Annotated in this window: 58 protein-coding genes and 4 pseudogenes; 33 read left to right on the forward strand and 29 right to left on the reverse strand. The window is 60.5% G+C overall.

The annotated features are described in order from the left end of the window. Positions 1–148 precede the first annotated feature (148 nt). Both RFM98_RS00005 and RFM98_RS00010 read left to right on the forward strand, forming a co-directional pair. The gene (locus RFM98_RS00005) at positions 149–427 is read left to right on the forward strand and encodes a hypothetical protein (RefSeq protein WP_320306922.1); all 279 of its coding nucleotides are present in this window, start codon (positions 149–151) and stop codon (positions 425–427) included. A 253-nt stretch (positions 428–680) separates the two neighbouring features. Further along, on the forward strand, positions 681–860 hold the full coding sequence (locus RFM98_RS00010; protein WP_320306923.1) for a hypothetical protein: 180 nt from the start codon (positions 681–683) through the stop codon (positions 858–860). Between the two features lie 385 nt (positions 861–1,245). Here RFM98_RS00010 and RFM98_RS00015 read toward each other — a convergent pair whose 3' ends face one another. The 11 genes from RFM98_RS00015 to RFM98_RS00065 all read right to left on the reverse strand — a co-directional run bounded on the left by RFM98_RS00015 (position 1,246) and on the right by RFM98_RS00065 (position 11,850). Next, positions 1,246–1,464, reverse strand: coding sequence for a hypothetical protein (locus RFM98_RS00015; RefSeq protein WP_320306924.1), 219 nt, complete (start codon positions 1,462–1,464; stop codon positions 1,246–1,248). Between the two features lie 94 nt (positions 1,465–1,558). Next, on the reverse strand, positions 1,559–2,026 hold the full coding sequence (locus tag RFM98_RS00020) for an Hsp20/alpha crystallin family protein (RefSeq protein WP_320306925.1): 468 nt from the start codon (positions 2,024–2,026) through the stop codon (positions 1,559–1,561). Between the two features lie 52 nt (positions 2,027–2,078). Next, positions 2,079–2,483 (reverse strand): Hsp20/alpha crystallin family protein, encoded by a 405-nt coding sequence (locus RFM98_RS00025; RefSeq protein WP_320306926.1) that lies wholly within the window; start codon positions 2,481–2,483, stop codon positions 2,079–2,081. 10 nt (positions 2,484–2,493) lie between these two features. Then, entirely contained in the window at positions 2,494–2,931 is a 438-nt protein-coding gene (locus tag RFM98_RS00030; RefSeq protein WP_320306927.1) for an Hsp20/alpha crystallin family protein, read from the reverse strand. A gap of 536 nt (positions 2,932–3,467) precedes the next feature. Further along, positions 3,468–4,475, reverse strand: a complete 1,008-nt coding sequence (locus RFM98_RS00035; RefSeq protein WP_320306928.1) for a diguanylate cyclase — start codon at positions 4,473–4,475, stop codon at positions 3,468–3,470. Between the two features lie 13 nt (positions 4,476–4,488). Next, positions 4,489–5,508: a chemotaxis response regulator protein-glutamate methylesterase gene (locus RFM98_RS00040; protein ID WP_320306929.1), complete on the reverse strand. Its 1,020-nt coding sequence runs from the start codon at positions 5,506–5,508 to the stop codon at positions 4,489–4,491. 22 nt (positions 5,509–5,530) lie between these two features. Continuing rightward, positions 5,531–7,798 (reverse strand): hybrid sensor histidine kinase/response regulator, encoded by a 2,268-nt coding sequence (locus RFM98_RS00045; RefSeq protein WP_320306930.1) that lies wholly within the window; start codon positions 7,796–7,798, stop codon positions 5,531–5,533. Then, a complete protein-coding gene (locus RFM98_RS00050) occupies positions 7,795–8,499 on the reverse strand; it encodes a chemotaxis protein CheW (protein ID WP_320306931.1) in 705 nt (234 codons plus the stop codon). Before RFM98_RS00050 ends, RFM98_RS00045 begins: the two co-directional genes overlap by 4 nt. Next, on the reverse strand, positions 8,499–9,725 hold the full coding sequence (locus tag RFM98_RS00055; RefSeq protein WP_320306932.1) for a CheR family methyltransferase: 1,227 nt from the start codon (positions 9,723–9,725) through the stop codon (positions 8,499–8,501). The genes RFM98_RS00050 and RFM98_RS00055 overlap by 1 nt, the downstream gene beginning before the upstream one ends. Then, positions 9,725–10,189, reverse strand: a complete 465-nt coding sequence (locus RFM98_RS00060) for a chemotaxis protein CheW (protein ID WP_320306933.1) — start codon at positions 10,187–10,189, stop codon at positions 9,725–9,727. Before RFM98_RS00060 ends, RFM98_RS00055 begins: the two co-directional genes overlap by 1 nt. Before the next feature lie 23 nt (positions 10,190–10,212). After that, positions 10,213–11,850, reverse strand: a complete 1,638-nt coding sequence (locus tag RFM98_RS00065) for a methyl-accepting chemotaxis protein (RefSeq protein WP_320306934.1) — start codon at positions 11,848–11,850, stop codon at positions 10,213–10,215. Positions 11,851–12,735: 885 nt separating this feature from the next. Between RFM98_RS00065 and RFM98_RS00070 the strand changes: the two genes are divergently transcribed. Further along, the gene (locus tag RFM98_RS00070; protein WP_320306935.1) at positions 12,736–14,301 is read left to right on the forward strand and encodes a bifunctional AfsR/SARP family transcriptional regulator/alpha/beta hydrolase; all 1,566 of its coding nucleotides are present in this window, start codon (positions 12,736–12,738) and stop codon (positions 14,299–14,301) included. A gap of 46 nt (positions 14,302–14,347) precedes the next feature. Here RFM98_RS00070 and RFM98_RS00075 read toward each other — a convergent pair whose 3' ends face one another. The 5 genes from RFM98_RS00075 to RFM98_RS00095 form a co-directional block, all read right to left on the reverse strand. After that, the gene (locus RFM98_RS00075) at positions 14,348–15,523 is read right to left on the reverse strand and encodes an NAD(P)/FAD-dependent oxidoreductase (protein ID WP_320306936.1); all 1,176 of its coding nucleotides are present in this window, start codon (positions 15,521–15,523) and stop codon (positions 14,348–14,350) included. A gap of 11 nt (positions 15,524–15,534) precedes the next feature. Further along, entirely contained in the window at positions 15,535–16,758 is a 1,224-nt protein-coding gene (locus RFM98_RS00080) for a flavin-containing monooxygenase (RefSeq protein WP_320306937.1), read from the reverse strand. Positions 16,759–16,820: 62 nt separating this feature from the next. Continuing rightward, positions 16,821–17,399 carry an OsmC family protein gene (locus RFM98_RS00085; protein WP_320306938.1) on the reverse strand — a complete coding sequence of 193 codons (579 nt, stop codon included), beginning with the start codon at positions 17,397–17,399 and terminating at the stop codon, positions 16,821–16,823. A gap of 265 nt (positions 17,400–17,664) precedes the next feature. Continuing rightward, on the reverse strand, positions 17,665–18,105 hold the full coding sequence (locus RFM98_RS00090) for a nuclear transport factor 2 family protein (protein ID WP_320306939.1): 441 nt from the start codon (positions 18,103–18,105) through the stop codon (positions 17,665–17,667). A gap of 61 nt (positions 18,106–18,166) precedes the next feature. Beyond that, on the reverse strand, positions 18,167–18,544 hold the full coding sequence (locus RFM98_RS00095) for a DUF1127 domain-containing protein (RefSeq protein WP_320306940.1): 378 nt from the start codon (positions 18,542–18,544) through the stop codon (positions 18,167–18,169). A gap of 527 nt (positions 18,545–19,071) precedes the next feature. Here RFM98_RS00095 and RFM98_RS00100 point away from each other — a divergent pair. Beyond that, positions 19,072–20,922: an adenylate/guanylate cyclase domain-containing protein gene (locus RFM98_RS00100; RefSeq protein WP_320306941.1), complete on the forward strand. Its 1,851-nt coding sequence runs from the start codon at positions 19,072–19,074 to the stop codon at positions 20,920–20,922. A 284-nt stretch (positions 20,923–21,206) separates the two neighbouring features. Here the strand turns inward: RFM98_RS00100 and RFM98_RS00105 are convergent, their stop codons facing one another. Together RFM98_RS00105 and RFM98_RS00110 are read right to left on the reverse strand one after the other, a co-directional pair. Further along, a complete protein-coding gene (locus tag RFM98_RS00105) occupies positions 21,207–21,749 on the reverse strand; it encodes a dihydrofolate reductase family protein (RefSeq protein ID WP_320306942.1) in 543 nt (180 codons plus the stop codon). Between the two features lie 222 nt (positions 21,750–21,971). Beyond that, complete coding sequence (locus tag RFM98_RS00110; protein ID WP_320306943.1) at positions 21,972–23,141, reverse strand: MFS transporter; 1,170 nt, start codon at positions 23,139–23,141, stop codon at positions 21,972–21,974. Between the two features lie 82 nt (positions 23,142–23,223). On the opposite strand from RFM98_RS00110, the gene pdxR reads away from it, so the two are divergent. Continuing rightward, a complete protein-coding gene (gene pdxR, locus RFM98_RS00115; protein WP_320306944.1) occupies positions 23,224–24,636 on the forward strand; it encodes a MocR-like pyridoxine biosynthesis transcription factor PdxR in 1,413 nt (470 codons plus the stop codon). A gap of 355 nt (positions 24,637–24,991) precedes the next feature. Then, a complete protein-coding gene (locus RFM98_RS00120) occupies positions 24,992–25,318 on the forward strand; it encodes a DUF736 domain-containing protein (RefSeq protein ID WP_320306945.1) in 327 nt (108 codons plus the stop codon). Positions 25,319–25,361: 43 nt separating this feature from the next. Here the strand turns inward: RFM98_RS00120 and RFM98_RS00125 are convergent, their stop codons facing one another. Then, complete coding sequence (locus RFM98_RS00125; protein ID WP_320306946.1) at positions 25,362–25,637, reverse strand: helix-turn-helix transcriptional regulator; 276 nt, start codon at positions 25,635–25,637, stop codon at positions 25,362–25,364. 171 nt (positions 25,638–25,808) lie between these two features. Between RFM98_RS00125 and RFM98_RS00130 the strand changes: the two genes are divergently transcribed. From RFM98_RS00130 to RFM98_RS00150, 5 genes are all read left to right on the forward strand, one after another. Then, positions 25,809–26,423, forward strand: a complete 615-nt coding sequence (locus RFM98_RS00130) for a Y4oE-related protein (protein WP_320306947.1) — start codon at positions 25,809–25,811, stop codon at positions 26,421–26,423. A 129-nt stretch (positions 26,424–26,552) separates the two neighbouring features. Further along, positions 26,553–26,747, forward strand: coding sequence for a transcriptional regulator domain-containing protein (locus RFM98_RS00135; RefSeq protein ID WP_320306948.1), 195 nt, complete (start codon positions 26,553–26,555; stop codon positions 26,745–26,747). A 151-nt stretch (positions 26,748–26,898) separates the two neighbouring features. Further along, positions 26,899–27,300 (forward strand): DUF2285 domain-containing protein, encoded by a 402-nt coding sequence (locus tag RFM98_RS00140; RefSeq protein ID WP_320306949.1) that lies wholly within the window; start codon positions 26,899–26,901, stop codon positions 27,298–27,300. A 247-nt stretch (positions 27,301–27,547) separates the two neighbouring features. Next, positions 27,548–27,937, forward strand: coding sequence for a hypothetical protein (locus RFM98_RS00145; protein ID WP_320306950.1), 390 nt, complete (start codon positions 27,548–27,550; stop codon positions 27,935–27,937). 250 nt (positions 27,938–28,187) lie between these two features. Continuing rightward, complete coding sequence (locus RFM98_RS00150; RefSeq protein ID WP_320306951.1) at positions 28,188–29,348, forward strand: acyltransferase family protein; 1,161 nt, start codon at positions 28,188–28,190, stop codon at positions 29,346–29,348. Positions 29,349–29,404: 56 nt separating this feature from the next. Here RFM98_RS00150 and RFM98_RS00155 read toward each other — a convergent pair whose 3' ends face one another. From RFM98_RS00155 to RFM98_RS00165, 3 genes are all read right to left on the reverse strand, one after another. Next, entirely contained in the window at positions 29,405–30,556 is a 1,152-nt protein-coding gene (locus RFM98_RS00155) for an acyltransferase family protein (RefSeq protein WP_320306952.1), read from the reverse strand. A 165-nt stretch (positions 30,557–30,721) separates the two neighbouring features. Beyond that, a complete protein-coding gene (locus tag RFM98_RS00160) occupies positions 30,722–31,039 on the reverse strand; it encodes a YMGG-like glycine zipper-containing protein (protein ID WP_320306953.1) in 318 nt (105 codons plus the stop codon). 178 nt (positions 31,040–31,217) lie between these two features. Continuing rightward, the gene (locus tag RFM98_RS00165) at positions 31,218–31,478 is read right to left on the reverse strand and encodes a type II toxin-antitoxin system HicB family antitoxin (RefSeq protein WP_320306954.1); all 261 of its coding nucleotides are present in this window, start codon (positions 31,476–31,478) and stop codon (positions 31,218–31,220) included. 64 nt (positions 31,479–31,542) lie between these two features. Between RFM98_RS00165 and RFM98_RS00170 the strand changes: the two genes are divergently transcribed. Both RFM98_RS00170 and RFM98_RS00175 read left to right on the forward strand, forming a co-directional pair. After that, complete coding sequence (locus RFM98_RS00170) at positions 31,543–33,105, forward strand: recombinase family protein (RefSeq protein ID WP_320306955.1); 1,563 nt, start codon at positions 31,543–31,545, stop codon at positions 33,103–33,105. Further along, positions 33,102–33,941 (forward strand): plasmid partitioning protein RepB C-terminal domain-containing protein, encoded by an 840-nt coding sequence (locus RFM98_RS00175; protein ID WP_320306956.1) that lies wholly within the window; start codon positions 33,102–33,104, stop codon positions 33,939–33,941. The genes RFM98_RS00170 and RFM98_RS00175 overlap by 4 nt, the downstream gene beginning before the upstream one ends. 69 nt (positions 33,942–34,010) lie before the next feature. On the opposite strand, the gene xth is transcribed toward RFM98_RS00175, so the two are convergent. Both xth and RFM98_RS00185 read right to left on the reverse strand, forming a co-directional pair. Continuing rightward, positions 34,011–34,784 (reverse strand): exodeoxyribonuclease III, encoded by a 774-nt coding sequence (gene xth, locus RFM98_RS00180; protein WP_430682229.1) that lies wholly within the window; start codon positions 34,782–34,784, stop codon positions 34,011–34,013. A 171-nt stretch (positions 34,785–34,955) separates the two neighbouring features. Further along, a complete protein-coding gene (locus RFM98_RS00185; protein ID WP_320306957.1) occupies positions 34,956–35,657 on the reverse strand; it encodes a DUF4142 domain-containing protein in 702 nt (233 codons plus the stop codon). 169 nt (positions 35,658–35,826) lie between these two features. On the opposite strand from RFM98_RS00185, the gene RFM98_RS00190 reads away from it, so the two are divergent. Further along, positions 35,827–36,459 carry a hypothetical protein gene (locus tag RFM98_RS00190; RefSeq protein ID WP_430682246.1) on the forward strand — a complete coding sequence of 211 codons (633 nt, stop codon included), beginning with the start codon at positions 35,827–35,829 and terminating at the stop codon, positions 36,457–36,459. Between the two features lie 38 nt (positions 36,460–36,497). On the opposite strand, the gene RFM98_RS00195 is transcribed toward RFM98_RS00190, so the two are convergent. Further along, positions 36,498–36,797: a DUF1236 domain-containing protein gene (locus RFM98_RS00195; protein ID WP_320306959.1), complete on the reverse strand. Its 300-nt coding sequence runs from the start codon at positions 36,795–36,797 to the stop codon at positions 36,498–36,500. A 365-nt stretch (positions 36,798–37,162) separates the two neighbouring features. Next, positions 37,163–37,627, reverse strand: a complete 465-nt coding sequence (locus tag RFM98_RS00200; protein WP_320306960.1) for a hypothetical protein — start codon at positions 37,625–37,627, stop codon at positions 37,163–37,165. A gap of 968 nt (positions 37,628–38,595) precedes the next feature. Here RFM98_RS00200 and RFM98_RS00205 point away from each other — a divergent pair. The 7 genes and pseudogenes from RFM98_RS00205 (at position 38,596) to RFM98_RS00235 (ending at position 41,881) form a co-directional block, all read left to right on the forward strand. Next, positions 38,596–38,778, forward strand: coding sequence for a hypothetical protein (locus tag RFM98_RS00205; RefSeq protein ID WP_320306961.1), 183 nt, complete (start codon positions 38,596–38,598; stop codon positions 38,776–38,778). Between the two features lie 2 nt (positions 38,779–38,780). Beyond that, complete coding sequence (locus RFM98_RS00210) at positions 38,781–39,107, forward strand: DUF736 domain-containing protein (RefSeq protein WP_320306945.1); 327 nt, start codon at positions 38,781–38,783, stop codon at positions 39,105–39,107. Between the two features lie 300 nt (positions 39,108–39,407). Beyond that, positions 39,408–39,689, forward strand: coding sequence for a helix-turn-helix transcriptional regulator (locus RFM98_RS00215; RefSeq protein ID WP_320306962.1), 282 nt, complete (start codon positions 39,408–39,410; stop codon positions 39,687–39,689). 17 nt (positions 39,690–39,706) lie between these two features. Next, positions 39,707–40,246 (forward strand): annotated as a pseudogene (locus RFM98_RS00220) (replication initiator protein A); the annotation flags it as partial. A gap of 33 nt (positions 40,247–40,279) precedes the next feature. Further along, on the forward strand, positions 40,280–40,525 hold the full coding sequence (locus tag RFM98_RS00225) for a TrbG/VirB9 family P-type conjugative transfer protein (RefSeq protein ID WP_320307523.1): 246 nt from the start codon (positions 40,280–40,282) through the stop codon (positions 40,523–40,525). Then, complete coding sequence (locus RFM98_RS00230) at positions 40,522–41,658, forward strand: TraB/TrbI/VirB10 family type IV secretion system protein (RefSeq protein ID WP_320306963.1); 1,137 nt, start codon at positions 40,522–40,524, stop codon at positions 41,656–41,658. Before RFM98_RS00225 ends, RFM98_RS00230 begins: the two co-directional genes overlap by 4 nt. A 1-nt stretch (position 41,659) precedes the next feature. Then, entirely contained in the window at positions 41,660–41,881 is a 222-nt protein-coding gene (locus tag RFM98_RS00235) for a DUF2274 domain-containing protein (RefSeq protein WP_320306964.1), read from the forward strand. Between the two features lie 584 nt (positions 41,882–42,465). Here RFM98_RS00235 and RFM98_RS00240 read toward each other — a convergent pair. Continuing rightward, positions 42,466–43,152, reverse strand: a complete 687-nt coding sequence (locus RFM98_RS00240; RefSeq protein ID WP_320306965.1) for a type 1 glutamine amidotransferase domain-containing protein — start codon at positions 43,150–43,152, stop codon at positions 42,466–42,468. A gap of 19 nt (positions 43,153–43,171) precedes the next feature. Then, the gene (locus tag RFM98_RS00245; protein WP_320306966.1) at positions 43,172–45,175 is read right to left on the reverse strand and encodes a protein-L-isoaspartate(D-aspartate) O-methyltransferase; all 2,004 of its coding nucleotides are present in this window, start codon (positions 45,173–45,175) and stop codon (positions 43,172–43,174) included. A gap of 68 nt (positions 45,176–45,243) precedes the next feature. Here RFM98_RS00245 and RFM98_RS00250 point away from each other — a divergent pair, with 68 nt between their 5' ends. After that, entirely contained in the window at positions 45,244–45,498 is a 255-nt protein-coding gene (locus tag RFM98_RS00250; RefSeq protein WP_320306967.1) for a hypothetical protein, read from the forward strand. Between the two features lie 200 nt (positions 45,499–45,698). Beyond that, complete coding sequence (locus RFM98_RS00255; RefSeq protein WP_320306968.1) at positions 45,699–46,130, forward strand: hypothetical protein; 432 nt, start codon at positions 45,699–45,701, stop codon at positions 46,128–46,130. 208 nt (positions 46,131–46,338) lie between these two features. Here RFM98_RS00255 and RFM98_RS00260 read toward each other — a convergent pair whose 3' ends face one another. After that, positions 46,339–47,007: a FadR/GntR family transcriptional regulator gene (locus tag RFM98_RS00260; RefSeq protein ID WP_320307524.1), complete on the reverse strand. Its 669-nt coding sequence runs from the start codon at positions 47,005–47,007 to the stop codon at positions 46,339–46,341. A gap of 161 nt (positions 47,008–47,168) precedes the next feature. Between RFM98_RS00260 and RFM98_RS00265 the strand changes: the two genes are divergently transcribed. The 10 genes and pseudogenes from RFM98_RS00265 to eutB form a co-directional block, all read left to right on the forward strand. Further along, on the forward strand, positions 47,169–47,501 hold the full coding sequence (locus RFM98_RS00265) for a hypothetical protein (protein ID WP_320306969.1): 333 nt from the start codon (positions 47,169–47,171) through the stop codon (positions 47,499–47,501). Position 47,502: 1 nt separating this feature from the next. Further along, positions 47,503–48,299: pseudogene (locus RFM98_RS00270) on the forward strand (amino acid ABC transporter ATP-binding protein). Positions 48,300–48,343: 44 nt separating this feature from the next. After that, positions 48,344–49,162: a transporter substrate-binding domain-containing protein gene (locus RFM98_RS00275; protein WP_320306970.1), complete on the forward strand. Its 819-nt coding sequence runs from the start codon at positions 48,344–48,346 to the stop codon at positions 49,160–49,162. 80 nt (positions 49,163–49,242) lie between these two features. After that, entirely contained in the window at positions 49,243–49,932 is a 690-nt protein-coding gene (locus RFM98_RS00280) for an ABC transporter permease subunit (RefSeq protein ID WP_320307525.1), read from the forward strand. 1 nt (position 49,933) lies between these two features. After that, complete coding sequence (locus tag RFM98_RS00285) at positions 49,934–50,614, forward strand: ABC transporter permease (RefSeq protein WP_320306971.1); 681 nt, start codon at positions 49,934–49,936, stop codon at positions 50,612–50,614. Positions 50,615–50,636: 22 nt separating this feature from the next. Further along, positions 50,637–50,990, forward strand: coding sequence for a cupin domain-containing protein (locus RFM98_RS00290; protein ID WP_320306972.1), 354 nt, complete (start codon positions 50,637–50,639; stop codon positions 50,988–50,990). A 45-nt stretch (positions 50,991–51,035) separates the two neighbouring features. After that, the gene (locus tag RFM98_RS00295) at positions 51,036–52,355 is read left to right on the forward strand and encodes an NAD(P)/FAD-dependent oxidoreductase (protein WP_320306973.1); all 1,320 of its coding nucleotides are present in this window, start codon (positions 51,036–51,038) and stop codon (positions 52,353–52,355) included. 6 nt (positions 52,356–52,361) lie between these two features. Further along, positions 52,362–53,205 (forward strand): annotated as a pseudogene (locus RFM98_RS00300) (NAD(P)-dependent oxidoreductase). A gap of 15 nt (positions 53,206–53,220) precedes the next feature. After that, complete coding sequence (locus RFM98_RS00305; protein WP_320306974.1) at positions 53,221–54,693, forward strand: NAD-dependent succinate-semialdehyde dehydrogenase; 1,473 nt, start codon at positions 53,221–53,223, stop codon at positions 54,691–54,693. A 134-nt stretch (positions 54,694–54,827) separates the two neighbouring features. Then, positions 54,828–54,980: pseudogene (gene eutB, locus RFM98_RS00310) on the forward strand (hydroxyectoine utilization dehydratase EutB); the annotation flags it as partial. Between the last annotated feature and the right edge of the window lie 94 nt (positions 54,981–55,074).

Raw genomic sequence — 55,074 nt, forward strand, 5'->3', positions numbered from 1 at the left:
GACGCCGGCTTTCCTTAGGAGGTCCCGACAAAGAGCCCGCCCAAACGTCAGAAGAGCGGGCTCTTTCATTGAGCCCTTGCCATCTGAAAGCATCTAAGGAATATAATCCTCTCCGGTGCGGCGACCCCCATTTCTTCGAGGATCGCCAATGTCGAACAAATACCCCTTCGCAGAAGACACGCTCGGCAAGAAGCTCGAGGCCGGGACAGGTCTGTCGGTCTACTGCCTGACGTGCAAGCGTCGCGCCGTGCTCGATGTCGCTGACATGGTGAAGCGGCTCGGGCCGGATCAGCCCTGCCTGCATTGGGATCTACTGAAAATCATCTATTGTCACGAGTGCCGCGCCACCGGCCGCGACGACCGAAACCTGCAATTCACGAACCATGCGTTGACGCCCGAACAACGAAGGGGCGGCCCGGCAGGCTGACCGGGTAGTGGCCAGCAAATGCCGGGCCTAACCGGCGGCGGGGGCTCGGGGGCGATACGGCGCCGGCTGGCAACAAAGTATATGCTCGTACTGAAATGACCGGCATCATCTATACGGACGAAGCTGGGAAGAGCTTTTAGGATGTCGCCGGCAGTTGGTGGCCCCCCGGGTGGCAAAATTCCTACGTGCACTTTTAGGTTGAATGCCTGGCGAAGATGTCCAATAATTGGGCCCTTGGGATGGACGGGGGCCGATGAACAAGCAACCGTGGAAGTGGTCGGTAGAGATCGAGGAACTTGAAAATAGGCATTATGTGCGCGTCATCGAGGACAGCGCGGTAAGCATCAAGAGCTTCGGTTCTCAGGCAGACGCAAAAGCCTTCGCCAACAGGGAACGCGCGAGGCTCGGGCTTGATACGCCTCTCAAAAAATAAGCCCGGCCATCGACGGCCTAGGAACGTTTCCTGCGGGCCATAGCAAGCCGCCACAGCGCGGGAGAGGCTTCGGCCGTGTAGGACAGCAGCTTTTTAGGACGTCGCCGGCAGCAAAAGTTTCATTGCCAGTGCGTAACACGTAGAGCGCCAGGAGCGACATCACCAGGCTCGCTGTCATCCCGATCAGATCGCCCCGCCGGTAGCGCCAGACAGCGCTGACGAGCATGGCGAGGCAGATTGCGGCGATGGAGAGCGGGACCAGAATTTACACGCTCTAGCCGGCTAACGAGATCGCGCTAGTTTCATGGCTGGCGTGGCCACACCTGCGCCGTCGAGCGCCGGCTTGTCGGTCCCTGTAGCTGGCCGATTGGCAACCGGCGCTCCTCTATTTGCTCTTGCCTTTTGGCACTATCGAGAGCTTCGGCGGACTGGCTTGCTTGATAATCCTGAGAGCTTCGTCTTTGGTGATGCCGACCTTCCGGGCATAGTAGACGGCTTCCGCGTCAAGCTCGCCATCGATCGGGGCCTCAACCGCCTGCTTTGCCTTGAGCTTCGCCTTCTTTCCCATGAAGCCGCTGCCGACGATCGCATCGAGGACGATCACGATTCCGATGCCGATCAAATCTTGCGGAATAACGACATCCTATTCCGTTTCTTGCGGTAAGATGCGACGGATTTATTCCTCCGCGTCTCATATGTTAGTTTCCCTTCACCTCGATCTTTTTCACGCGCGACAGTGCTTCTTGAGTCTTGGGGAGCGTCACGGTCAGAACGCCGTTTTTGAACTCGGCGTTGACCTGGTCAGTGTCGACACCTGAAGGTAGCGGGATCGAACGGTAAAACGATCCGTATGATCGCTCCGCCAAGTGATAGCCCTTGTCGCTCTCTTCTCGATCGCTCCTCCTTTCCCCCTTGATCGTGAGCGCGCTGTCCGTCAGCGAGACATTGACGTCCTTCTGATCGAGTCCGGGAAGCTCCACTGAAACCTCGACCGCGCTCTCGGTCTCGGCGATATCCGTTCGCGGGCCGCCGGCATCCCAGCGCCCAAACGGTTGATCGAACCGCTTCCAGAAATCCTCGAAGATGCGGTTTACATCGCGCTGTAGGGAAAAAAACGGGATTTTCTTCGTGCCGCTTCGCGATTCCGCTTCCCTTGCTGTTGTCACTCCAGGGAATCAGGTCTCTGATCTGCATTGCCAACCTCCTTTTTCGAAACGACTAGGCCATCTTGAGTTGGATCTTTCTCGCCTTTGCTGGTGCGGCCTTCGGCAGGACTAGCCGCAGGACGCCGTTCTTTTGCGATGCCTCGATACCGTCCCGATCGATATCTTCAGACAGAGTGAAGACACGCTCATAATCGCCCGAGGCATATTCGGCGTGGACTTGTCGATAGTTCTCGTGCAACTGGTCCGCCGCGTAGCCGCGGATCGCCAGCGTCCGCTTTTCGAGCGTGATGTCGATCCCATCCGAAGCGACGCCGGGCATATCGACGAGAAGGACGACATTGTCCTGTGTTTCATAGATATCGGCCCGAGGGACAAAAACCGGGCGCGAACGGGTTCGTTCGCTGCCGTCAAGTTTGCTTGGGACCTGGCGCTCGGTCGTTTTCAGTTCTTGAGCCATCTTCGCCTCCTTACCCCTTGATCTGGATCTTCTTCGGCCGATCCGCCTCCGGTCGGTGCAGTTCGACTTCGAGTAGCCCATTGGCGAAACGAGCCTCAACCTGCTCCGGATCGACGCGGAATGGCAATTGTACAGTCCGGGAGAAGCTACCGTACGAGAGTTCGCGCCGGTGCCAGACAGACTTCTCGTCCTCGGTCGTCGGGGATCCGCGTTCGCCTTTCAATGTCAGTGTGTTCTCGCGGACCGTGAGGTCGACATCGCCCGGCGCCAACCCAGGCAACTCGGCGGTCACCGCCACACTCTCCTCGCCCGCCCAAAGGTTGATTGGCGGAAATTCTGGGGTGGTTGCGGCCGTCATTCCGGCCAAACGCTGATTCATTTCCTGTTGCATGCGCCGCATTTCCAAAAACGGGTCGAAGCCCGCGCGGCCGAAATCCGATAACAACATGTGCATCCTCCTTCGATTCGCGGTCATACATGTCCCGCTATGCGCCAGACACGTCATGCCGGAGTCAGAATCCATCGGAGGCGCTGGGGAAGAGAGAACCACCGGCCAAGACCGAGGCGGTTGATCGCGCACACGCGAGAAAGAGGGTTCGGGCAGACCCGGAGCACATCCTCCTTGCGAAGCGATATGAACCGCACCCGGTACGACATCAGCGGACATCGTTCCCGTGCCTGGATCCTATTGTAGCATCCGGCGAAAATGACGTAGGTGAGCTTAAAGCGCGTTTCAAGGGCTCAATCATTTTGAGCCTCTGGGGGGCGAGCTTGACCGCGACATGCCCAAGGCCGCCTAGGCCGATGACGCCGACGCGCTGGCCGGCCTCAAGATTCCGGTGCTGCATTGGCCGCAAGGGTGCCGGGCAGCAATGCACCCAAAAGCAGCCCTTCCGACAACGACGCAAAAGCCGCAATCCGATTCATCAAGGTGTTTCGTGCAGACCGAACCGAATGCCGTTCTCGGACGTCCATCGAGCTTCTCTATTTGCGGGGCATGCGATGCACCACCACACGATCTCGCCCCTCCGCCTTGGCTCGGAAGAGTGCAAGATCGGCAGCATTGACGAAATCGTTTGGCGTCTCCTGCTCGCTTGGCACTGTTGACGCGACGCCGACGCTGATGGTCACGCGATCCGGGCCGTGCGGTATGTTCAGGTTCCGCACACTCTGGACGAGGCGCTCTGCGATGCTGCTGGATTGTTCCAGCAAAGTGTCGACCAGAACGATGACAAACTCTTCGCCTCCGTAGCGCGCGGCGAGGTCGGTGGAGCGGCCGGAACCGCCCTGGATTACCCGGGCGATTTGCTTGAGCACCTCATCGCCGGCCATATGGCCATAGGCATCGTTGTATCGCTTGAAGTTGTCGGCATCGATCATCAGCAGCGACAGGGGCGACTGTGCGCGAAACGCGCGTTTCCATTCGGCCGCCAGATATTCGTCGAAATAGCGCCGGTTGCCGAGACCCGTCAGGCCATCGATCCGCGTCAGACGCTCAAGCTCGAGGTTTGCGCTGATCAGCTGTCGCTGGCTTTCCCTCAGCGCGCGGTAGGCTGCGTCTCGCTGGACGTGATCCAGATAGGCCCGCGTGTGATATCGAATGCGCGCAATCAGCTCGATTCGGTCTGGCACTTTGACGAGATAGTCGTTGGCTCCGGCAGCGAAGGCTTCGCCCTTGGTCGCTGGATCTTCCTTGCTCGACAGCACAATAACTGGAACCGCGTGTGTCGAGGAATGCTTCCTGTATTCCTTGACCAGATGCAGCCCATCGACCCCGGGCATGACAAGGTCCTGCAGAATAACTGTTGGCTTCACCTCCTCCGCGACCGTCATCGCCTTCAGCGGGTCGGTGCAGAAGTGCAAGGCGATGTCAGGCTCGTTCGCTAAGGCGCGCCTGACCGCCTCGCAAACCATGACCTGATCGTCGATGAGCAGAACCATCGATGAATAATTTTCCGCCAGCGGCGGCACCAGGTCTGGTTCTTGCGTCATCGGACGAGCCCTTTCACGTGGAGTGCTCGCAAGCTTTGACTATGCGTGAGCCGATCGCACTCAAGGGGAGAATATCGACAGCCGCACCGATCGCAGCAGCGGCCTTCGGCATGCCATAAACGGCACTCGTTGCTTCATCCTGCGCGATTGTGAGATGCCCCTTGTCGCGGAGCTGTCTCAGCCCGCGCGCACCATCTCTACCCATGCCAGTAAGCAGGACGCCGATCACCGAGCCCGGCCACCATTGTGCCGCGCTTTCGAAAAACACATCGACAGACGGCCGATAGACATTGTCCCTGGGGCTGGGCGTGTAGCCAAGTTGCTGGGCCGACTTGAACACCAGATGATCCTCCGAACTGGCGATAAGAACGGTGCCCACCTGAGGCTTGTCCTTTTCCCGCGCCGCACGGATCGGAAGCGGGGTATGCTGCCCCAGCCAATCGGCAAGGCCCGGAATGAACTGGGCGTCGAGATGCTGGACGAGCACGATTGCGCCGCCAAAATCAATAGGAAATGCGCTGAGCACCGCTGCAACGGCAGCCGGCCCGCCCGCCGAGGCGCCGATCGCAACCAGGCGCCGAGGGGATGGGTCGGCCGCAACCGACATCCGCCCGTTTGCCTTGGATGGCGCATCGCGGACCAGCTTGCCGATCGTTGCTATCTTGTTGGTCAGAAGCCGGGCAGATTGCGAGGACGCGTTACCTTCGATGCCCACTGACGGAATATCGACTGCGTCGAGCGCGCCATGACCCATTGCTTCGTAGACCCCGGCGATGTTGGCTTCAATACTTGCGGTCACCAACAGGATCGAGCAGGGGGTTTCTGCCATGATTCTGCGTGTCGCTTCCACGCCGTCCATCTCTGGCATAGCCAGATCCATGAGTATTAGATCCGGCAGATCGCGTCTGCAGGCCTCGACCGCCTCACGCCCATTGGTCGCGATCCATACGACCTGATGTTCGCGGGTCGACACGACCAGCCAGCGCAGAAGCTCGACCGCCATCGGCATGTCGTTGACTATGCCGATTCTCATTCGTTGGCTTCCAATTTCGATGTCATCCAGTCGCCTCGCCAATCATGTCCACGACGGCATGGATCAGCGCCTCGTCCTGAAAGCTGCCCTTGGTCAAATAGTAGTCGGCACCGGCGTCAAGCCCGCGCGAGCGGTCTTCCTCCCGATCCTTGTACGAAACGATCATGATCGGCGTGTTCTTGAGATGAGCGTCTTTTCGGATCAGGCTCACCAGCTCGATGCCGTCCATGCGCGGCATGTCGATGTCGGTAACGACAAGATCGAAGGGGCCGGACCGGACGGCATTCCACCCGTCCATGCCGTCGACCGCCACTTCGACCTCATAACCGTGATTGCCCAGCATCTTGCGCTGGAGTTCCCGAACCGTGAGTGAATCGTCGATCACCAGCACGCGCTTGCGCCTGCCGGGTTCTGGACCGCCCGCGGCGCGCCGAAGGGCTCGAAAGCCACCGGAAGACGCAAGCTTTTCCACCGATCGTATCAGATCGTCGACGTCGAAGATCAGCACAGGCGAACCGTCCTCCATCAGGGCCGCCGCGCTGATATCCTTGATCTTGGCAAAACGCGGATCGAGAGGCCGGATCACCAGCTCGCGTTCGCCGAGGAAACGATCGACGATCAGGCCGTATGCTTCGCCCTGACCGGCATCGACGACGACGACAGAAAGATCGTCCAGTTCCGCACCGGGCTCGCCACGATTTAGCACCTCGCGTGCCGTGACCAGCCCGATCTGTCGGTCGTTCAGACGAAAGTGCGGCCGGCCCTGCAGGAAGTTGATCTGCGTCCGCTGCAATTTCAGTGTCTTGGAAATGCTGGCCAGCGGAAACGCATAGGGCTCCCCATCTACATCGACGAGCAGGGTGCGCAGGACCGACAATGTCAGCGGCAATTGCAGTTGAAACCGGGTTCCGTGCCCAAAATCCGAGGAGACGCTGGTGATACCGCGAACCTCCTTGGTCATGGCCTGCACCGCGTCGAGCCCCACACCACGGCCGGAGACGTCGGTAAGGCCTGCTTTCATCGAAAAGCCCGGCAGGAACAGGAAGGCGAGCAATTCCGCTTCGCTGAGCGTGTCGGCGCTTTCCCTGGTTGCAAGCTGCCGGGCGACGATCGTCTCGCGTAGTTCCGTGAGGTCGATCCCCCTGCCGTCGTCCACCACGGCTATTTGCAGAAGGCCGGCATTGTGCCTCGCTTCGAGTCTGATGAGACCCTCTTCGGGTTTACCTGAAGCGAGGCGGTCCTCGGGCGGTTCAAGCCCATGGTCGACGGCGTTACGCAGCAAATGCCCCAGAGGTGCATCGAGTTGTTCGAGGATGTCGCGGTCGATGCCGGTCGAGCCGCCTACAATCTCCAACCGCACCCGCTTGCCCAGGGTGCGACCGAGGTCGCGGACCATTCTCGCATAGTGCCGCACGCCGTCTTCAAACGGCCGCATCCGGCTCGCCAACGTCTCGTCGTACAATCTGTTGGCTAGATCAGTGGCTTTCCGATCCACGGAATCCAGCTCCTCCAGACGCTCCGCTAGGAACGCCTGGCTCAGCCGTAGCTTTCGCTGCGCTTCGGCGAGCGCCTCCACCGCTGGCTCCTCCTTCGAAACGGGCGACAGCACTGCATGAAGATCGTCGAATGCGCCTGCGAGGTCAGATTGAAGCCGCTTCAGCCGCAGCAGCCCGTCGGCAAATGGCCTGAGCCGCCGAGCTTCCATCAGCGACTCGCCAGCCAGCCCAAGCAATCGGTTCAAGCTGTCTGCCGTCACCCGAACCATTCTATCGGAGCCGATGCTTCCTTGGGTTTGCGGTTCCGTCCCAACGAGAGGGCTCGCTGAAAGGGTCGTCGCCAGTTCTTCCGGAGCAAGATCTACGAAATCAGCGTCGGAACTGTGGGGCAAGTGCGTGGCGACGGGGAGGAACAATCCCTCGAACTTGGCGAGAAAGATTTCGACTTCAGAGTTGGCGCTCTCGCTCGATGGTCCCGATGCGATCAATTTCAGAAGATCGGTGCCTTTCAGAAGCGCATCGATGTGCTCCCGCCGCAGACTAAGATGCCCACGTTGAGCAGCGACCAGGCAATCTTCCATTGCATTTGCAACTTTAACTGCGGGCATCAGGTCGATGATGCGGGCAGCTCCTTTCAGCGAATGCGCGGCGCGCATGCATGCTTCCAGGGCATCGGCGGCGACAGGTTCGCGTTCCAACGCCAGAAGGCCGGAGGTCAGAGCCTGCGACTGCGTCTCCAGTTCGGCCTGGAAGAGGCTCAGCATCGAAACCTGGCTGAAGTCCTCGTCAGTCATGCGATGCTCCGATCCAGCATCGTCAGCAATTGCCCCGGGTCGAGACAGCCAACGGCTCGTCCCTGCCACCGCAGCACGGCAACCGTGGCGGCCGACAGCGCCTTGCCGATCGTGGCCGGCACGGCGAGCCTGTCGCGCTCCCGGTAGCGATGCAGGCCATGGATCTCGTCAACAGTGAACGCAACCCGCTTGTCGTCGCGCTCGCCCACCACGACCAGGCGGCGAAACGCCTTGCTTGGTGTGCCTTGTTCCCCCTCCTTGCGCTCGGCAATTCCGAGCAATTCAGCCAGCGACAGGCAAATCAACAATTCACCGCGGACATTGGCAATGCCGAGCACCGCACTGTTCCTGCGGTGTGGAAGCGAATGAACGCGGCGAGATTCAGCCACTTCACGAAAAATGCCGACGGGAAGAGCCAGCCATTCCTCCCCCAAGCGGAAGAGAACGACAGTCTGCAGCGCTTCCTCGTCTGCCGAACCGAGCTCGGCGCGACTAGGCTTGTCAGGCCATCCGCCGCGATAGGCCGAGGGTGCCGCACGGTCGAGGAGGAGCCGTGCAATCGTCTTATAGGTCGGGCAATTGCGGCAGTGGAGATGCTGGTCAAGTAGCGGACATGACCGGTCACCGCGCACCCCGATTTGCCGCCAGCAGTCGTCGATTTCAATCTCCCCCACTGGCTGGGCGATCCCTATCGAAGCCATCAGGTGCCGCTCCTTTTCTGAGCCCGATCCAGCCGGCCGGCCAATGCCTCGGCGCCGCTATGGTCGCCTTGCTTGCGAAGCAGCAAAGCCAAATGGACGAGAGCTTCCCGATGATTTGGCGCGAGATACAGCGCCTTGCGATAGCTTTGCGCGGCTTCCGGCGCAGCGCCATCTGCATCCTGAACGAGACCCAGCAAGTAGAAAATTTCTGCGGAAGGACCAAACGTCTTGAGATGCGCCAGGGCGACTTCCCGTGCCTCCTTTACCCGTCCCGCATTGGCGATCCGTTCAACCGCGATCAGGCTTTCCGAGACCTGATCAAGCGGCTTGGCCGGCGCCTGCACATCGATTGCCGGTCGGGGAAGAACAGGCCTGCTCTTGTTGACCTTCGGGACCGCTGTCCTCACCGGAATGGCGGCGGATACTTTCGGCGCCGCGGTGTTGACGCGCTCCGACTTGAGGAAGGCAAAGGCCAAAGGCCATTCAGCGGAAATGAAGCCATGCAGCCTTGGAAGAGCTGCTTCCGCGGGGCCGACCAAAAGAAGTCCGTCCTTGGCCAGGAGGTCCTTCAGGGAGATCAATGCGCGATCCTGCAGCTCTCGATTGAAATAAATCAGCAAATTACGGCAGAGCAGGATGTCATAGACCCCTTGCCCGAAAGACGCGCGAGAATCGAACAGGTTTCCGACCCTGAACCGAACCTGTTTCAGCACCGCAGCATTTGGCCGCAACCCGCCCTCGGTCGCTTCGAGATAGCGATCCTTGAATTCGAGATAGCTGCCGCGAAACGAATTGCGCCCATAGACGGCGCGTTCAGCCGTCGCGATATTGCGGCTGCTGATGTCCACAGCATCGATCTTGAACTCGTGCGCCGCAAAGCCGGCATCGAACATGGCCATGGCGACCGAATAGGCTTCTTCCCCGGTTGAACATGGCAGGCTCAGGACTTTTATCGGCTGGGCACGCTTGCTAGTGCGCGCATGTCGCGCCAGCATCGTGAACGCTTCCCGGTCGCGAAAGAACCAGGTCTCCGGGATCACCACCGCATTGATCAGCTCCTGCAGCTCCTGCGCGGAACCGGTCAGATGTTCCCAATACGCATGAGGGTCGGTCATCCGGCATGCTGCCATCCGGTCTTTGACCGCCTGGCGGACCACTGTCGGACCAACGCTGGCACTGTCCAGTCCGATGGTTTCCGCCAGGAGCTTTTCGACTGCGCCGGTCATCAACCACTCATCTCGGCCTGGCGGAGCAATGCGCTGCGGATCTCTTCCGAAAGCAGCGCTTCCGCTTTGACCCACTGGATGATATCCGGCCCGTCCGAAGCCACGGGACCAAGATAGGGCGGCGTTCCCGCCTCGAGTCCAAACGGTGCGAAATCAGCAGGGTCTCGCTCGAGCGTATCCGTCACCCGTTCCGCGATCAGCCCCACCAGGCGTTGCTCGCCATCTTGCGCCGGATAGCGTGTCACAACGATGCGGGTGCTCAACCGCGGCTCGGATGGGCGGCCAAGCGCCAGAAGAGTAACATCGATCAGCGGGATGGGTATTCCGTCATAGCTGACCAGACCGACCACACCGGTGGGCGCCCCCGGCAGCGCTTTGACATCAATGTAGGGCAAGACCTCTTCAATCTGATGGACATCGATCAGGTAGCGATCCGTACCCATGCTGAAGGCGAGGAATAGCATTATCACCTCCGACTGCCAGGTCGCTATGCTCTCAGCTTGAACCTTGCAATGCTGCCTCGGAGGCCGCCCGAGACTTGATTGAGCTCGTCGATCGCAAGCGTCGATTGCTGAAGAGATTCGACAGTTTGCTGAGCTGCCTCGCTCAGCTGGGTAAGCGTGTCGCTGATCTGCCCCGCGCCGGTCGCCTGGGCCTGCATGCCTTCGTTGGCCACTTCGAAACGTGGCACCAAGCCTTGAACCTGCTGGATGATTTCGAAGAGTTGCCCACCTACCTGCTGAATTTCCTGCATGCCCCGGCGGACCTGCTCGGAGAACTTGTCCATGCCCATCACCCCGGCCGCGACAGCCGACTGAATGTCCTTGACCATCTGCTCGATATCGTAAGTGGACACGGCCGTCTGGTCCGCGAGCCTTCGGATTTCGGTCGCAACCACTGCAAAGCCCCGGCCATACTGGCCTGCCTTCTCCGCCTCGATGGAAGCATTGAGCGACAACAGGTTCGTCTGATCGGCGACTTTGGTGATGGTCGTCACGACCTGATTGATGCTGCCGGCCTTCTCGCTCAGGATCGCGAGTTTGGAATTGATCGCGCCAGCCGCTTCCATGACCTGGTGCATGCTTTCTTCCATGCGGGTCAACCCAGCTTGCCCTCCGCCGGCGACGGCAGCGGTCTGATCGGCAACCGTCGAGACCTCGTTCATCGTGCGCGCCAGTTCGTTCGATGTGGCGGAGATTTCCTTGGCTGTGGCGCGGATCTCCGTGGTGGTCGCTGCGATTTCAGTCGCGGTGGCCTGCTGCTGCTTGGAGGTGGCGGCGATCTCCGTGATCGACGTGCTGACCTGTATGCTGGACCTTTGAACCTGACCGATGAGGGTGGTGAGATCGTCCGCCATTGCGTTGAAGCCGTCGGCAAGCACGCTGAATTCGTTTCGGCGCCTGAGATCGATGCGGTCGCTGAAGTCGCCTTGCCTCATCAACTGAACCGCGTCGACCAGACGGGTGAGCGGACCTGTGATAGCGCGAAACAGCTGGTACCCCAAAAGAAGGGCTAGGCAGAGCGCTATCAGCAAGCCAACGCTCAAGCCCACTTCCGCCGTTCTAACGATCGAGCTGATCCGCTGTGTCGCGCTGTTTGCCTCGCCTCGGTGATCCTCGACCATGGCCTGCAGAGCGGTCTGCAATTTTAGAAAGATCGGCTCTACGGTATTCTTGATGGCCGGGCCTTCATTGGGAGTTTCACCTTTCGACAAGGCAGCCCGGCTAGTGTCCAGCACGGCTGTTTCGGCTTGACGAAATTGGTTGGCGAGTTCCTTGACGACAGCATAATTCTGCTTGTCGATATCGGAGACGATTGTGGCCTCATAGTTGTCCATCTGGCGCTGCACTTGGTCGCGGTTGGTCGCGATCGTGCTTTCAAGCGCGCGTCTATCCGAGGGGTTGTCCTGAAGGGCATATTCCTGAAGCAGGCTATGAGCCGTCATTTGGCCCATCATGATCTCGGTGCTGTGATAGAGGTCTGGAAGGATGCCCTTCTCGACCTCAGTCGCCTCCTGCTCCGCCTGGAGAAACCAGGCGTACGCGACGACAGCTATCACCGACATGACCACCAGGACGGCAGCGAAACTGACGAGGATGCGGTGGCGTATTGTCAGACTCTTCATGGAACCGGTTCAGCAATGGGGGTATCGTTGTCGGCGCGACAAACGCTCGTTCCGACGATTGAGCTGCGTCGAAAGAACAATAGTTTGAAGGTGAATAGTTTCTTTTCCGTTGAACCGCTGATGACGGCTAATCGGCTCACCAATCGAAGGTTGTCTGAACTCAAGAATGGTTGCGCGTCCAGAATGTCTTCCGCTTTTGCCCCTTGCGGACCTACAAATCGTCAGCGCCAAATGTCCGCTTTGCGCCTCATGCACGAACCCGCTTCGCGGGAGGGGCGCCTCATTGTGAGATGGTTCGACAGGCATTGGTCTTGAGCGGGTAGAAGCTGCGATCCGACTATGGAGTTCCTTCAACGAGAGGAACTCGCCATGGATACCCTGTCGACCGATGCACCGCTTTGAGTCAAGCGCTCGACGAGCAGAATTCGTTTTCCACTTGCGCACTCGATATCCAAATTGCGCGGCGCTCTTAATAGCGATCTCCACTCAGACCGTAGGTTTTGTCGTCCGGCCGTCCGCGTCCGAAACAGCGGGGTCGCGCCCGGCGGGCAGATCACCTGCGAAGTAGGATAGCGAGGCTTTCCAGGACTGGATATCGACTCACCCCATATGCCGTCCCTGGCATCCCCATTCATTGCCTTCTCGATCATTTCCTCGCGCTTCGCGGGCGGGGTCGGCAGATCACATTCTATGTGTTCGATCCACGCGACATAGAAGATATCTTGGGACCGCGACCTGGTACACCCTGGGAGAGGAGATGCCGCGACGGCCTCACTGTCCCTCCGACGCGCCCTTTCGATTATTAGCTGAATTTGATATTGAATTCGAATGACCTGCCCAGGCGAAACCGAACAGCGAAATTTGTCTGGAAATCCTACCGCCCGCATGAGCACCCGCCCTCATCCCGGTCTGCTGGAGCTACGCGTCCTCGGTGATTTCAAAGTCGCCCGCCACGGGAACCTGGTTGATTTGCCGCCTTCGCGGAAAACCCGGGCGTTATTGGCCTATCTCGCAGTGACTGGCAGGCAGCATCAGCGTGAGCGGCTGTGCGAAATCTTCTGGGACATCCCCGATGATCCGCGCGGCGCGTTGCGCTGGAGTCTGTCAAAAATTCGTCAGGTGCTTGGCGAGCACGATGACGCGTTGAGTGCCGACCGCAATACCGTCGCTTTGCGGGTTGAAGGCGGGCTTGATTATGCGAAGCTTCGACCGTTGGTGAAGGCAGACCTTTCCGTCGTTGCGACAGATGAACTCGAAGCAGTCCTGGGTTCGATCAGCGGCTCATTTCTTGCCGATCTTTCTCTTGAGCGATGCTTCGAATACGAGGCTTGGCGTCAGGGTATTGCCAGTGAGGTTGAGATCGTCGAACTGAGTATCTTGCGGGAGCTCATTGGACGCTTGGCCGATGAACCGAAACGAGCGTTACCTCTTGCCCAGCGGTTGCGACGTCTAGTGCCGGAGGATGCTAGTCTGGCGCGCGAAATCAACACTCTGGAGGGTGAGGTCAGGTCGGCTGCAGCCAGGCCAATCAGCCGAGCCTCTCGAGCCGCTCCGCACGTTGTTAAACAGACACCAGGTACCGATATCCCTGCTACAGGTCAGGGCCCCGGACGTGCCGTGCATTTCTGCCGAGGACGCGACGGCACCAGACTGGCTTATGCCAGCACGGGCAGGGGGCCCACGATCCTGCGCGCCGCGCACTGGATGTCGCATTTGACCTATGATTGGGACAGCCCGATCTGGCGGCACTGGATGTCAGAACTGTCCCGCGACAACCGACTGGTGCGCTATGACGAGCGCTGCAACGGCCTTTCGCAGTGGCACGTGCCCGATGTCTCGTTCGAAGCCATGGTTTCGGACCTCGAATGTGTTGTCGAAGCAGCTGGGCTTGAACAGTTTACCCTTCTAGGCATATCGCAGGGCTGCGCCTTGTCGATTGAATATGCCGTGCGGCATCCCGAGAGAGTCTCGGGAATGATCCTTTACGGCGGCTATGTCAAAGGCTGGCGGGCGCGTGGAGACCCCGGCGAGATTGCAACACGCGAGGCGTTGGCGACACTCATGCGTGAGGGCTGGGGCAAGAGCAATCCGTTGTTTCGCCAGCTCTTCTCGTCGATCTTCATCCGAGGCGCCACGCCGGAACAGTTCGCCTGGATGGATGAATTGCAGCGGCGCACCATGACGCCTGATGACGCCTGGCGCCTGCAGAACACATTTTCCATGATCGACGTCAGTCATCTTCTGGAGAAGGTGACCGTTCCGACACTGGTGTTGCATGCGCGCCAGGACGCGGTCGCTCCTGTCGAGTCCGGCCGCACCATCGCCGCGGGCATTCCCGGCGCGCGTTTCTTCGAGCTGGAGAGCCAGAACCATATACTCCTCAGCGGCGAACCCGCCTTCGACGAATTCGTGGCTCACGTCCGCGCCTTCGTTGCTGAAACAGGCGGCTGAGCCAAAACAATGCTGGCAACTTATGCCGTATCGGGTTGGCAGCTCGTCAGCTGGCGAGAGCCAACTTTCTGGCCTCGGGAAATTCGGCGGCCGAAAGCTGTGCCATCTCCGTCTTCATGACCGCGCTGAACCGGCGATGCCGTTCCTCGATACTGCCAAGCGTCCAGTCGAAACCGGCGACCGCATCCGTCGTATCGAGGATCGGACCGGCGATCGCGTCGCGTTCCTGCTGATAGGCTTTGAACGCAGCGCTCGAACCATCGAGAATTGCCCGCGTCAGGCTCTCGCTGTCGCGCAGCGCGTCGGAAATGCCATGCGAGGTTATCGGGTCGCGGAAGAAGCCGGCATCTCCGACGAGCACCCAGCCATCGCCGTGCGCTTGCCGCAGATATCCAGGCACGCCCCGGAACGCTTGCAACCGGCTGTCCGGCGCGGCACGGGCGGCCTGCGTCGCAAGCTCGGGCGAGAGCGCTGCTAGCACATCCATGCGAGCCTGATCACGGTTGGCGCGAAAGCGGTCGTCGAAAAGCGCGGTCGGCACCGTCGCGACGATGCAGGCAAGGCCATCATTGGTCGGGATAAAGGAGGCGGCCATCCCCGGCTGAAAGTACCAGTGGTAGGACGCGCCCGGAATGGCCGGAGCGTATGCAAAGACGTGGGCGGCCGACACGCGCCCCTGCCGAAGCACCTGAGCGCCGCAGCATTTCGCCACCAGCGATCCGATGCCGTCCGCGCCGACGACGATGTCGGCGGTAACCCTAAGGGGTACGTTGCCGATGCCGCGGATTTCGACGCCGCGCACCCGGCCGTGCGCGTCCGCAAAGATGTCGGCGACGGCTGTATTGTGCAGGAACTCGGCCCCTTCCTGCCGCGCGGCGTCGACGATCGTGCGGTCAAGCACGGTACGTCTTGGCGCGATCAAGCCCGGGAGGTCCGCGCTTGCGTAAAGCGGTATGGTGGTTTCACTGGCGCCGTAGTGAAATGTTGCGGTCTCGATCAACGGCGTGCCCGCATCGATGAGGGGTTTGAACAGTCCCCAGCGCACGAGTTGAAGCACCGCCGGCCGCATCAGCGCATGCGTTGACAGCGCATCCGACCCATAGGCTTTCCGCTCTATGGCCAGCACGCTCAATCCGGCGCGGGCAAGCAGCATGGCGGTAGAGGCGCCGGCACAGCGGGCACCAACGATAACGGCGTCGTAATGGGAACGGGCAGGGATCATTGTCGTGGTCCTCAGGCGGCCTCGCGGCCATGGCAGTTGAGATGAAGGGCGATTTCCGCGGCTATGGCCTGCGCGTCCGCGCCGACACCGCCGATGAAGTTGGAGTCGCGCTTGCGCAGAAAGCGAAAGCCGAGCGCGTAGAGGCCTGCGACACTGGTGATGCCGTCGCGGTGCGCCAATTCGCCATCGGCGCGTAGGGCGGACGGTTCCAGCCAGCCAAACGAACGGGTATAGCCGGTCGCCCAGATAACGGTGCCGATCGATCCATGGCCCAGCGAAAGCTGGCGCGGATAGACCGGCTTCACCTTGACCGGTTCCGGGTAAGGTTCCGGTGACGGGTGTCCGCCGAAGCGGTCGATCTGGTCGAGCAGCCGAGCCTGTTTCGTCTCGGCCGCCGTGACGCTGGCGGCCAGATCGTCGGCGAAGCGGATAACCCGGCCGTCAATGGCCTGCACCCGTCCTGTCAGAGTAACGCCTGCCGCCTGCAGCGAGGCTAGGTCTATATTTGCGTTGTCCGGCCGGCCGGCAAGCTGCAGGGAAGGTTGCCGCCTTGCGCTGTCGGGATTGGCGAGATCGGCCGGGCGCTGCGTCATGAAGCCCATCTCGCGCAACCACCAGAAGATATCCTTGCCCTGCCAGCGCCGTGGCAGCCTTGTATGTTTGCCGACCGCGAGCACGACCTGACGGCCGGCGCGAGCGAGTTCGTCGGCTATCTGCACCCCGGAAGAAGAGGCTCCGACCACCAACACGTCGCCTGGGCCGAGATCGCCGGGGCAACGATAGGCGCTCGCATGGAGGCTAGCCGCGTGACCGTGGAGGGCAAAAGGCATCGCCGGCCGGTCGCAATGGCCGGTCGCCACGACGACTGCTCGAGCCGTGAAAGCTCCGGCGCTGGTATCGATGTGAAAAATGCCGCCGGTTCGTATGCAAGACAGCACTTTGACGCCGCACTCTACCGGCATCCGCCAGCGCCTGGCATAATCTTCCAGGAACTCGACGAAGCCGTCCTTGGCCATGAACCCGTCTGCTTCATCGCCCTGATATGGCGATCCCGGCAATTCATTCAGCCAGTTGGGCGTCAGCAGGCGCAGCGAATGCCAACTCTGCGAACGCCAACGTTCGCCGATGTGACCGCGCTCCAGCACGAGGTGGTCGAGGCCTAGGCGGCCGAGGCAATGGCTTAGCGCAAGCCCGGCTTGGCCCCCGCCGACGATAATGACATCCACGTGTTTCATGGCTCTTTTCCAAATTCCGGGGGAGGCGGTTCGGAAGTTGATCCGGACCGCCTTTCCATCGCTCACTGGATGGTTTTGATGCCGACGGTCACCGGCACGCCGTTGGTCAGCACGTCGAACACGGCCGAGCGGGCACGGGCCTGTTCGATCAACTGGTTCAGCTTTTCCGCCGGAGCATCGCCTTCGATCTCGAAGGAAACCTGGATGTTCTGGAAGCCGTTGCGGACCTCCTCCGAGATGCCCAGTATGCCGCGCAGGTCGATATCGCCGTCCACCGCGCACTGCACCTTCGTCAGCTTGATGCCGCGCGCTGCCGCGATGTTCGCGACACCCGCCATAAGGCAGCTCGCCAGCCCGTGCAGCAGCCACTCGACGGGCGTCGGGCCGCGATCCGCGCCGCACAGGACCGTCGGGTGGTCGCTGTCGGCATATGTCGCCCTGGCGTGGTTCTGCTCCTGGCCGGCGCCGTAGAAGCCGAGCATGGCGCTCTTGGAATGCGTGCCTTCAACCCACTGGTTGTGAGCGCGGAACTGGAACTTGGCGAGTTCCGGCTGACCGGCGACAAAGTTGATCGTCGCGAGCAAATTCGGCGTATCGACGCCGTTAAGCGGTCCACGTGCAGGCTTGGTGTTGGGTTGCATTTCGTCTCTCCAAAGGTTGGTGCGGCTTGTTTGCCGGACGACATTCCTCTGGGCTCGCAGCGTGTGAACGAGAGTGGATGCGATCGTGGATTTTTTGATGCGGCTTCCGTGGAATCTGCGCGGCTGCGGTTCTTTTGGAACGGGATGGAAGCGGCGGCGCGCGCGACCCGCTGTGGGTTTCGGAGGCAGGCTCACGCAAAAAACTCCAGGTGGCAAGGGCCGCCCGGAGGTCAGGTCGAGATTGAGGGAATGGTCGGCGGTGTCGCTATCTCGCGAGATCGAGGCTCGGGAGGGGCTGGCTCTCGAAGCAGTCGTAGTTGCGTTGCGCCACGATCTTGCCGTCCCGGAAATCGAAACAAATGGCGCTGTGAGCCACCATGGCATCACCGGCTTTGAGCTTGCCGAAGTCGCTTGCGACGATGCCGGTCCATTTGACCTCCAGCACGACGCGGTTCATTTGCGCGGTCACGGCGCCGACTTCGTAAGTCTGCCTTGCCAGCAGTTTCCTGCCGCGCTCGAAATCGGCGGCGAGCTGCTCCACGCCGCGCCTGTCACCCCGAGGCTTCAAGGCATTCGGCAATTCGGTCTGAATGGCCTGAGCGTCATAGGCACGACTGGCCGCGGCAGCGTCGCCGCGCTCGATCGCCTCGAGGAAATCGAGCGCGGCACGGACATTGGCGGATACGGAATAGGGTTGATCTTCCATCACTTTCATCTTTCGGCCGATGATCCGCCGCTTGCCCGGTCAGCAAGCAGGCAGCCGACCATCATCTGAAATTCCCGGTATCCATTCTGCCCTGATTGAGCATCGCATAGCGTATCGAGGTGTAGTGAAGGATTTCGGAGCGCGAGATGCCCATGTCCTTCAGCAGATAGTCGGGCGTTGCCTGTAGTGCGGCGCGCTCGTTGCGCACCTTTAGAACGTAGTAAGTTAGCCGCACGGCGTGGCGTATGAAGCCATAAAGTTTGAATCCGGCATCAGCGGTCTCATGATTTGTACGGTCAAGCGTTGTCATTTTTGTCTCCATCATTGCGACGCGATCATCGCGCCGTCGATGGAGGAACAATGCGGCGCCGCCGGAGAAACCAGCGTTGGAACTACCGTGGAAATTCACGCAGTATTCGAGGTAATTGTCGTGCGCCATTCACACGCCACAGTTGATTTCGAAGCTGCAATCGCCCCTACGAAATCCTGTCTCAGCCTAGTCGGAGCCGCCTTAGGTTGAAGTCGGCTACCTACCCAATTCAGCCATTCAGTCTGGTCGAGACGCGAACGACAGATTTGCGCCTCATGTCGGTCATTCCGTCGATTATTGCGTCCCTCCGACACCGGAAATCATCGGTTACGACTAACCGCGAATTCGCTCAAGCGCCCTTTCGCCAGAGGCCCTCATCGCAGGGTATCCTCACTGAGTCTCAGCACTGAGCTGCTGTAGAGTTGGCGGATGAAATCGAACTCTCATTACAGTCGATTGATGCGCTCGCCGAGATCATCTCCCGCGGCTCCGCCAGTCCTCGAACTCCCGGCCACAAAAATCTACGCTTTCCGTCCAAATCGAACCGTTGCTTCGGTAAAGCTTGCGAGCGAGGTTCTGATGGGCGAAGCTGATAGGGACCTGGAGGGGTTGGTCGCCTTGCCTCTGAGGTACGGCCGCCCAAAGAGTGTTCCGCAATGGACCGCAAGCTCGCCGCCATCCTTGCCGCCGACGTTGTCGGATATTCGGCCATGATGGAACGGGACGAGGCGGGGACGCATGAGCGAGTGCGTGCCGGTCGTATGGAACTTCTCGAGCCGACCATAGCGCGGCATCATGGCACCATCTTCAAGCTGATGGGCGACGGGCTGCTGGCGGAATTCCCTTCTGTCGTCGAGGTAATGGAATGCGCGGTTTCCCTACAGCGCGGGTTGGCGGAGAGAAATGCTTCGTTGCCGCAAGACCACCGTGTCGAAATGCGCATCGGGGTCAATCTCGGCGAGGTGATCGTCGACGGCGACGATCGGTTCGGCGAGGGCGTGAACATCGCTGCCCGGCTCGAACAACTTGCCGAACCGGGCGGCATTTGGGTTTCAGCGAAGGTCGCGCGCGAGGTCGAGAAGAAGCTGGCGTTTGGCTTTCAGCCGATGGGCCCGCATAGGGTCAAGAACATCGCGGAACCGGTGGAAGCCTATCGTGTTACGATCGACGGCAAGGCTTTACCCCGGCGCGCGAGCCGCGACCGCTCTCGGCTAGCCACCATAGCGGCGATAATATCGCTTATCGTAGCAATCACGGCGGTCGCGTGGTGGCAGTCCTATGGAACGAAGCGGAAGATAGATCAGAGTGGTATCCCAACCGTTGCGGTTCTGCCGTTCAAGAACATGAGCGGTGAACCGGCGCTGGAATATTTCAGCGACGGCATGACAGACAATCTGATCTCCATGCTAGCAGGTGTCACCGAACTCAAAGTGCTCTCGCGAAGCTCGACCTTCGTCTATAAGAATAAGCCAACCGACGTTCGCCAGATCGGCCAGGAGCTAAACGCGGCGTATGTCATCGAAGGCAGCATCTGGAAGGAAACGGACCGGGTGCGCATCTCCGCGCAGTTGATCGACGCACATACAGGCGAAAATCTCTGGGCGGAAAAGTTCGATCGCACTGGCAACAATCCGCTTGCGCTGCAGGACGAGGTGATCGAACGCATCATCGGCACCCTCGGCGGCCAGCGCGGTAAAATGTATGACAGCGAATATAAGAAGGTGTGGGAAAAGGACACGCCTGATCTCGAAGAGTACGACTACTTCCTTCGATCCAATTTCTTCTTCGGGCAGTTCACGCCAGAGAGCCTGGTGAAGGCGACGGACATAATTCTTGAGGGCCTCGCCAAATTTCCCGACTCCTCGCTGTTGTCGTGCGGACTCGCCTGGGATCACGTTTTGGCGGCCAACCTGGCGTTCGACAACAAACCTAAGGAGCACTGGCAGGCTGCGTCCGAACTTGAAGCAAAGGTCCTTCCGCGGGCCAACCTCGGGCCCGACGCAAAAAAAAGCTGTTTGTGGTCGTCCGTCTACGTCAGCGCCTATGAAGGAAAGTTCGATTTATCTCTCCGAAGGTCAGACGAGGTGATCGCGCTATCGCCGGGAGATGCATTTCTGATCGGCGACCTGTCGCAGGCCGCCCGCTTCAATGGCTTGACGGACAAGGCTGTCGAACGCGCTGACTACGGGCTCAGGAACGACCCGAACTTCGCCGATTATTACCTCATGGTGAAGGCCAACGCCTTAACAGATATCGAGCAATACGCCGAGTCTGCTCTGCTGATCGCCAAGACGGCGGACATCCAGATAACCGTTCCCTTGCTGCGTGCCATAAACGATATGCACCTAGGCAAAACCGACGACGCGCACAGCGAAGTTGCGAAGGCATTGAAAATGCAACCATGGTACACAGCCGTGCGCTGGAGAGACATGACGTTTCACATCAATCGTGCAGTAATTGACCGACAGGTGTCCGACCTCGTAGCTGCGGGATTGCCAATGAAATAGTTTTCGGTTGCGAGGCGGGCCGAGTGTCGGCGCACTCCTGGTGGGATTAGGTTTCGACCCACGTGTAAAGCCTCTGGCGTGGCGCCAACAAAGCCGTCGACCGACATCTGCATCTGCAGAATGAGCTTTTCTAATTTTCGGAATCTCTCGGTTCTTTAAAGTATGCCAGTTCAGGCGGTGTGCCGTGATGCACCGGAGACGCCTCGGCCTAACGTTCCAGCGTGGTTCGGGCGGTGTTGCGCGGGCCCGGCACTTCGAGGTCCCCGGCCCGCGGTAACTGGTCCTCATCGCTCCGGAACGTAGGTCAGCAGGACGGAGCCGTTGCCGAACACCTTCTGCGCCTCGAGCTTGAGCTTTAGGCTTGCGGGGTCGATTGCGTCGTAGAGGCGCTGTCCCTTCCCGACGATGACCGGGATGATCCAGACCTGGATCTCGTCGATGAGATGGTGCTCGAGGAGCGTTCGATCGAGCCTGCCGGTTCCGTACTTGACAAGATCCTTGCCCGGCTGCTGCTTGAGGCGGCGGATCTCCTCGACGACGTCGCCCTTGAGCAGCGTCGCGTTCCAGGTCGTCTCGCGCAGGGTCGTCGAGGCGACGTACTTCGGCATCGCGTTGATCCGGTCAAGGTAGGCGTCGTCCCTCACCTGAGACCAGGTCGCCGCGAACGTCTCGTAGGTGACGCGACCGAACAGGAAAGCGTCGTAGCGATCCAGCGCGGCGAGCGCGTGGCTGCGGCTCTCCGCGTCAAAGTACGACCCGGTCCAGGCCCATGGCGAGCCGACCACCCCGTCCAGCGACATCAGCGTAGTTTCGATCAGCTTTCTCATCTTGGAATCCTCCTGTTCAATGAGTGGTTGTCAGTTCAGGCGGCGTGACGTGATGCACGCAAGGCAGCTTCGGCCCAGCGTTCCAGGGTGGTTGGGGTGGTGTTGCGGGCCCGGCGCCTCGAGCGCCCAGCGCTCGCCCCCGTACCCGTCATCCTCCTTGGATATTGCGCTGGTTGGGATTGCTGCGGAGGCGAGGATGGAGCCCGGTGAGGAACTGTCGTCTCAGCATTGGGTGATCCCCCCATCCGGCTTGAGAGCGAACAGCGTGACGAGCGCGAACAAGACGGCGGTCGCAGCGAATGCGGCGCTAAAGCCCACCGAAGTGGCAAGTGCGGCGACGGCCAGTCCGCCGACGCCCAGGCCTGCATCGTAGGCCACGTTCCACAAGGCCCCCGCGCCATCCCCCTGCGAGGGAGCGGCCCGCGACAAGACGTCAGCAAAGGTTGCGCTCTGCAGCACGCCGAAGGCCATCCCGCTCAGCAGCATCCCAGTAAGCATCGCTTCTTGGCTGGGGAGGGCCAGGCAGACCGCGGCAAGTGCGCAGCTCGCAAGGCCCGCACCGGTCGGAGCCTTTGGCCCATGGCGATCGACCTGCCGGGCAGAGGCCCAGCGGGTGAAGGCGGCACCGGCGCCCTGGAACAGCAGTCCAAGCATGATCGCACCATTGCTCGCCTCGGGATGCGCCAGTGGAAGAATGGCGACCGCGGCGCCAACGAGGATTGCGCCGCAGGCCAAGGATGTCGCCGGGATGGCAACGACGCGCCATGGCGGCATCCTGTGGTCCCGGTTATCATCACGCCTGACATCGACCGGGAGGACGGCGGTGGCCCCGAGTGCGATAACAGCCAGGCCGCTGCCACCCAAGGCTGTCATCGACGGACCGAGATGAGAGAGGACCCACGGGCCGAGCGGCACCGCAAGGATTGCCGGAACCGCAGAAGCGACACCATAGAGGCTCATTGCCTCTGCCCGACGTGAGGGAGGTGCCAACTTGGCCGAGATGCCAGAGGCGGCGACCAGCAACACGCCGAGGGCGAAACCGCGGACGAGACAATTGAGGAGGAGTAGTGCAAGCGATGAGGGGAATGCCATCAGGCAAGCTGTCCCGAACACGCCAACCGCCAACACCAGCGACCCTTTCCGACCGCAGGCAGCGATGATCCGTGGCGCGGCGATTTCACCGCCGATGGTGGCCGCCATCAATGCACCCGTCGCGTGCCCGGCAGCACCAGCCCCACCGAGGCTCGCCGCATGCGCCGCAATCGCCGACAGAAGCAGGTAGAAGCTGCTCATCGCTGAAAACATGACACCAGCCATCCCGAGCATTGAGGCCGTGAAGATCGGCCCTGCAGCGTCCTTGTCTGAATGGATGGTAACTGCGGTGGCGGCCATGTCGCTTCTCCTTCGCGGGTGACGAGCTATCGTGTAGCGTGCTACTGGTCCAAGAGACATGACCACTTTGGTGATAGAATAGTTGTCCAGATTGATCGCCGACCTAGCGCTGGAAATCGACCGGAACGGTAAAGAGAGCCTGGGACACCAAGTGCGCCGGGAGCTGCTCGCGCACATCCGCGCTGGCATTTTGCGCCCAGGCGTCGTGCTCCCGTCGACGCGCGCGCTTGCCGCCCAGCTGGGCATATCTCGGCCACTTGTCGTAGACGCTTACGCGCAGCTGGCCGCTGAAGGTTTCCTGATCGTCCGGCGCGGTGCTCGGCCGATCGTCGCATCTGGGGCGGCGCGTGTCGCTCCCCCGCTTGAGGAGAAGCGTGAACAGCCGATCCGCTACGATCTTCGCCCGGCGATGCCGGACGTTGGACTCTTCCCGCGCAAAGCCTGGGCCAGCGCCATACGGACCGTGCTCAATGCCGTCCCGGCCAACGATCTTGGCTATGGGGATATTCGCGGAAGCCCGAGGCTGCGATCAGCGCTCGCAGACTATCTTGGCCGGGTGCGGGGACTCGTCGCTGATCCATCTCACATTTTCATCACCAGTGGCTTCGCGGAAGGACGGGCATTGGCCTGCGTTGTAATGCGAGCCGCCGGGCTTCGCAGGGTCGCCGTCGAGGATCCAGGTTACAGCGATTGGGTCGCCGTCGACAAAGCGGGTCTCCAGAGAGTGCCCATCCCGGTCGATGAGCAGGGAATCGATGTCGATCAACTTATCGCAACGGGTGCGGAAGGCGCATTGATCACTCCGTCGCATCAATTTCCGATCGGCGGCGTGCTCAGCGCAGGCCGCCGGCTGCGCCTCGTCAGATGGCTCGAGCAACATGATGGCTATGTGCTGGAGGACGACTATGATGCTGAGTTCCGGTACGACCAAGCGCCGGTCGGAGCGCTACAGGGTCTTGCCGCGGATCGCGTCATATATGCCGGGACTGCAAGCAAGACGCTCGCTCCGGCACTCCGGATTGGCTGGCTCGTGGTGCCGCCGGAACTGGTGCGGCCCATGGATGCCGAACTGCGCCGGTGGAAAGAGGGATCTCCCCGGATCGAACAGGATGCCTTGGCCCATCTCCTCGAAACGGGCGCGTACGACCGGCATTTGCGGAAAATGCGGCGAATCTACCGTGACCGTAGGAAGCACCTTCTCGATTGCCTTGCGGCAGAGCTCCCGGAGCTTGAAATCGAAGGCACGGCAGCAGGTCTTCACGTGACATTACGATTGCCCTCCGAACTTACCCGCGCCGACGAAGCCCAAATCGTCTCTGGTCTGCGGGAATGGGGATTGGCGACCGAGGGGCTCGGCAGATACTCACTGACCGCAGAAGGACCGCGTCGTTTGTTCGTTGGTTATGGCCGCATCACTGATAGCGCTATTGCCTCCAGCGTGAGGCTCTTGGCCAAGGCCGTTCGGGCAGCGCAGCGGCATGAAGTCGGCCCTTAGTCGGATCCGGATAACTGTCGGCACCGGCCGGGAAGAAATTCTCCATCAGCGATTGCTCGCTCATGACATCGGCATTGCCTCTCTCCTTCATCTCACAGAGCGCACCAAACGACCTCTCGAACGGGCTGATCTGGCCGAAGGACGGCTGAAGCCTCGACCGCCTATGCCGCAATGGCGCGTCGCGCGTTTCTTCCCCTGGGCGAAGCCCATTCCTCGCGGAAACAAGAAACGCGCGCCGCGCCATCCTGCGCTTTGCTGCGGTCGCAAGCGATGCGGCGGCGGTCGCCTTCGGCCCGACGATCGCCATCGAGGTCGCATGGTGCGGGCTCGGAAACGAAGAAAACGGAGACTGAAAATGGCTACCATCGGCACTTTCAAGAAGACCAATGCGAACGAGTTCACTGGCGAGATCGTCACCCTCAGCGTCCAGGCCAAGAACGTGCGCATCGTCGCCGACACCCGCGCCAGCGGCGAGAACGCTCCAAGCCACCGCGTCGTGGTCGGCAAGGCCGAGATCGGCGCCGCCTGGTCCAAGCGCTCCAACGAGGGTCGCGATTATCTCGGGCTCAAGCTGGACGATCCGAGCTTCACCGCTCCGATCTACGCCAACCTCTTCGCCGACGAGGAAGGCGAGGGCCACAGCCTCATCTGGTCCCGCCCCAGCCGCCGCAACGGTGAGTGAACCAGGATCCTCTCGCCTGGCAATCGCGCCGGGCGAGAGGTTTCTAGGTCCGATCCGACCTTCGTGCAAATCGCAGGCCAGCGCCGCCGCCATTCTCCGCCAGGAATTCTATACCCGCTGCCTCGAACGCACGGCGGATCGCAGCAAGGTTGTTTCGGTGCGGAATACGAATACTCCTCTCGAAGTCTACTATCGTAGTCCTCGAAACAGCAGCTGCCTCGGCCAGGTCGCCCTGACTCCATTCGAGCATTGCTCTTGCAGCGCGACACTGCTGAACAGAAATTGTTTCGCTCTCAAAATCGTTCTTTTTGGTTGACATAGGTCAAAAAAGCCGCTTTTAGTATCAAACCCTACGGAAGTCATTGATGAGGTCTGGCGGAATAGCTTCGCTCGGCCCACCTGCACGATGTCGTTGATAGCTCAGAATCTTCGCTGATTCTGACAATAGCCACGACTTGTCCTTTCGTCACGAGTGAGAAAGGGCGCACGAGTGAGTGGAAAACGGTCAGCTTCACAAATCTCATCGATCGTCGTCGATCAGCCGGCAGTGGATCCGGTCGTGGCTCTATCTGTTGCCTGGATTCATGCGCACGTTGCGATGCTGGCCTCGTGTGTGCGGCAGCAGCAGGCGGAGGAGGATCTTTTTGAGAGCGGCGCTCTCTTGTCTACCGGTGTCATCGGGCGCGGGGAGGGGGATATCGCCGACCGCAGCTATCTCGATGCTCGGTCCACGGAGCAGGGTGACGCTGAGACGGCCGAAGCCTTGTTGACTGAATTTGCTGGGACGCCTGCTGAATCCTTGGCGGGTGTGGTCGCCAAGCTTGCAGTCGTCGTTAGGGAGGCAAGTGATAACACAGACCTCTGCGAATTCCCGCTACAGCACATCCGCTCAGCATTGGCTGACCTGCGGCGCCTCACGCAGGACGCGATAAGCAATAGGCCAGCCAGCTGGCCCGCCGGCGACCAGTCGGTCGGCTCACTGCTCGAGCAGCCCGCATCGTCTGTCGCGGCCTGGCGCGCCTTCGGTGCGTGGTGCCAAGGCGACGATGACGCCTATCGCGCCTGGACGAACACATTCAAGACACTGCAAGGCGCAAGCCAGTAGGCATCGCAAAAGTCCGACCTGACCGCACGGCGTCGGGATCGCCACTCGTCTATTCGTCAATGACGGAATCCAAGGATTTCGCACAACGCCGCGTCCCCCTATCAAATCCTTGAGAAGGGAGGGGTCCGGATGAAGCCGGATACATCGCAGTGGCGTGACCCACAGGCATATGCGTTCGTCAAAGGCGCCCCCGCCGATGTGATTGCCTGGGAGTTCCTGCGGCGAAACCCGCAGTATCAGCGGGACTTCGCGACCTCCCGCTCCGTCAAAGCGACGCGCGCGTTGCGCAAGCGATGGGGTTTGCAGTTTCGCAGCCAGGCCTGATCAGTCCGCAGTCGAGCAGCCCGTCTATTGGGCGCCTGAGGTCGACCCTGGGGTCGTCAACCTTGTCGAGGTTCCGCCGGGCTTGCGCGCCGGGCGAGGCACTTCCGACGTCCCGCTTGCCGCCGGCCTGCATGACGAGATCGGCCTTCACATGCGGTCTTCGCTGGGCGGTACGCAACTGGCGCTTCTCGGTGACGCTCAGCCGGGCGAGCCGCTCGCCGCGATCATTCCGCTCGATGAGATGGCGCAGGATCGACTTCAGGCGATTGAGCGATTCATCCGCTCGATCCACAGGCAACACCTTCCCGATGCCCGATTGAACGCGGCCCGGCGCCGGCGCCTTGGCCATATGCTGCGATGCCTCGATGGCCGGGAAGAGCAGGCATCCCACTTTGAAGTCGCGACCGCCTTGTTCGGCCGGCGGCTGGTCAGTGCGGCCGATTGGCATGACTCGGCCTTTCGCTACCAGACGCATCGTCTCGTGCGGGACGGTGTGAAGATGGTTGAGCGCGGCTATCGCCAATTGCTGCGCGCGCGCCGGCGTGATTCCTGAAAGGGTTCAGCCCGCCGCTTTCTTGACTGTTTGCAAGCCGAAGGTGATTTCGATCCTGAAGGGAAACGGCCGCTTTGTGCCTCACGCCGGCCGTAGAAGTCAATTTGTGCACCTGAATCGGACATTCATGACGGCTCGCAGAACCTTGAGGTTGCCGGAGGGGGACTCTTATCCATCCTGACATAATGGCGCGAGTCGTCGTGTTACACTGCCCGGCAAAGTTCTCAACATCCGGGGATGCCTTGGCATGAAAGAACGAGGAAAGATCACTACGAGCAAGATCAACCGCCGCGTCTTGCTCTTCCATTCCAGCGCCGTCGTCTTCGCGCCGACAGTGGTGGAAACAGCATGCGCTGCAGAGTCGCCGCCCAGCAAATTATTGGCGCTGATCGAAGCTCACATGACGGCATACGCCGCGTTCGGCAAGGTCGTCCACGAGATAGGTGCCAGCAGCAGCTACGACCGAGCCACCCGGGAGGAGGAGAGGGCGCTGTTGGCTATCTGTGCATGTCCTGCGGTCAGCGCGAGCGATCGCCTAGCTAAGGCTCGATATCTTTTATCGATCGAGGCGCGAGGCGAACTCGATCTGCCAGAGCACATGCAGGCTCTTCTTCGCTCGACGATTTTGGAGCCATGAGACCACAGCCCGGTCAGCTCCCTTTAGATCATCCGAAGACGGCCAACTGGCAGAAGCGCAGTCACCGCCTTGCAACGTCCGCTTTGCGCCGCATCTCGGTCGTACAGCTTACATTTGCCACTTCCCGAAAACCGCCAGTCCGCTTCCGGCTCCCGAACTGCACTTCGAGCACCTCGGCTCTCGCCCTAAAGCCGAACCGGGTTGACATTCCCACTTCGGTGACCATGCTGCAATGCAACATGGAGAAAGCATGACCGAGTCATCGCGCATCGAATGCCTGGACGGCCTTCGCGCTGCCGCCGCATTGTGGGTGCTGGTCGGCCACTGCCTGCTCCTCACCGGCTGGCATGTTCCGGTGCTTGGCGATCCTGCGCTCGGCGTCGATCTCTTCATCATGCTGTCCGGCTTCCTGATGGTGTTTCACTATCAACTGCGCCGGGACAAGGAGCCCTGGCAAAGGCCCGAGACCTGGCTCAAATTCTGGACGCGGCGTTATTTCCGCATCGCGCCGCTGTTCTACGTCATGCTGTTCTTTGCACTGGCGCTCGGCCCGTATCTTTATGAATCGCGGATGGTCATCGATGCATTCCTGCAGCGCGCGCCGCAGGCGCCCGAGCGCTTCCTCGACAGCGGCCTGAAGAACATTGTCGCCCACCTGACATTCCTGTTCGGCCTTTCCCCGAACCTCGCCTACCGGACGCCGCTGCCCGACTGGAGCCTCGGGCTGGAAATGCAGTTCTACGCGGTCTTCCCGGCGCTCATGCTTTTGGTGCGCCGTTTCGACTGGGTCTGGAGCGCGATAGTCGTGGCGGCGCTCGGCGGCTTCGCGGTGATGGTCCTTGGTTGGATGTCGGTCCGTTTCCCGATGCCGTCATTGCTGCCGCTGAAGATACAGGTCTTCCTGTGCGGCATGCTTCTGGCAGGCGTTCTGGGGCAGAGGCAACCGCGGCCGCTGTTGCACCTGGCCTTGGCCATGGCGCTCGCGGCCATCCCCTTCGGCGATGGCTACGGCCTTTCGAAGCTCCTGATACGCGAAGCGCTGGTGCTCGGGTTCTTTGCCCTCGTCCTCTACCGGATGCTGCCGGGCCAGGCGGGCGCCGTGACGCGAAAGATCGCGGTCGCATTGGGCGGAGGCGTCTTTCATGTGCTCGGCGAACTGTCCTACAGCATCTATCTGATCCACCTTTTGGTCCTGCAACCCGTGGCGGCATTCGTCATTGCCCGCTATGGCGACGGCCTCGGCGTGCCGCTGCGCTTCGCCATCGTGCTCGCGGTCGTGCTGCCCGTGGTTTGTCTCCTGTCCTGGGTCACCTACACGGTCATCGAAATGCCCGGCCAGAAACTGGGCCGCGCGGTGTTGCGGCGGTTCGCGCGCAAGAAGCCGGCGCTGAAGCCAAGTCCCGCCGAGTAGGCATCGGCAATGGTTGCAAATCGCTGGTCCGGCGCATTGTCCGATAAGGACCTCGGTTAGAACTGCGTCACCCCCTCGCTTGCGCGCCGCAGTGAAAGCAGATGCCGCAGCAACGTCCGGACGTTCTTGTCGTAGACATAATGCGCGAACGCCGAGACCGCGATGACGAGAATGGATGTTCCCACGACGAATGGCAGGCCGTGCTGGTTCCACAAGGTTCCAGTCACGGATTCGTCCAGGATGTTCACGATCCTGATCAGCGGCGTGTGAAGCGCATAGATGGCGTAGGAGATATTGCCGGAGAACAGGGCGATCGCGCGCCAGAAGCCCGAGAGCCGCAAGCGGGAAGCCGTGAGAACAAGCCAGGGCCAGACCAGCACAATAATCGCCAGATCGTACAATTGCGCATTTCCGGCGGGACGGAAGATCATCAGTCCCGCACAAAGCGCGAGCAGGATCGGCATGTAAAGATTGCCATCCCGGCTGTCCCCGGTCGCATATCGCCGCAGATAAACCCCGAGGAAGAACGAAAAGGCGATCCGGGCGGGAGCCGCGATCGTGCCGTCCCAATGGGCGCCGCCGCCCAGGATGACGCCGTCCCAGGCCATCAGCGCCAGCGCCAGGAAACCAAGGCCGAAGATAGCGGCCAGCGAGCGGCGCGCAAGCCTCAGGGCCAGTGCGGCGAAAACCGCGTTGGCGACGAGTTCATAGAAAAGCGACCATGCCGGACCGTTCAGCGGAAAAAGCACATCTGGACCGACTGAAAGCGACGGCGGCGTGGGCAGGAAAAGAAGGGAAAACGCAAGGCTCGCAAGCAAATCCAGCCGCGAATACGAGCCTAGCCCCTGCATTGCGATGACCGCGCCCACGCCGACCATGGCGACACCGATGGCGGCGAAATATAACGGGTAAAGCCTGATGATACGGGCCTCCGCGAATTGCCAGAAAGACATCCCTTTTCGGAATTTCTCGTCATAGGCGTGGGCAATCACGAAGCCGCTCAGTAGAAAAAACAGGTCGACGGCGAGAAAGCCTGACGGCGCCAGATCAAGATGCTGCGCGGTAAGCTCGCTGAAATGACCAAGCATCACCAGAACGGCAGCGATGCCTCGCAACCCGTGCAACGCGTCGAAGTGGGTCGTCTCCGGTCTCAGATCCGCTCTCCGGTCATCCTGAAGCCGCCAGCCTACCCAAACCCATCTACGCATTGATTGTTGCGTCGCACAAGAACCTTTTGCGGTGCACGCGACCGGTGTGCGTCCCCTCCAGCACTCGACAGTGTCAGAATCTGAGACCTTGGCGCTGCCCCACCCTTCGGGGCACCTTCTCCCCGTGAACGGTCCGTTCACGGGGAGAAGGAAGAGCCAACACGATCAATAATTGCCGTTGTAGTACCGGTCGTCGCAAGGCGCGGTGTAGATGCGGCCGTAGCGATCCTGGTAGCGGCAGAGCTGCTCGCCGCGGCGCTGCGGCGTGGTGGCCGAGCCGACGACGGCTCCGAGCAGCGCGCCGCTCGCCGCGCCGATGACGGTGCTCTTGGTGTTGCCGCCGATCGCCTGGCCGACCAACGCGCCGCCGGCACCACCAACCAATGCGCCGGTTGTGGCCCGCTGCTGGCCCTCGGTCTGCGTCTCACAGCCGGCAAGTGCCGCGGTCATCAGCACCGCCAGAATGGCCTTCTTGATAAACATGACTCGACTCCTCTGAAGCCCCGGGGGACTGCTGGGGCGAACAAAGCCCGAGTGCGGTCGCATTGCGGCGGAACGGCGGCGGAGGCCGCTCACGAAATGAGTCAAGGTTTCCCGGCGGTTGAAGGGCATGGTTGCCAAACGGGAAAGGTGTCGCTCGCGACGGTATATATCCAAGCGGTCAGCTGATCTTCAGCGGCACCAGGATGGAAGCGCGTTCGGGATGGTCCCGGTCTGCCTCGATCTGTTCGATCGGGGGAGGTTTTGGTACCGGCGCACCGTCCTCGATCATTCCTTCGACATGGAAAGCGAGGGCCTGTTCCGCGAACTCACGGGCCTCATCAAGAGTTGCACCAGCCGTGACGACACCGGGAAAGTCGGGGAAAGACACTCCATAATCGCTGGCGTCCTCTTTATGGATCAGCCCGACGTATTGACGCATTCCGTTCCCTTGCCGCTCGGTCAACGACCGCTAGTTTAAAGCACCAGCACGACGGTGCAAGGCGATGGACGAGTTTGCAACGGCTCCCGCCGGCCCCCTTGGGAGGCCAAGGGTTCGCGCGGCCCAGTATCTGCGCATGTCCACAGAAAGGCAGATCTACTCGATCGACAACCAGAAAGATGCGATCCGCAATTATGCGAACGTCATGGGTTACGACATTGTTGCAACCTATGAGGATCCCGGGCGAAGTGGCCTCAGCCTCGTGGGGCGCCCAGGCTTGCGGCGGCTATTGGATGATGTCGAAAGCCGGCGCGCCGATTTCGAAACCGTCGTTGTCTATGACGTGAGCCGTTGGGGGCGCTTCCAGAATACCGATGAAAGCGCAACTTATGAATACCGGTGCCAGATGGCTGGAGTGCGGATCGAGTTCTGCGCCGAGCTATTCGTCAACGATGGGAGCATCGGGTCCGACGTGCTCAAGGCAATCAAACGCAGCATGGCCGCGGAGTACAGCCGCATGCTGTCGAACAGGGTCTTCGCCGGTCAAAGCCGGATAGTCGCACTGGGTTTCAGCGGCGGTGGCCCCGCCGGCTACGGCTTCAGGCGCCTTCTTGTTGACGGCTCCGGAAATCCCAAGGCAATGCTTCATCGCAACGAGCGAAAAGGGCTGGCCAGTGACCGTGTCATTCTCGTCCCGGGACCAAAAAATGAGATCTCGACCGTACGACGGATCTTCAATCAGTTCGTGAAGGGGAAAACGGAAGCCGAAATTGCGACTGCATTAAACGCTCGCGGCCTGGTTACCGAACGCGGCAGACCATGGACCAAAGCATGCGTGGGCACAATACTGGCGAGCGAGAAGTATATCGGCAACAATGTCTGGAATCGAATATCCCATAGGCTTCTACACGATCGGGTGAGAAATCCGCCAAGCGCATTTGTTCGCGCCGACAATGTCATCGAGCCGCTCGTGACCCGGGCGCTTTTCGATCGCGCGCAAGCTGTCAGGCGCGCGCGTGCTTACCTTAAGCCCGATGAGGAGCTGCTTGCCGATCTGACCAAGCTCCTGAAGGAGCGGGGAAGGCTGTCGAGCCCAATCATTGACGCCGCCCCGTTCTGTCATTCAGCCAACATTTACGTACACCGATTTGGAAGCATGAAGGCCGCCTATCAGTTGATCGGATACGACGCGTCGGCGAACTATCGGAAACTCGATGTCAGCAACCGGCTCAAACAGATCCGGCAGCAAGTCGTCGAGGACTTGATGTCGAAAATTGACAAGGTCGGTGGTTCGGCACTGTACGATCCCAAAACAAGGCTTATGCGCGTCAATGAAGAATTCTCCGTCGCGATATGGATTGCGCGCTATCGGATTATCGTCACCGGCTATCCACGCTGGATGTTTTGGAACCGGGGTCTCGTCGGGCCAGATGTGACGATTTTGATCAGAATGGAGCCTGATCATCAAACTGTCCGTGACTTCCTCATTGCGCCCGCGCATGAAGCGCAATCCGCCCTTCGCATGCTCAACGCAAACAACGGCGTGCGCCTTGATGCCTTCCTCTTCGCTTCGCTCGATCCCGTGGTGGAGATGGCGAGACGGGAACCGATTTCGGCAATTCCGTGAAAAAGACCAGGGCCGAGCTTCTGGGCTTCGCCGAGAACAACCGGCATGCCATTCGTCTGACCGAAGATTTGCAGGCGCCGCTGAATCCATTGCGTGGCCCCGCGTTCTTGCAGACCTACAAGCGCCAATTCGATCGGATGCAGGATTTCATCGGAGAAGCCGATGCGGCGCGGCGCCAGCTTGAAAGCGTCGTCAACGCCACCGGTCAGATCCTAACGAACGCTGCGTTCCGCGCCTTGCTGCATGTGCATGATCTCGGAACGCTGCCTTGGATCCTGACGCAAGTTTCGCCAAGCCGGTCCAATTCCCTTTCTGAGGAACAGCAGGTCCCGTTTAGCTTCGCGGCCGAGCCGCAGCTTGTCGGCGGTGTCTGTCTCGAGGCTCTCGAACTCCTGAACGATTTTGGCGCCCCCTTGAAGATTTTCCCCTTGTTGCGAGAGGTCGTGCCGAGCCGGCAGGTTGAAATCGTGCGCCTCATGCTAGCGTTGGACCGCGTGCAATTTCGAGTGGTGAGAATCTTGATCGCGCTCACACCACGATCGCAGCTCGCCGATCCCTTTGCTCGAAGAAAGCAATATGAGGGCATCTCCCCGTCGCAGTTGGATGCCATGGAAACTGAACTAGCCAAGGTCAGCCATGAATATCTGAGCGTCGCCAGCACCCATGGCGCAACAGTGCTCAACCTGATCGCCGTTACGAGTTATATTGACAGATTGCTTAACAACCCCACGCTAGTGCGGTTTATGGCGCGCAATTTTGCCGGGCATCTTGAGGTATATCAACGATTGCTTGACTTTCGCGAAAGTCGATTTCAGAAACGCGCGCCGACCGTTTGAACAAGTGAGCGGATTTGAAGAATTCTCCGCCGAGCTTTGGGCAGCCCTTTGTTTTTGGTCGAAAGCGCTTTATCCGCCTATATCGATCCACGCGGGTGCGTGATCGCTCGGCTTTTCCCACCCACGGGTGTCGACATCGACACCGGCGGCCAGAATGCCCTCCGCAATTGACGGGCTTACAAGCAGATGATCCATGCGCAGGCCGGAGCTTCGATCGTAACCCCCGCGATAGGAGAAGTTCCAGTAGGTGTAGATGCCCTTGCCCGGGTGGATCCGGCGCATCGCATCCACCCAGCCCAGGTTCAGCATGCGAGCGTAGGCGTTTCTGCTTTCGGGGAAGAATACGGCATCGCCTAACCACCGCCGAGGTACAACGGCATCGATTTCGGTAGGGACGACGTTGTAGTCACCACAAAGCACCGTGCGCTCGCCCAGTAATGATTGGCTGTAGTCGACGAGACGGTCGAACCAGCGGAGCTTGTAATCGAATTTGGGACCTGGCGCCGGATTGCCGTTCGGCAGGTAGATGCAACCGACGACGAGACCGTGGATCTCCGCCTCTAGGTAGCGACTGTGCGTATCATCGGGATCGCCCGGCAAGCCGCGGCGGCGCTCGACCGGATACCTTCCACGCGCCAGGATTGCCACCCCGTTGTAGGATTTCTGGCCGTGCCAGATGGCGCCGAAGCCAGCGTCCCGTATTGACTCGATGGGAAATTTCTCGTCGGACGTTTTCAGCTCCTGGAGGCAGACAATGTCATAATCGGTCTCGCCAAGCCACTTCAGGAGCACGGGTAGTCGGCCGTTCACACCATTGACGTTGAAGGTCGCGATCCGAATCATCCCCTCTGTTCCTACGTGGGGTTGCCTTAGATGCTCCAGCCGAGCAAACGATCAAAAATGCCGGATGCCTCGCTCGCCTGGCAAGAAAAAGCCCCCTCGAGAGTTCGACGGGGCCGCATTTCTTAGAGCGGTGTGGTTCGGCGAACGCGATCGCGTTCGGCCTCGATGTCATCATAGGGCTCTGGCGTCGAATGTGCCGCGCCAAATGCCCTGGTCGTCCTTCGTCAGCGCGCTGACGTTGGCGAAGCCGGCATCCTGGATTCGCGATTTCGCCTGCGCTTCCGTGAAGCTGTTCGCTCCAGGCACCGGAGCGGATGCGTTCGACTGGTCTGTGCTCGTCGCCGCGGGTGCGGTGCTGGTGGTCGCGGTATCATCGGTTTTGCCGGAGGCGATCTTTTCGACCATTTCCTGGTGCATCTTCAGCGCCGGCAACGTCTGCTGGGCAAACGCCTTGAGATCCGCGTTGTCGCCGTCGGCCGCATAGTCCTGGAACAGCTTGATCGCGTCGGCATGCGCGTCTTGCTGCATCTCCACGTAGGACTGGTCGACCGAACCGTTGGTCGATTTCAACGTCTCGAGATCGCTCTTGTGCTTGGCGGCCGTTTCGGCGGGAACCTGAAGCTTCTGCTCGCCGGCGATCGACTGCAGTTTGGCGTTGGCCGCGCCGTGATCGGTTATCATTTTCTGAGCGAAATCGTTGATGGCTGGGTCTTTTGGCTTGCCCTGGATGATCTTGCTGGACTCGACCTCGAAGATCCCGCCTTTGGCTGCCTTGTTGACGAAATCCTGAGCCTTTTCGGCACTGAGCGCCGGCTGGGCAAAGCCCAGCGCGACGGCCGTGCAGAGCCCGGCCCATAGCAAACGCAATTTCATAGATGATGCCCTCCAACGCACTGAATTGTGCTTGGAGGCAAACAGAGGGGCGCGGCGTTTGTTCCAACGCCAATTCGATTTCGGTGCCACGCCGCTGAGCTTCGCATCTACGGAAGCACGTGCCCCGTGTTGGATAGTGTCTCCAGTGCGGACGCCCTATCTATCTGACATGCCCGTGCGCCGAAAAACCGAACCGACCGCAAAACTAATCGCAGAGTGGCCGCTTTCGCCGGCAACCACCTTAGGGTCATCAATGCGGGCGCGGGGCATTTTCCTCGAGATACGCGCTCGCCTTCCTGCGCAACTTCGAAAGCTCCTCCACATTGAATCCCGGGTGCTCACCTTGCGCCTGCCGGAGGGCTCAGATGCCGACGTTAAGGCGGCAGCGGAGATCGTGTCCGAGGCCATGCGCGACATCGAAGACCTGCCGGTCATCCCCCGCGAAGTCGAGGACATCCTGACGATTTCGACCGGCGAGCGGCACCGCTGGCTGAAGGACGGTCGGCTTCAGAGCGCCGGGACGCGAACCGTGAAACTTCGCGGCCGGGCCAGGAAGATTACCTTCCACGTGTTCGACCCGCGCCACATCGAGGATGTGCTCGACCGCGATCTGGTCGCTGTCTGGCGCGACGAAGATGCGGCGACAGCCGCGGAGAACCGGCGACGCGCCGCCGCAAGGGCGGCTCTGAAGCGCTCCCAAAAGAAGCGCGGCGGGGTTGCAGATCACACCGACGAGGGCGGGGACGATGCGCCACGGCTGAGAGGCTGGGAAGATTTCGATATGGACGGCCTCTTACACTGACGGGGCGCCGGAGCGGCGCTCCCGCCAGGATACGACCGTCAGTCGAGAATTTTGACGATCGTATGGGTTTCGGGGTCCACGACCACGGTCCGATTGTCGATCACCGTGTATTCGTATTTCACGTTGGGTACTTTATGAAGCTCGACCTTCTCGGGCACCGTGCTCCCGATCTTCAACTCCACGCCCGGCAACTTGATCGAAGCCAAGGGTTCTTTCTTCACATATTCGCGGATGGTCGTTTCCTGTTCAGGTGCCAGAACCACCGTATCCGCGATAGCGACGCTGATGCCGGACAAGAGCAACAGGCCGGCAACAGAATTGGTGATCATCGTCTTCATTTCGATATCTCCATTACTCCCCCTTTGCCAATGCCGGCGCGACACCGGCAGAACGCCGATAGGGGACGATCTCGGCGATCCGCCAAAGAAATGACGTTCCCAGCTTGATGTTTCACAGAGGAGATCGACTGGGACCAATGCGTTTCCAGCATCAGACCAAAGTCCAGGGTAACTAACGGCTGGAGGATCTCCGCCGAGCCTTGGGAGCGGCCGCGACACGGCGAAGTCGCTGGAGCCCGGCGCTAACGAAGAACGCGGGGCGATGGCTTCGAGCGCCGTAGATAAAGATCGAACCAAGGATCCTGACCGCGCAGCACGCAACGAATGCCGCGGTCAAAAATAGAACTGGATTGCGCTAGGTTCGCCTATGCCTGATGACGAGGGAAAAGGCGCGTCGATGCCCAATCGGCGATCCTCTCGCGCAATTTCCCGAACAGCTTTCCATCGTCTTTGGTGGCGGCCCGGACTCTTGCGGCAGCCCAACCGGCCTTCATGCTTGCGCCGACATGGCAATGGCAAACAATGGCGTGCAATTGCCAATCCGCTAGCTCGAAGAAGCGCCTCGCTTCACCGTAGGTGGCACTCCTCAGTCCCTGAGAGCGCAAGATTGGATCCGCGAATGCCACGCTAAGCGGAGATTCGAGGCATTGCGCTTTGTCGCGTTCATCCAGGCTCATGTATTCAGTGCCCGGCAGGGCGCCGAGGCTCCGCTCGGGATCCTGCTCGAGAAGCGATGCCCAATGGTCCAGCCTCTGGCTTCGGGTCATCACGGGGTAGGCTGCATCGACCTCCGCGACCGCATGCAGTTCTTTAAGCGTTTGGTGTTTCATGGCCGTCTCCGTCCGAAGGCTGCTCTGCCTGCAAATCCTGCGACAGGTCTGAGCGGCCCCACTCGTCCCTATGGCCGTCGAACCCCCATCCGGCCGGAAAGTTCCAAAGCCAAAACGAATTTGGCTGGGGGCGGCCACTTTCGATCTCTGACGGTCGAGTGAGGGGTTACGAGCGCTAAAACCCAAGCACCCCATTCGCGGGCGTCCCGGCGCAATTTTGCACTTTCGTCATGGCTTGCCACGAAGCACCTAGACCCGACACCGACGTCATCACCGGCTGACATCACAGACATGATGATATATTTCTATCCCGTCTTGCGGGATGGCATGTCCCCGATTTAACCGGTCGGTCGTTCGGGGCTCATGGCGGTGCCCACACAGTTGCCACGGGCTCACGTTAGTCGAGAGGTGGCCTGCTAGGTGCGCGTTGACGGGCAAAGCGGCGCCGCGCCAAGGGTCGTTCAACCGACGCTATGAAAAAGACCGGATTGGCCGGAAGCGGAAGGTCGGCTTATCGACGCGATTGTCCCGAAAGCTGACGGACAACTTCCGGCCCCAAATGAGACATTCATAAAATGCCGCGGGGCGTAAAGGCAGCTTCCAAAACTTCTTTGCAGCCGATTCCCAAAGGCGTCCAACACGTAATCGTATATCTGCGGGAAGGGCGATCTCAATAGCTTCACGCCCGCAGCACGACATGTCGAGGTTGCAGCGTGGGCGAGCGCTTTTGATCCGAGCACCAAGTCGCTCCAAGTAGGCGTGCGCTTGGCACTGGAGGGAAAGAGGCTTTGATGCAGTACATGCCGAGTCTGTGTCAGGAAATCCGCTAGCGAAACAGTCCGCTTAATCTTTGTTGATCCCGCATGGCGCCATTGCCTCCGTCGGCCATTTCGCGGAGGGCACCAACGACCTCTCGAACGGGCTGATCTGGCCGAAGGACGGCTGAAGCCTCGACCGCCTATGCCGCAATGGCGCGTCGCGCGTTTCTTCCCCTGGGCGAAGCCCATTCCTCGCGGAAACAAGAAACGCGCGCCTGCGCCATCCTGCGCTTTGCTGCGGTCGCAAGCGATGCGGCGGCGGTCGCCTTCGGCCCGACGATCGCCATCGAGGTCGCATGGTGCGGGCTCGGAAACGAAGAAAACGGAGACTGAAAATGGCTACCATCGGCACTTTCAAGAAGACCAATGCGAACGAGTTCACCGGCGAGATCGTCACCCTCAGCGTCCAGGCCAAGAACGTGCGCATCGTCGCCGACACCCGCGCCAGCGGCGAGAACGCTCCAAGCCACCGCGTCGTGGTCGGCAAGGCCGAGATCGGCGCCGCCTGGTCCAAGCGCTCCAACGAGGGTCGCGATTATCTCGGGCTCAAGCTGGACGATCCGAGCTTCACCGCTCCGATCTACGCCAACCTCTTCGCCGACGAGGAAGGCGAGGGCCACAGCCTCATCTGGTCCCGCCCCAGCCGCCGCAACGGTGAGTGAATCGGCAAACGCCTCGCCCGGTACCGGGCGAGGCGTCTCCCCATGACGCGAAATCTTTCCGCGCCGCCGGCCGCCATGGCCTGGCTTCCTGTCATCGGAAGCGTTGCGTGATGCGCGATGGCGCTGAGGAGAGTTGAGCGCCGGTACCATCGATTGCTGCGCGTGCGACGGCGCCACTCCTGAAGGCCGTTAGCGGTGCGAAATAGCGCCCTTCAATTGCGCACCTGATCACCGTCCCCACGCTCCTCCATCCTGGCCATCGATCGCCGTTCAAACGCAACGGCCGGAAGGAGACACCCCATGAACGCCGACGCCGCGCCATTGCCGCCCCGCTACCTGCGCACTTCGGAAGCAGCGCATTTCCTCAGCCTATCTCCGCGCACGCTGGAGAAACACCGCTGCTACGGGACCGGGCCTGCCTATCGAAAACTTGGCGGCCGCGTCGTCTATGCCGTCGACGACCTTCAGGCCTGGGTGCAGCGCGGCGCGATGACGTCGACAACCGATCCGCATGGCTCGGTGCTGCCCGCCAAGCCTCAGGCCGCCCGCCTGATCGCCTATGCCGGACGCGAAAGGCGCTGAGCCCGCTGATCTCCCCCATGTCGGCACGACCACGCTCACCATTGGAGCGCGAACAGCTCGACCTGTTTCAAGCGCTGCCCGGCGTCGTCGCGCCACGCGATGCGCAGGATCTCATGGCCTATCCCTTCTTCTCCCTCGCCAAATCCAGGCGCATCGCGCCGATCGACTTTCGCGCCGGCGATGTGGCTATCCGTGTCGAAGCGATGCCCGACCATGGCATGGCGACGATCTGGGATGCCGATATCCTGATCTGGGCCGCCAGCCAGATAGTCAACGCGCGGGATGCCGGATTGCGCACGTCGCGCCTGATGGCCGCGACGCCATATGAAATGCTGACCTTCATCGGCCGCGGCGTCTCCAAGCGAGACTATCTGCGCCTCAAGGCGGCGCTTGATCGCCTGCAGTCGACAAGCGTCGTCACCTCCATTCGCCAGCCTGCTGCAGGCCGTCGCCATCGCTTCTCCTGGATCAATGAATGGCAGGAGCGCTCGGGTCGAAACGGCCGCCCGCTTGGCGTCGAACTGATCCTGCCCGATTGGTTCTATCGCGCCGTCATGGTCGAGTTTCCGCGCGGCATCGTGCAAGGTGAGATGCCACCGATTTTCGTCATCGGTCCGGACGGCGAGGCTGAAATCACCAACAGCCGCGTCTATCAAAACGTCCTGATCGTCGACCGCCTTTTTGGTGCGGCCGAACTGCGTCTTGGCGCTGGCAAGCGGCAGCAGACGGTAAGGATCGTGCGAATCGATGGAGACCATGGGTTGTGGCGGAGGCCAGGCGACGGCGCTGCATCGAAGGTGCCGAACGCAACGCAAAGGGGAGCGCTGCAGCCATGAACGAGAACGATATGGACGTCGAACCCATGCGGCTTCGCGCCGACCCACCGCGTGTGACGCGTCTGTCGCGCAAGATGCTTGCAGGCATCGGCTTCGTCGCCTCGCTCTGTGTCGGGGGCGCGCTGATTTACGCTCTGCAGGACGCCAACACATTCAAGCAGGGCGAACAGGTCTACCCGACGTCGCACCGGCCGCCCGCCGACGGACTGGCAAGCCTGCCGCGCGACTATGCCGGCCCGATCCTTGGGCCGCCGCTGCCTGGCGATCTCGGCAGGCCGATCCTCGATGCCCAAAACAGTCGACAGGCCGTCGTGCCGCCGTCCATCCCAGCCCCCGCGATTGACGAAGCCGAGCAACGCCGGCGGGCCGAAGAGGAGGCGGCCAGGACCTCGCGCGTCTTTTTCCAGACAGCGCAAGGAGTTGCCCGGACCGCCGAGGCGTCCGCCCCCACTATTAACGACCTTGCCAGTCAGAACGCTCAGCCAAATGCGCGGGATCGCCAGCTTTCCTTCCTGTCCGCCGCCGCTGACCGGCGTACCGTGGCCCCGGATCACCTTACGCCTCCCGCGTCACCCTATGTGCTTCAAGCCGGTGCGGTAATCCCGGCCGCGCTCATTACGGGTATCCGGTCCGACCTTCCCGGGCAGATCGACGCTCAGGTAACCGAAAATGTCTATGACAGTCCCACCGGCCGCTCGCTGCTCATCCCGCAAGGCACTCGTATTATTGGGCAGTACGATAGCGGAATTGGTTCCGGGCAGCGTCGCGTGCTGCTGGTCTGGAACAGGCTGATCTTTCCCGACGGACGGTCCATCGTGCTGGAGCGGCAGCCCGGAGCAGACACTCAGGGCTATGCCGGACTCGAGGACGACGTCGACTATCACTGGGGCGAGCTGTTCAAGGCCGCGGCGTTGTCGACCATTCTGAGCGTTGGCGCGCAGGCCGGTTCTTCTGATCAAGACAGCGATATCGTGCGTGCTCTGCGAAGCGGCGCTTCCGATAGCGTCAACCAGGTCGGACAGCAGGTCGTTCAGCGGCAACTCGCTATCGCGCCGACGCTCACGATCCGGCCGGGGTTTCCCGTTCGCGTCCTCGTCACCCGCGACCTTGCCCTTGAACCATACGGAGGTTGACATGGCCAAGTTGAAACTCGCAACGATCGCCGACGACAAGCCAGTGAAGATTACGGTGGAACTACCGGCGCCTCTGCATCGCGATTTGGTGAAATATGGAGAGATCCTTGGGCGCGAGACCGGGCGGCCATCTGCCGATCCATCGCGCTTGATCGCGCCGATGCTTGAACGGTTCATCGCAACGGACCGCGGCTTTGCGAAAGCAAAGAAGCAGGAGGCTTAGACCGTTTCCTATGGCCGACGACCGGCGTGCGTCTTGAGCCGAGACGCCGATAGGACTTCAAAGTGGCAAATCTCGGCGGCAATCTCCCCGGTGACCGTGGTGGTGTGAAGACGAAGGCGGCCGCAATGTGAATCGACCACTGTGACGACGGCGCCGCGGTTGGAGTATTCAAAGGTATCCAGAACGTTCTGAATAACGAAGGCCAAAATATTGCCAGCGCGAAGGGTGAAATCGCGAGGGAGGCCGTTGCCATCAGCGCCGGCACCAGGCGACGCTTCCGATGTCGGCGTCTTCGAGCCTGAAGACGTGTCGCTTCTCCAGAACATCTTCGACCAGATCTGCGCTCGGGGTGGCATAGACCGCAAAAGCGAGATTACCGAAGACCTGGCCATTAACCTGATCGCACGCTAATTTGGGACCGATCGGCCGGACCGGATGGGAATGCCCTATCAAAGACACGATCCTTCCATGAAAGTTTTGGCGCCAGGCTTGGCCAATCCACGATGGGGAGGACATAACAAACGCCAGTTTGTGAAGGTCATCCGCCGGCGCGAGCTGCCGCCGGATCACGAGGCTCAGCGCGCTCAGGCGATCCTGGTCTTCATCTGACTCAGAGTAGCGACCAGTGCCTCCGCCGCCTCACTCGATGAGGCCGGATTCTGACCGGTGACGAGCAGGCCATCGACGACGGTGTGTACACCCCAGTCCTTGACCTTGGAGAACACCGCGCCGAGGTTGATTAGCTGGTCCTCGACCAGGAATGGCACGACCTTCGTGAGACCCACGGCCTCTTCCTCGGAGTTAGTGAAGCCGGTGACGTAGCGCCCTTGAACAAATGGGGTGCCGTCGGCATTGGTCACATGACGCAGGACGCCCGGCGCATGGCAGACGAGGGCGATCGGCTTGCCGGCCGCGATGAAGCTTTCGATCAGCTGGATCGAATTCGGATCTTCGGCCAGATCCCACAATGGACCGTGGCCGCCGGGGTAAAAGACCGAATCGAAGTCCTTCTGGTCGAGGTTGTCGAGGGGCACGGTTTCTGCGAGCTGTGCCTTGGCAACCTCGTCGGCATTGAACCGCCGCGTCAGGTCGGTCTGGAACATCGGCTCGTCGCTCTTCGGGTCGAGAGGCGACTGACCACCCTTCGGCGAGGCTAGGATGACCTCGGCGCCGGCCTCGTTGAACACGTAGTATGGCGCTGCCAGCTCTTCGAGCCAGAAGCCGGTCTTCTTGCCGGTTTCGCCGAGAGTGTCGTGAGAGGTAAGTACCATGAGGACTATGTAACGCGCACTAGAGCCCGAAAGGATAAGTGTCTGGCACACCCTTTCTAGCGTGTTCAGGCCCGAGCGGCATAACCGCCGAGGTCTCGTCGAACCAGACGAAGGCATCGAATTGATGCGGCAGCGAAGCCTCTGCGTAGTGACTTACCAATTCGGTTTCCGGCCTGTAGATCACGCCGATGAAGCGTTCGAGCCGCGGCTCGAGCAGGCGGCGGCGCAATGCCTCGTCGCGGCGAGGGTCGAGCAGGAAGCGCTGCACGCCGGCATCATGGCAGAGCCGCTCATAGCTGTCGCGATGCGACGGGCGAACCTGCTTCACCTCCATGTCGCCGTCCCAGTTCGTTGCCGCCGCGACTGTTCCGGTATGGGTCCCGAACCCGATCAGGGCCGCTTGCCGGCCGAAATGTTCGCGGCACAATTGTCCGATGTTCAATTCGTCGCGCGCCGTGCCCATTTCGGTATAGCGGGCATCGCCGATATGCGAATTATGGGCCCACACCACGGCCTTCGCGTTAGGTCCCTGTGCTTCCAGAAGATGTTGAAGTGTCTCGAACATATGGCTGTCGCGCAAGTTCCAGGACTCCGCCCCGCCATAATACATGATGCGATAATAGCGCTCGGCCGAGGCGATCAGCCGGGCGTTCTGGGCGGCATCCAGGTAGGATTCGCCGCCCGATCTGGCATAGTCCAGCCGCTTCGCCAGAAGTTCCCGGCATTGGGCGATCACCGCCTTCTCGCATTTGGCGTAGCCTGCGCTGAGCACCGCACGGCCATAGGTGGAAGGGTCCTTCTGCCACCGCGTCAGGCAGCCATAGCGTTCGCGGGCCACCGCGGCAGCCTCGGGATCGACTTTGTCCAGGTAGTCGAGGACGGCGCCGATAGAACCGCTCATGTTGTAGATGTCGAGCCCGTAAAAGCCCGCTCGCCGGGCGTTGACGGCCGCGTTTTCATTGCGGTCGCGAAGCCAGTCAATGAATGCGGCGACATCGGTATTGCGCCACATCCAGGTGGGAAACCGCCGAAACGGTATTTCGTTCGATGTCACAGACGGGCGATGGCGCACATAGCGATCCACTACCGCGGCATCTGGCCAGTCAGCCTCGACCGCAACAATGGTGAAGCCGTGTGCCTCGATCAGCCGCCGCGTGATCGCGGCGCGGGCCTTGTAGAACTCCGACGTGCCGTGGCTGGCCTCGCCAAGCAGCACCACCTTTTTATCCGAGAAACGGTCAAACGCGGTTCCGAATGCCGGATCATCGAAGTCTGGCAGCGGCTCGGCCACGGCGGCGATCATTTCGGACAGTCTCCGCCCGGCGGAATGACCGGGAACGTGATTGGTTGCGGCGCGGATGCCGTTTTCGGCCCAACCCTGTTCGCCGACCAAGGGCACGAACATCACCCTGCCCAGGTCCTCTTCCTGGAATTCTGCACCGCCGGTTCGGCCGATCCGGGTGATCCTGAGTAGGCGCTGCGTGCGGTGCTTGTCGCCGATAGGGATGACCAGCCTGCCGCCCACGTTGAGCTGGTCCTTGAGCGCCTGGGGTATTGCCGGACCACCGGCCGCGACCAGGATGGCATCGAAAGGCGCTGCTTCCGGCCAACCCCTGGTGCCGTCGCCGACGCGCAGGTCAATGTTCCGGTAGCCTAGCCTGTCGAAGCGCTTCTCCGCCGCTTCCCCGAGCGCCCCATGCCGTTCGATGGCATGGACGCGGGCGGCGATGCGGCTGAGCACCGCGGCTGCGTAACCTGACCCGGCACCGACTTCGAGCACGCGGTCGCCAGGCTTCACCTCGGCGGCCTCGATCATCAATGCCACGATGTAGGGCTGCGAGATGGTCTGGCCTTCTCCAATCGGCAGGGCGCTGTCCTCATACGCGAATTCCTCGAAACCAGGGTCGACGAACTTTTCGCGGGGAACTTCGCGCATGGCATCCAGCACGTTGCGGTCGCGAACACCGCGACCAACGATTTGCACGTCAACCATGCGGTTGCGGGAATGCGGCCCATCGAGCATGTCGGCCTCCAGTCGTTTGGGGCGCTTACCTTGCGCTTCCACTAATGCTGCTTTGCACCAGATCGGCCATGACGGAGCGCCTGCGTCACGGAAACGAACCTCAGCGTTCAGCTTCGGCAGGTTTCGGTCATGTGGCATTTTCTTTCGCAGCAACGTGGATCGGACAAAAGCAGTTCCGCCGAGAAACGGCGGCCTGCATCAGAATCCACCTGATCCTTTATGCTTGGCCGCGCTGCGAACAAATGGAGGTCGGCATGGCCCTCAAGTCGGGCAATTTCAGCAGCGACGGGTCCTTCGCGGATGCCTTGGCCGTTATGGCATAAGGGCGACCTCGGGCCTTGAGAGACGACAATTGAGAAGATTTCTGCAGATCAAAAATGGCGGCAATGGTCCTGAAGAGGCCGCTCCTGCGCCCCAATGGAATGGCGAATGAAACTCTCTTTGAGAACACTCTTGTCGGGGCATGCTGTCGCGATAGTTCCCAACAAAGCGGTGAATATTGGGACATCAACAGGAGCCGATCATGAAACACCAAACACTTCACGAACTGCAGACGATCGCAGATGTGAGCCCCTCGGTACAAAACGCTATCATGACCAGAATACAAAGGATTGAGCGTTGGGCAGAACTTCTCGAGAAGCAGCCGTCGCGATGCCTTGGAGCGCTCACAGGCACGGAATATCTGCATCCGAGAGTCCGCGAGGAAGCACGCGCGGCTGGGTCGCCGATTACCGTTGCCTTCGAGGATCCGATGCTGCGTGCCTCAGGGCTCGAGGGCGACAGTTACGGGGAGGCAAAGCGGTTTTTCAAACTCAGCGATTGGCAGCTGCATGAAATCGTCTGTAGCTGCCATGCCGGAGGCACCATGCCGGCCAGTTGGGCCGCCGCGAGGGTCCGCAGGACCATTCGTGGGAACAAGTTTCTAGCCTGGCTGAGAAATGTGCTGATGCGCTGAAGCGGCATTGCCGGCGTTTCTTGGCCATCTGGCCAGGATGTCAGCCCGGGCTCGCCATCGCAGGCGTCCTGCGACAGCAAGGCCATCTCTCCATCGCGCCCGGTTTGAACTCGAAGGTCCCCAGGAACAAGTGCGCTGGTAGGCACAGCATATCCGGCTTGGAGTTGACCAAGCTATTAAATGTATTCGACACGTCCGTTCCATGGCGTCATGCATGCGGGCCAAGGATGTTCGCCCTCGCTTCCATAATATGGTTGTACATACTTAACTCTGCCGCCACGCTGTCGCGGTCCCTGATGGTCCCTAGAATTTCTCGATGGCTGGTGATGTAACCTCTCATTCTGTCCGGTGTGAGTGATTGCTCTTTCATTCGACCCCACAAGTTTCCGGCCCTCACCTTATGGATTACTTCGTATAGTGACGACAGAAGACCGTTTCTTGCCGCCTCGACGACGATGCGGTGAAAGACTGCATCCCACTTTTCGAAATCGACAAGCGTTTCGGCGGCGCTCCCTCTGTCGATCGATTTTTCCAGTTCATCAATTGCCTGCGGCGTCGCCCTGAGCGCGGCCAATCCGGCGATTTTTGGCTCGATGATCAAACGCGTCTCGAACACTTCTGCGGGATAGGTGCGGATCGCGTCACCTGCGCTGCCTGGCGGACTGCGTAATGCCGTTGACGTCACTCCGCCGCCTGCGATGAAGGTGCCCCTTCCTACGTGTCTTATTAGGCGCCCCTCGTTCTCGAGGGAAGCGAGCATCCTCCGTAGCGCGGTGCGAGGCAGGCCAAGCTTTAGCGCCAAATCACGCTCGGGTGGCAGGCGGTCGCCTGCCTCCAACCCCTCCGCCTCGATAAAATCCTTGAGTATGACGCTCATCATCCTGCCTTCGATTTTTTTCGCAACCAATTTGATCCATGTTGACACCAATATCAAGACCAATGCTAAATTGGTCGCAATTTGAAACCAATTTGGTTGCGAATGGAGCCCCTGTGAGGCCAAATCGAGTCCAGAAGCCCTACGCGGAATCGCGGTGTGACGTGGCCGTCGCCGCCGGCAAAGCGCGGACCCAACTCGTCATCCGTGTGCAGTGGCGGAATGCGAAAAACGCACTCGCCCTCGACGTGCTCGATCTTACGATGGCTCGAGCCGTTGCATCAGTCACTGACGGCGATGTCGCGGATGCGATCGCCTCGGTGGATGCTGTCGCTGAGCCTTGCACGGAGGCGGCCGGCCAAATCATCAGCTACTCCACGGAACTCGGCAGGAACGTAGCGTTCGTCGGGTTCGGCGATGAGATGATCGGTATCGCCAAAGCGGCTGTAGATGGCGTGTCCGTAGAATTGAATGCGCAAGGCGCGGTGGCCGGTTAGCATGCTGCACCGCGAGATCTCATGCGCCGCCGAAGTCCTGAAGGTCGAAAATCTCGTCAAGGTATTTGGCTCCACGAAGGTGTTGGACGGAGTTAGCTTCACCGTAAGGCAGGGCGAGGTCGTCTCGCTCATCGGGTCGTCGGGGTGCGGGAAAAGCACCGCGCTTCGCTGCACCAATTTTTTGGAGACGCCGACTTCCGGGCAGATCGAATTCATGGGAGAGGCCCTCTCTGTGACCTCTGACGCCCACGGGAAGCCAAGCATTGTCAATGCGGCCGCGGTCAGAACGGTTCGACGTCACATCGGAATGGTGTTTCAAAATTTCAATCTTTGGCCGCACCGAACCGTTCTCGGCAACGTGACCGAAGCACTCGTTTACGTCCTCAAGCTGTCGCGGAAGGAGGCAGAAGAAATCGCGCTGTGGGCGTTGTCGAAGGTCGGCATGGAAACCTTCCGCGACCGCTACCCGCAGCAACTTTCGGGTGGCCAGCAGCAACGTGTCGCCTTCGCGCGCGTCCTGGCGATGGGCCCGAAATGCTGTGCGATGAGCCGACCTCCGCACTCGATCCGGAACTGGTCGGAGAGGTCCTGAAGATCATACGCAAACTCGCCGAGGAAGGTGCGACAATCCTCCTCGTGACGCACGAAATGCGGTTCGCAAGGAAGCTGTCGAACCGAATGTTATTCCTGCAAAAGGGCCGCCTCGAGCAGGATGACACGCCGGAAGAACTGTTTCGAAACCCCGCAAGCGAAGCGGTCAAGCGGTTTCTTTCGAGCGTGATGCCGGCCAATGCCTGAAGGCAGGCACTGGGAAGATCAAGAACCAACCAAGGGGAACTGAAATGAAAATCAGCAAGCTTATTAAGTCCGCATTCGCATCCGGCCTGCTCGTCGCCGGGGCGGCGGGCATGGCCTTCGCCGAGGAAGGTGCTCTGCGAATCGGCACCGAAGGCGACGCGCCGAAGTTCAGCATGGCCGACCCGAGCGGCAACGTCACCGGCTTCGATGCCGACATCGCCAATGGGATCTGCGCCGAACTGAAGGTCCAATGTAAGTTCGTCGTCCAGACGTTCAGTTCGCTTGTCCCCTCAATGGACAGCGACCGATTTGACGTCATCATCTCAGGTCTTGGCATTACAGCTGAGCGAGAAAAGAAAATTGATTATTCTATCCCTTATGCCACAACGCCTCTTTACTTCGTCGTTGCGAAGGACTCTCCACTGGCCGCCTTGAAAAGCCTTGATGAAATCAAGAAGGCGATCGTCGGCAAGAGTGTCGGTGTCCCCACAGGCACTACTTACGCCAGGTTCATAGAGAAGCGGATGACGGGCGCCGACCTGAAAACTTACGACGCCGTTACCCAGCTGACGGCCGACCTCGCTAGCGGTCGAATCGACGTAGCTTTCGGAGATTCACCAACCTGGGTCGACTTCCTCGCAACGCCGGACGGCGCGAACTTCGCGAAAATCGACGTCAAGATAATTTCCACGGACGATCCGGAAGTCCTCGGCCGAGGCATGGGCGTAGGGATGCGCAAAGGCAACACCGATCTCAAGGCAAAGGTCGACGTGGCTCTCTGCAAAATGATTAACGACGGCACGGTCAAGAAAGCTTCCATGCAGTGGTTCCAGGACGACTACACCATCCCCTGCAAGCAGTGATCCTTCGATAGGAGCGGCCTGCCTTGGGCAACGCCAAGGCAGGCGGACGGGAGGAGTCTATGCAGGATTTCTGGGTTCTGATGGTGGGGCATGGCTGGGCGCTGGCTCTCCTGCGCGGGAGCGCAGTGACAATTGTGATCGGGCTCCTCGGCATGCTCCTCGGTTTCGTGGTGGCGACGCCATTGGCCATCCTGCGCTGGCAGAAGGTGGTGGTCGTCTCACAGATGGTGGATGCTTACAGCATCTTGATCCGCGGCATTCCTGGGCTGTTGGTGATCTACCTGCTGTTCTACGGCTCCTTGGACTGGGTAAGAACGGTCGCTGGCACGTTCGGCTACGAGCAGACTGCCGAGAATGCCTATCCGATGATCGTCGGCGTCATAGCGATTGCCGCGATATCCTGTGCCTACTCCATCGAGGTCATTCGCGGCGCACTCCAAGCCGTGCCCGCCGGCATGCTGGAGGCCGCTCGGTCCTTGGCGCTTCCGCGAATGGTGACGTTCTTTCGCATCACCTTTCCGCTCGCCCTGAGGCTCGCACTGGGCGGCATCAACAATGTGTGGCAGATGACGATCAAGGATACGTCCTTGATCTCGGTCGTTGGCCTGCAGGAACTGATGCGGACCGCTGCAATCGCCGCCGGCATCACCCGATCGCCGCTGTTTTTCTATTGCATCGCTGCGGCCTTGTTCTTCGCCATGACGCTCGCCAGCCAAACCGCATTTTCCAGGATCGAACGGGTCCTCAATCGCGGCTTCGGAGGGATGTGACATGGACTTTGGCATTATGGCGTATGCGTTCCCGTTTCTGCTCGAGGGCGTCAAGATCACGCTTCTCATCGCAGTCTTCGGCATTGTTCTGGGTCTGCCGCTGGGAGTCCTGGTCGGCCTGGCGCGGGGATCAAAAAACCGGGTACTTGGCGGTTTTTGCGACGGCTACTGCGCGATATTTCGTGGCACGCCAATGCTGGTGCAGATCTTTGTGATCTACTATGGCTTGGCCCAGATCAGTTTCATGCGCCACAACATGGTTCTGTGGTGGATGATCGGCGATGGGCTTCATGCAGCCATCCTCGCCGTCGTGTTGAACTCCGGCGCTTACACCGCAGAGACATTTCGCACGGCCTTCAAGTCGCTTCCCAAGGGCCTGATCGAAGCTGCGGAAGCTTGCGGCATGAAGCCATGGCACATCTTCCTTCGTATCAAATTCCCGCTCGCGCTGCGACAGGCACTTCCGGCCTACAGCAGCGAGGTGGCCATCATTGTCAAAGAATCGAGCCTGGCTTCTACGATCACGGTCCTGGAGATCACGGGTTACGCCAAGCGCCTGATGAGCGAGACGTTCGCAGTGATGGATATCTTTGTCATGTCCGCTGCCTTCTACCTTGTAATCAGCGTCGTTGCGCTGACGGCGATGAAACTTCTTGAACGCCGTTTGTCCATCCCGGCTTGAAACAATCCTGAAAGGAAAGACCATGTCCAACCTCACTTTCATCGACCAGAATAACCTTCCCAAACCCCGCGAAGGCAGGCCTGCTCCAGACAGGCTGATCGAGGGCGATCCGCGGTTCCTTAGTTGGGACATCGCACAGACGGCAGACGGGGTGGTCCAGTCCGGCGTATGGGAGGCGACGCCGGGAACCTATCGCTCCATCAAAGGCAGCACTTTCGAGGTCTGCGTTATCCTATCAGGGGTTTCCGAGCTGACCGAGGACGGCAAGGCGCCGCGTCGCATTGCGGCTGGCGATGCCTTTGTCATGCATCCGGGTTTCACCGGCGTCTGGAAGGTCATCGAAACCACGCGCAAGCTCTGGGTTAGTCGCGACTAGTCGGCGGCCCAGCTTTCCCTTGCAACCCAGCAGCAGTACCGGTTCATGACACAGACGCTTTCCCCGACGATCAAATCGACGCCTTATTGGTGGGAGGATTGCGCCTTTCCGCCTTTGCCGGTCCGCAAGCTTGATAAGATCTGCGACGTGGCGATCGTCGGCGGCGGCTACACGGGTCTTTCCGCTGCGATCGAGTTGTCGCGGGGCGGCAAGCACGTCCAGCTTTTCGATCGCCAGGCGCTCGGCCAAGCGGCTTCCAGCCGCAACGGTGGCATGGCAAGCGGGAGCATCAGGCCCAGCCGCAAGGAACTGATCCGTCGCTTCGGTTTGGATAGAGCGAACGGCATCCTCTTGGAGGGCCAAACCGCGCGGCAGGACCTTTGGCGGTTTCTCAAGGCGGAGCGTATTGAGGCCGACTTCACGCTGTCCGGCTTATTCGAAGGGGCGATGACCGCCGAAGAGACAGAGGAGCTGCGGCGTCATGCGGGCCTTCTTCACGACAGCCTTGGCATCGATACTTTCGCCGTCAAAGGATCGGACGTACGGAAGTATATCGGAACCGACCTCTATGTTGGTGGCATGGTCCGTATGGACATTGGCGGCCTTCAGCCAGCGAAGTTGCTGGCCGGCATGATCCAAGTCGCGCGCGAGACCGAGGCTGTTATTCATGAGAATGCCGCCGTCCTGGAATGGAGCAGTGATAGAGCAGGCGTGCGGATCATCACCCAGCGCGGCGACGTGCTGGCGAAGAAACTCCTTGTATGCACCGACGGATATACCAATGGGTTCGATCCTTGGCTACGCCGGCGCTTGGTGCCGGTTCGCAGTCGAATCATAGCCACCGAACCGCTAGACAGGCAGGTCATGGAGCGGCTGATGCCCGCGCGCATGATGTATGGCGACATGCGTAGGCTGAGTTATTACTACCGGCCGTCGCCCGACGGGTCGCGTATCCTGTTCGGCGGACGCGATGGCACGACCGCGGGCGATCCGCTCACGCCGACCGTCAGTCTGCGGACGGAACTCGCCAGACTGTTTCCTGAACTGAGGAATGTGGGCATCACGCACAGCTGGTTCGGCAATGTCGCCATGCACCGGGACATGATCCCACGCATCTTTTCGCGCGGCGACACTATTTACGCGACCGGCTATTGCGGTTCGGGCATCGTGTGGGCGCGGTGGCTCGGCAAGAAGGCCGCCCTCAAGATCCTCGAAGACACCGAGCAGCCGCGCTCGGCTTTCGATTTCGATCAGGCCCCCAAGGCCGTACCGTTCTACCGCGGCCGTCCGTGGTTCATTCCGCTTGTGTACTGGATGTATGAGCGCCATGACCGGAAGACGCTGCGTCGTCGCAAGAATGCGTGAGGCGGCATGGCATTCCTGTTTCTCTGTGATGCGACACGAGGGGCTGTGTTTGCCGATTTGTTCGCGAAGCACCTGCCGGACGTTCGGTTCTGCATAGGCCCGGACCCCATCAGCGACGAGGACATCCGCTTCATCATGACGTGGGATGTGCCGGAAAACCTGCGGCGGTATCGCAATCCCCAGGCTGTGTTCTGCATCGGCGCGGGAGTCGACCAGTTTGCGAGCGCTTCGATACCTCCAGATGTGAAGCTTGTTCGAATGGTGGACGGCGGCATCACCAGGATGGTCGTCGAATATGTCACTATGGCTGTTCTTTCGCTTCATCGAAACCTGCATCTCTATATCGATCAGCAGCGGCGTAGGGTCTGGAAGGCGCTCGAGCAACATCCGCAGGCATTCGACCGAAGGGTGTCTGTGCTGGGCATGGGCATGCTGGGTCAGGCCGCGCTTCGCGGGCTACAGCCCTTCGGTTTCCACGTCTCGGGATGGAGCCGGTCGCAGCGATCCATAGACGGCGACCTGTTCAGCGCCCTTCCGCGCGGCGCCTGCCTCGTCCACGCCGGCAGGGGACGTCAACTCCATCCCGACGCGCTGCTGTCGTCGTTGGATAGCGGCGGGCTGTCGGGCGCGTTCCTCGACGTGACCGATCCCGAGCCGCTGCCGCCAGAGCACACCTCTGTGGGCGCATCCGCGCGTCGTCATCACTCCGCATATCTCAGCAAGCACGCAGGCGGAAAGCGCGGCGTTAACGACCGTGCAGAACGTACAGCGTCTTCTCGTCGGCGCTGATCCAACGGGATTGGTGGATCTTGCGGAACTTTCCGGATCGATTTCTTCCGATCAAAGATAAAGAAAGGCTGGAGACATGAACGTTGCTGCAAAACTATCGACGCCTCTAAGTGTCGCTTCACTGCCTACCGGCCTTTTTATCGACGGGCAATGGAGAGCCGGCACAGAGGGGAAGAACATAGACGTCATTGATCCGTCGAACGGAGACGTCATCGTGTCTGTCGCGGACGCGACCGTCGACGACGCGATGGAGGCGATTGCGAGCGCCCACAGAGCCGCGAAGAGCTGGGCGGCCACAGCTCCGCGCAAGCGTTCAGAGATCCTGCGCCGCTGCTTCGAGCTCATGATCGAAAACAAGGATATGTTGGCAGAGCTTATCAGCCTGGAAAACGGCAAGACGTTGAACGACGCGCAGGGCGAGGTCGTCTACGCTGCGGAGTTCTTTCGCTGGTTTGCCGAGGAGGCCGTTCGTCTCAACGGCGAGATATCGACCGCGCCGAGCGGCGCCAACAAAATCATCGTGCAACATCAGCCGATCGGGGTCGCTGTTCTGGTCACTCCTTGGAATTTCCCGGCTGCCATGGCCACCCGCAAGATCGCGCCGGCGCTGGCAGCGGGCTGCACATGCGTGTTGAAGCCTGCTGCGGAGACGCCGCTGACCGCGCTCGTGCTAGCCAACCTTTACAAGCAGGCAGGAGTGCCTGACGGCGCGGTCAACGTGGTCATCACGTCCCAGTCCGGACCGGTCGTCAGGGCCATGCTGAACGATCCCCGCGTGCGTAAGCTCTCCTTCACCGGTTCCACCGAGGTCGGCAGGACACTCCTGCGCGAAGCAGCTGCAACCGTCGTATCATGCTCTATGGAACTCGGCGGAAATGCACCATTCATCGTCTTCGACGATGCCGACCTGGATGCGGCCGTCGAGGGCGCAATGGTCGCGAAGATGCGCAACGGCGGGGAAGCCTGTACGGCAGTGAACCGCTTCTACGTCCAGTCGGGGATCGCCGAAGCATTTTCCGCGCGGCTTGTCGAGCGGATGAAGTTGCTGAAGGTCGGAGCCGGGTACGATCCCAAATCGCAATGCGGTCCGTTGATCAACCGGAATGCGGTCGAGCGGCTCAGCGGTTTGGTAAATGACGCAAGGGCGAAAGGCGCCAAGGTGCTTGTCGGGGGCGGACCGCTCGACGGTAAAGGATACTTCTTCGCTCCAACCGTGTTGTCCGGCGTCTCTCCGAATTCGCGGATTTCGGCCGAGGAAATTTTCGGACCGATTGCGGCAATCACCACTTTCGATACTGAGGATGACGTTATCGACCTGGCCAATGCCACGGAATACGGACTCATTTCGTATGTCTACACCCGAGATCTGGCGCGTGGCATGCGCGTCTCGGAACAAATGGACAGCGGCATGGTCGGGCTGAATCGCGGTCTCGTGTCTGACCCCGCAGCGCCATTCGGCGGAACGAAGCAGAGCGGACTCGGCCGCGAGGGCGCCCACCATGGGATACTCGAGTTCTGTGAGACCAAGTATATCGCGGTTACCTGGTAGGAAAGGTCAACTCTGCGTTGGTGACTAAGAGCCAAGTATTTATTCCAGCAGACCTCAAAGTCGTGGGCGTTGGCTTGGACTCTCAAATAGCGCAGGGAATTCGATGCATTTATATTTAGTCGAGGTGCGGTTGACTGACTGATCTAGAAGACATCGAAAGGGCTTGCGATCGGATCCGCGGCAGCATTCTCGCGACCCCGCTCATAACATCACGGTCGCTATCGGAACTCTGTGGCGTGCCCGTTCACCTCAAGCTCGAACATCATCAGGCCACGGGAAGCTTCAAGTGCGGTGAGGGGATCAGGGCTGGGGCTTTGGCCATGTACGCGGTACCGGCATGTCCGCCTATAAGCCTCCGCTAATATCGTAAACGAACAATGA

Origin of the sequence: Mesorhizobium australafricanum, from assembly GCF_033977265.1 — a bacterium.
GTDB lineage: Bacteria > Pseudomonadota > Alphaproteobacteria > Rhizobiales > Rhizobiaceae > Mesorhizobium > Mesorhizobium australafricanum.

Bases quoted from the DNA above. Each gene is read 5' to 3' on its own strand.
- RFM98_RS00005 (WP_320306922.1), top strand. From the start codon at position 149: ATGTCGAACAAATACCCCTTCGCAGAAGACACGCTCGGCAAGAAGCTC.
- RFM98_RS00010 (WP_320306923.1), top strand. From the start codon at position 681: ATGAACAAGCAACCGTGGAAGTGGTCGGTAGAGATCGAGGAACTTGAA.
- RFM98_RS00025 (WP_320306926.1), bottom strand. From the start codon at position 2,483: ATGGCTCAAGAACTGAAAACGACCGAGCGCCAGGTCCCAAGCAAACTT.
- RFM98_RS00030 (WP_320306927.1), bottom strand. From the start codon at position 2,931: ATGTTGTTATCGGATTTCGGCCGCGCGGGCTTCGACCCGTTTTTGGAA.
- RFM98_RS00035 (WP_320306928.1), bottom strand. From the start codon at position 4,475: ATGACGCAAGAACCAGACCTGGTGCCGCCGCTGGCGGAAAATTATTCA.
- RFM98_RS00040 (WP_320306929.1), bottom strand. From the start codon at position 5,508: ATGAGAATCGGCATAGTCAACGACATGCCGATGGCGGTCGAGCTTCTG.
- RFM98_RS00045 (WP_320306930.1), bottom strand. From the start codon at position 7,798: ATGACTGACGAGGACTTCAGCCAGGTTTCGATGCTGAGCCTCTTCCAG.
- RFM98_RS00050 (WP_320306931.1), bottom strand. From the start codon at position 8,499: ATGGCTTCGATAGGGATCGCCCAGCCAGTGGGGGAGATTGAAATCGAC.
- RFM98_RS00055 (WP_320306932.1), bottom strand. From the start codon at position 9,725: ATGACCGGCGCAGTCGAAAAGCTCCTGGCGGAAACCATCGGACTGGAC.
- RFM98_RS00060 (WP_320306933.1), bottom strand. From the start codon at position 10,189: ATGCTATTCCTCGCCTTCAGCATGGGTACGGATCGCTACCTGATCGAT.
- RFM98_RS00065 (WP_320306934.1), bottom strand. From the start codon at position 11,850: ATGAAGAGTCTGACAATACGCCACCGCATCCTCGTCAGTTTCGCTGCC.
- RFM98_RS00070 (WP_320306935.1), top strand. From the start codon at position 12,736: ATGAGCACCCGCCCTCATCCCGGTCTGCTGGAGCTACGCGTCCTCGGT.
- RFM98_RS00075 (WP_320306936.1), bottom strand. From the start codon at position 15,523: ATGATCCCTGCCCGTTCCCATTACGACGCCGTTATCGTTGGTGCCCGC.
- RFM98_RS00080 (WP_320306937.1), bottom strand. From the start codon at position 16,758: ATGAAACACGTGGATGTCATTATCGTCGGCGGGGGCCAAGCCGGGCTT.
- RFM98_RS00085 (WP_320306938.1), bottom strand. From the start codon at position 17,399: ATGCAACCCAACACCAAGCCTGCACGTGGACCGCTTAACGGCGTCGAT.
- RFM98_RS00090 (WP_320306939.1), bottom strand. From the start codon at position 18,105: ATGGAAGATCAACCCTATTCCGTATCCGCCAATGTCCGTGCCGCGCTC.
- RFM98_RS00095 (WP_320306940.1), bottom strand. From the start codon at position 18,544: ATGGCGCACGACAATTACCTCGAATACTGCGTGAATTTCCACGGTAGT.
- RFM98_RS00100 (WP_320306941.1), top strand. From the start codon at position 19,072: ATGGACCGCAAGCTCGCCGCCATCCTTGCCGCCGACGTTGTCGGATAT.
- RFM98_RS00105 (WP_320306942.1), bottom strand. From the start codon at position 21,749: ATGAGAAAGCTGATCGAAACTACGCTGATGTCGCTGGACGGGGTGGTC.
- RFM98_RS00110 (WP_320306943.1), bottom strand. From the start codon at position 23,141: ATGGCCGCCACCGCAGTTACCATCCATTCAGACAAGGACGCTGCAGGG.
- RFM98_RS00120 (WP_320306945.1), top strand. From the start codon at position 24,992: ATGGCTACCATCGGCACTTTCAAGAAGACCAATGCGAACGAGTTCACT.
- RFM98_RS00125 (WP_320306946.1), bottom strand. From the start codon at position 25,637: ATGTCAACCAAAAAGAACGATTTTGAGAGCGAAACAATTTCTGTTCAG.
- RFM98_RS00135 (WP_320306948.1), top strand. From the start codon at position 26,553: ATGAAGCCGGATACATCGCAGTGGCGTGACCCACAGGCATATGCGTTC.
- RFM98_RS00140 (WP_320306949.1), top strand. From the start codon at position 26,899: ATGCGGTCTTCGCTGGGCGGTACGCAACTGGCGCTTCTCGGTGACGCT.
- RFM98_RS00145 (WP_320306950.1), top strand. From the start codon at position 27,548: ATGAAAGAACGAGGAAAGATCACTACGAGCAAGATCAACCGCCGCGTC.
- RFM98_RS00150 (WP_320306951.1), top strand. From the start codon at position 28,188: ATGACCGAGTCATCGCGCATCGAATGCCTGGACGGCCTTCGCGCTGCC.
- RFM98_RS00155 (WP_320306952.1), bottom strand. From the start codon at position 30,556: ATGCGTAGATGGGTTTGGGTAGGCTGGCGGCTTCAGGATGACCGGAGA.
- RFM98_RS00160 (WP_320306953.1), bottom strand. From the start codon at position 31,039: ATGTTTATCAAGAAGGCCATTCTGGCGGTGCTGATGACCGCGGCACTT.
- RFM98_RS00165 (WP_320306954.1), bottom strand. From the start codon at position 31,478: ATGCGTCAATACGTCGGGCTGATCCATAAAGAGGACGCCAGCGATTAT.
- RFM98_RS00170 (WP_320306955.1), top strand. From the start codon at position 31,543: ATGGACGAGTTTGCAACGGCTCCCGCCGGCCCCCTTGGGAGGCCAAGG.
- xth (WP_430682229.1), bottom strand. From the start codon at position 34,784: ATGATTCGGATCGCGACCTTCAACGTCAATGGTGTGAACGGCCGACTA.
- RFM98_RS00185 (WP_320306957.1), bottom strand. From the start codon at position 35,657: ATGAAATTGCGTTTGCTATGGGCCGGGCTCTGCACGGCCGTCGCGCTG.
- RFM98_RS00190 (WP_430682246.1), top strand. From the start codon at position 35,827: ATGCCCGTGCGCCGAAAAACCGAACCGACCGCAAAACTAATCGCAGAG.
- RFM98_RS00195 (WP_320306959.1), bottom strand. From the start codon at position 36,797: ATGAAGACGATGATCACCAATTCTGTTGCCGGCCTGTTGCTCTTGTCC.
- RFM98_RS00200 (WP_320306960.1), bottom strand. From the start codon at position 37,627: ATGAAACACCAAACGCTTAAAGAACTGCATGCGGTCGCGGAGGTCGAT.
- RFM98_RS00205 (WP_320306961.1), top strand. From the start codon at position 38,596: ATGGCGCGTCGCGCGTTTCTTCCCCTGGGCGAAGCCCATTCCTCGCGG.
- RFM98_RS00210 (WP_320306945.1), top strand. From the start codon at position 38,781: ATGGCTACCATCGGCACTTTCAAGAAGACCAATGCGAACGAGTTCACC.
- RFM98_RS00215 (WP_320306962.1), top strand. From the start codon at position 39,408: ATGAACGCCGACGCCGCGCCATTGCCGCCCCGCTACCTGCGCACTTCG.
- RFM98_RS00225 (WP_320307523.1), top strand. From the start codon at position 40,280: ATGCCACCGATTTTCGTCATCGGTCCGGACGGCGAGGCTGAAATCACC.
- RFM98_RS00230 (WP_320306963.1), top strand. From the start codon at position 40,522: ATGAACGAGAACGATATGGACGTCGAACCCATGCGGCTTCGCGCCGAC.
- RFM98_RS00235 (WP_320306964.1), top strand. From the start codon at position 41,660: ATGGCCAAGTTGAAACTCGCAACGATCGCCGACGACAAGCCAGTGAAG.
- RFM98_RS00240 (WP_320306965.1), bottom strand. From the start codon at position 43,152: ATGGTACTTACCTCTCACGACACTCTCGGCGAAACCGGCAAGAAGACC.
- RFM98_RS00245 (WP_320306966.1), bottom strand. From the start codon at position 45,175: ATGCTCGATGGGCCGCATTCCCGCAACCGCATGGTTGACGTGCAAATC.
- RFM98_RS00250 (WP_320306967.1), top strand. From the start codon at position 45,244: ATGACGGAGCGCCTGCGTCACGGAAACGAACCTCAGCGTTCAGCTTCG.
- RFM98_RS00255 (WP_320306968.1), top strand. From the start codon at position 45,699: ATGAAACACCAAACACTTCACGAACTGCAGACGATCGCAGATGTGAGC.
- RFM98_RS00260 (WP_320307524.1), bottom strand. From the start codon at position 47,007: ATGAGCGTCATACTCAAGGATTTTATCGAGGCGGAGGGGTTGGAGGCA.
- RFM98_RS00275 (WP_320306970.1), top strand. From the start codon at position 48,344: ATGAAAATCAGCAAGCTTATTAAGTCCGCATTCGCATCCGGCCTGCTC.
- RFM98_RS00280 (WP_320307525.1), top strand. From the start codon at position 49,243: ATGGTGGGGCATGGCTGGGCGCTGGCTCTCCTGCGCGGGAGCGCAGTG.
- RFM98_RS00285 (WP_320306971.1), top strand. From the start codon at position 49,934: ATGGACTTTGGCATTATGGCGTATGCGTTCCCGTTTCTGCTCGAGGGC.
- RFM98_RS00290 (WP_320306972.1), top strand. From the start codon at position 50,637: ATGTCCAACCTCACTTTCATCGACCAGAATAACCTTCCCAAACCCCGC.
- RFM98_RS00295 (WP_320306973.1), top strand. From the start codon at position 51,036: ATGACACAGACGCTTTCCCCGACGATCAAATCGACGCCTTATTGGTGG.
- RFM98_RS00305 (WP_320306974.1), top strand. From the start codon at position 53,221: ATGAACGTTGCTGCAAAACTATCGACGCCTCTAAGTGTCGCTTCACTG.